Annotated in this window: 45 protein-coding genes and 1 tRNA gene (2 of these 46 running past the window's edge); 23 read left to right on the forward strand and 23 right to left on the reverse strand. The window is 72.2% G+C overall.

Annotated elements, in window-relative coordinates:
• From coaE to rpsA, 3 genes are all read right to left on the reverse strand, one after another.
• Positions 1 to 200 carry the beginning of a dephospho-CoA kinase gene (gene coaE / locus ACZ6IM_RS26235; RefSeq protein WP_052841555.1) on the reverse strand. The gene continues 403 nt to the left of window position 1, outside the view, so only the first 200 of its 603 coding nucleotides appear in the window; it begins with the start codon at positions 198 to 200; the stop codon falls past the left edge of the window.
• Positions 201 to 232: 32 nt separating this feature from the next.
• Entirely contained in the window at positions 233 to 1,171 is a 939-nt protein-coding gene (locus tag ACZ6IM_RS26240; RefSeq protein WP_052841554.1) for a PAC2 family protein, read from the reverse strand.
• A gap of 159 nt (positions 1,172 to 1,330) precedes the next feature.
• A complete protein-coding gene (gene rpsA / locus ACZ6IM_RS26245; protein ID WP_052841553.1) occupies positions 1,331 to 2,839 on the reverse strand; it encodes a 30S ribosomal protein S1 in 1,509 nt (502 codons plus the stop codon).
• Positions 2,840 to 3,213: 374 nt separating this feature from the next.
• On the opposite strand from rpsA, the gene ACZ6IM_RS26250 reads away from it, so the two are divergent.
• On the forward strand, positions 3,214 to 4,047 hold the full coding sequence (locus ACZ6IM_RS26250; RefSeq protein WP_052841552.1) for a class I SAM-dependent methyltransferase: 834 nt from the start codon (positions 3,214 to 3,216) through the stop codon (positions 4,045 to 4,047).
• A gap of 67 nt (positions 4,048 to 4,114) precedes the next feature.
• Positions 4,115 to 6,793 (forward strand): ATP-dependent RNA helicase, encoded by a 2,679-nt coding sequence (locus ACZ6IM_RS26255; RefSeq protein WP_469559589.1) that lies wholly within the window; start codon positions 4,115 to 4,117, stop codon positions 6,791 to 6,793.
• Positions 6,794 to 6,833: 40 nt separating this feature from the next.
• On the opposite strand, the gene ACZ6IM_RS26260 is transcribed toward ACZ6IM_RS26255, so the two are convergent.
• From ACZ6IM_RS26260 to polA, 3 genes are all read right to left on the reverse strand, one after another.
• A complete protein-coding gene (locus tag ACZ6IM_RS26260) occupies positions 6,834 to 8,603 on the reverse strand; it encodes a lytic transglycosylase domain-containing protein (protein WP_052841550.1) in 1,770 nt (589 codons plus the stop codon).
• Between the two features lie 307 nt (positions 8,604 to 8,910).
• On the reverse strand, positions 8,911 to 9,279 hold the full coding sequence (locus ACZ6IM_RS26265) for a hypothetical protein (RefSeq protein WP_469559592.1): 369 nt from the start codon (positions 9,277 to 9,279) through the stop codon (positions 8,911 to 8,913).
• A gap of 170 nt (positions 9,280 to 9,449) precedes the next feature.
• Positions 9,450 to 12,173, reverse strand: a complete 2,724-nt coding sequence (gene polA, locus ACZ6IM_RS26270; RefSeq protein ID WP_469559594.1) for a DNA polymerase I — start codon at positions 12,171 to 12,173, stop codon at positions 9,450 to 9,452.
• A gap of 295 nt (positions 12,174 to 12,468) precedes the next feature.
• Between polA and ACZ6IM_RS26275 the strand changes: the two genes are divergently transcribed.
• From ACZ6IM_RS26275 to ACZ6IM_RS26315, 9 genes are all read left to right on the forward strand, one after another.
• Positions 12,469 to 14,748 carry an FdhF/YdeP family oxidoreductase gene (locus ACZ6IM_RS26275; protein WP_052841547.1) on the forward strand — a complete coding sequence of 760 codons (2,280 nt, stop codon included), beginning with the start codon at positions 12,469 to 12,471 and terminating at the stop codon, positions 14,746 to 14,748.
• A gap of 90 nt (positions 14,749 to 14,838) precedes the next feature.
• Positions 14,839 to 15,327, forward strand: coding sequence for a PaaI family thioesterase (locus ACZ6IM_RS26280; protein ID WP_052841546.1), 489 nt, complete (start codon positions 14,839 to 14,841; stop codon positions 15,325 to 15,327).
• Positions 15,328 to 15,421: 94 nt separating this feature from the next.
• Complete coding sequence (locus tag ACZ6IM_RS26285; protein ID WP_052841545.1) at positions 15,422 to 15,841, forward strand: hypothetical protein; 420 nt, start codon at positions 15,422 to 15,424, stop codon at positions 15,839 to 15,841.
• Positions 15,838 to 16,434, forward strand: a complete 597-nt coding sequence (locus ACZ6IM_RS26290; RefSeq protein WP_469559597.1) for a Tat pathway signal sequence domain protein — start codon at positions 15,838 to 15,840, stop codon at positions 16,432 to 16,434. Before ACZ6IM_RS26285 ends, ACZ6IM_RS26290 begins: the two co-directional genes overlap by 4 nt.
• Before the next feature lie 287 nt (positions 16,435 to 16,721).
• Positions 16,722 to 17,960 carry a branched-chain amino acid ABC transporter substrate-binding protein gene (locus ACZ6IM_RS26295; protein WP_052841543.1) on the forward strand — a complete coding sequence of 413 codons (1,239 nt, stop codon included), beginning with the start codon at positions 16,722 to 16,724 and terminating at the stop codon, positions 17,958 to 17,960.
• Between the two features lie 122 nt (positions 17,961 to 18,082).
• Positions 18,083 to 19,015 (forward strand): branched-chain amino acid ABC transporter permease, encoded by a 933-nt coding sequence (locus tag ACZ6IM_RS26300; protein WP_052841542.1) that lies wholly within the window; start codon positions 18,083 to 18,085, stop codon positions 19,013 to 19,015.
• A 5-nt stretch (positions 19,016 to 19,020) separates the two neighbouring features.
• Positions 19,021 to 20,847, forward strand: coding sequence for a branched-chain amino acid ABC transporter permease (locus ACZ6IM_RS26305; RefSeq protein ID WP_052841541.1), 1,827 nt, complete (start codon positions 19,021 to 19,023; stop codon positions 20,845 to 20,847).
• Between the two features lie 5 nt (positions 20,848 to 20,852).
• Positions 20,853 to 21,776, forward strand: a complete 924-nt coding sequence (locus ACZ6IM_RS26310; RefSeq protein WP_052841540.1) for an ABC transporter ATP-binding protein — start codon at positions 20,853 to 20,855, stop codon at positions 21,774 to 21,776.
• A complete protein-coding gene (locus ACZ6IM_RS26315) occupies positions 21,773 to 22,489 on the forward strand; it encodes an ABC transporter ATP-binding protein (protein ID WP_052841539.1) in 717 nt (238 codons plus the stop codon). The genes ACZ6IM_RS26310 and ACZ6IM_RS26315 overlap by 4 nt, the downstream gene beginning before the upstream one ends.
• A 69-nt stretch (positions 22,490 to 22,558) precedes the next feature.
• On the opposite strand, the gene ACZ6IM_RS26320 is transcribed toward ACZ6IM_RS26315, so the two are convergent.
• Positions 22,559 to 23,215 (reverse strand): ANTAR domain-containing response regulator, encoded by a 657-nt coding sequence (locus ACZ6IM_RS26320; protein WP_052841538.1) that lies wholly within the window; start codon positions 23,213 to 23,215, stop codon positions 22,559 to 22,561.
• A 101-nt stretch (positions 23,216 to 23,316) separates the two neighbouring features.
• Here ACZ6IM_RS26320 and ACZ6IM_RS26325 point away from each other — a divergent pair.
• Positions 23,317 to 23,390, forward strand: a tRNA-Leu gene (locus tag ACZ6IM_RS26325).
• Positions 23,391 to 23,439: 49 nt separating this feature from the next.
• Here the strand turns inward: ACZ6IM_RS26325 and pyk are convergent.
• Positions 23,440 to 24,870 carry a pyruvate kinase gene (gene pyk, locus ACZ6IM_RS26330; RefSeq protein ID WP_052841537.1) on the reverse strand — a complete coding sequence of 477 codons (1,431 nt, stop codon included), beginning with the start codon at positions 24,868 to 24,870 and terminating at the stop codon, positions 23,440 to 23,442.
• Positions 24,871 to 25,085: 215 nt separating this feature from the next.
• Between pyk and ACZ6IM_RS26335 the strand changes: the two genes are divergently transcribed.
• A complete protein-coding gene (locus ACZ6IM_RS26335; protein ID WP_052841536.1) occupies positions 25,086 to 26,894 on the forward strand; it encodes a bifunctional metallophosphatase/5'-nucleotidase in 1,809 nt (602 codons plus the stop codon).
• Positions 26,895 to 26,918: 24 nt separating this feature from the next.
• Here the strand turns inward: ACZ6IM_RS26335 and ACZ6IM_RS26340 are convergent, their stop codons facing one another.
• From ACZ6IM_RS26340 to ACZ6IM_RS26355, 4 genes are all read right to left on the reverse strand, one after another.
• Complete coding sequence (locus ACZ6IM_RS26340; RefSeq protein ID WP_052841535.1) at positions 26,919 to 28,331, reverse strand: lysine N(6)-hydroxylase/L-ornithine N(5)-oxygenase family protein; 1,413 nt, start codon at positions 28,329 to 28,331, stop codon at positions 26,919 to 26,921.
• Positions 28,328 to 29,686 (reverse strand): pyridoxal phosphate-dependent decarboxylase family protein, encoded by a 1,359-nt coding sequence (locus tag ACZ6IM_RS26345; protein WP_469559606.1) that lies wholly within the window; start codon positions 29,684 to 29,686, stop codon positions 28,328 to 28,330. Before ACZ6IM_RS26345 ends, ACZ6IM_RS26340 begins: the two co-directional genes overlap by 4 nt.
• 166 nt (positions 29,687 to 29,852) lie before the next feature.
• Positions 29,853 to 32,351 (reverse strand): aminopeptidase N, encoded by a 2,499-nt coding sequence (pepN, locus tag ACZ6IM_RS26350; protein WP_469559608.1) that lies wholly within the window; start codon positions 32,349 to 32,351, stop codon positions 29,853 to 29,855.
• 148 nt (positions 32,352 to 32,499) lie between these two features.
• On the reverse strand, positions 32,500 to 32,862 hold the full coding sequence (locus tag ACZ6IM_RS26355; RefSeq protein WP_052841533.1) for a chorismate mutase: 363 nt from the start codon (positions 32,860 to 32,862) through the stop codon (positions 32,500 to 32,502).
• Positions 32,863 to 32,987: 125 nt separating this feature from the next.
• Between ACZ6IM_RS26355 and ACZ6IM_RS26360 the strand changes: the two genes are divergently transcribed.
• On the forward strand, positions 32,988 to 33,887 hold the full coding sequence (locus tag ACZ6IM_RS26360; protein WP_052841532.1) for a hypothetical protein: 900 nt from the start codon (positions 32,988 to 32,990) through the stop codon (positions 33,885 to 33,887).
• A 40-nt stretch (positions 33,888 to 33,927) separates the two neighbouring features.
• Complete coding sequence (locus ACZ6IM_RS26365; protein ID WP_469559613.1) at positions 33,928 to 34,557, forward strand: SIMPL domain-containing protein; 630 nt, start codon at positions 33,928 to 33,930, stop codon at positions 34,555 to 34,557.
• A gap of 9 nt (positions 34,558 to 34,566) precedes the next feature.
• On the opposite strand, the gene ACZ6IM_RS26370 is transcribed toward ACZ6IM_RS26365, so the two are convergent.
• A complete protein-coding gene (locus tag ACZ6IM_RS26370) occupies positions 34,567 to 35,292 on the reverse strand; it encodes a vWA domain-containing protein (RefSeq protein WP_469559615.1) in 726 nt (241 codons plus the stop codon).
• Positions 35,293 to 35,445: 153 nt separating this feature from the next.
• Here ACZ6IM_RS26370 and ACZ6IM_RS26375 point away from each other — a divergent pair, with 153 nt between their 5' ends.
• The gene (locus ACZ6IM_RS26375; protein WP_052841529.1) at positions 35,446 to 36,381 is read left to right on the forward strand and encodes a rhomboid family intramembrane serine protease; all 936 of its coding nucleotides are present in this window, start codon (positions 35,446 to 35,448) and stop codon (positions 36,379 to 36,381) included.
• A 46-nt stretch (positions 36,382 to 36,427) separates the two neighbouring features.
• A complete protein-coding gene (locus ACZ6IM_RS26380) occupies positions 36,428 to 37,348 on the forward strand; it encodes a chitosanase (RefSeq protein ID WP_052841528.1) in 921 nt (306 codons plus the stop codon).
• A 121-nt stretch (positions 37,349 to 37,469) separates the two neighbouring features.
• On the opposite strand, the gene ACZ6IM_RS26385 is transcribed toward ACZ6IM_RS26380, so the two are convergent.
• The 3 genes from ACZ6IM_RS26385 to ACZ6IM_RS26395 form a co-directional block, all read right to left on the reverse strand.
• Entirely contained in the window at positions 37,470 to 38,933 is a 1,464-nt protein-coding gene (locus tag ACZ6IM_RS26385; protein ID WP_052841527.1) for a glutamate synthase subunit beta, read from the reverse strand.
• Positions 38,926 to 43,464: a glutamate synthase large subunit gene (gene gltB, locus ACZ6IM_RS26390; protein WP_469559764.1), complete on the reverse strand. Its 4,539-nt coding sequence runs from the start codon at positions 43,462 to 43,464 to the stop codon at positions 38,926 to 38,928. Before gltB ends, ACZ6IM_RS26385 begins: the two co-directional genes overlap by 8 nt.
• A 428-nt stretch (positions 43,465 to 43,892) precedes the next feature.
• Complete coding sequence (locus ACZ6IM_RS26395; RefSeq protein ID WP_469559618.1) at positions 43,893 to 44,624, reverse strand: VIT1/CCC1 transporter family protein; 732 nt, start codon at positions 44,622 to 44,624, stop codon at positions 43,893 to 43,895.
• 234 nt (positions 44,625 to 44,858) lie between these two features.
• On the opposite strand from ACZ6IM_RS26395, the gene ACZ6IM_RS26400 reads away from it, so the two are divergent.
• From ACZ6IM_RS26400 to ACZ6IM_RS26425, 6 genes are read left to right on the forward strand one after another with little or no spacing between them, the layout of a single operon-like run.
• Entirely contained in the window at positions 44,859 to 46,079 is a 1,221-nt protein-coding gene (locus tag ACZ6IM_RS26400; RefSeq protein WP_469559619.1) for an ADP-ribosylglycohydrolase family protein, read from the forward strand.
• Entirely contained in the window at positions 46,076 to 47,353 is a 1,278-nt protein-coding gene (locus tag ACZ6IM_RS26405; RefSeq protein WP_052841524.1) for an ADP-ribosylglycohydrolase family protein, read from the forward strand. The genes ACZ6IM_RS26400 and ACZ6IM_RS26405 overlap by 4 nt, the downstream gene beginning before the upstream one ends.
• Positions 47,350 to 48,528, forward strand: a complete 1,179-nt coding sequence (locus ACZ6IM_RS26410) for an ADP-ribosylglycohydrolase family protein (RefSeq protein WP_469559622.1) — start codon at positions 47,350 to 47,352, stop codon at positions 48,526 to 48,528. The genes ACZ6IM_RS26405 and ACZ6IM_RS26410 overlap by 4 nt, the downstream gene beginning before the upstream one ends.
• Entirely contained in the window at positions 48,516 to 49,892 is a 1,377-nt protein-coding gene (locus tag ACZ6IM_RS26415; protein WP_469559624.1) for an ADP-ribosylglycohydrolase family protein, read from the forward strand. Before ACZ6IM_RS26410 ends, ACZ6IM_RS26415 begins: the two co-directional genes overlap by 13 nt.
• Entirely contained in the window at positions 49,874 to 51,121 is a 1,248-nt protein-coding gene (locus ACZ6IM_RS26420) for a CaiB/BaiF CoA transferase family protein (RefSeq protein ID WP_052841521.1), read from the forward strand. Before ACZ6IM_RS26415 ends, ACZ6IM_RS26420 begins: the two co-directional genes overlap by 19 nt.
• The gene (locus ACZ6IM_RS26425; RefSeq protein ID WP_052841520.1) at positions 51,118 to 51,942 is read left to right on the forward strand and encodes an HpcH/HpaI aldolase/citrate lyase family protein; all 825 of its coding nucleotides are present in this window, start codon (positions 51,118 to 51,120) and stop codon (positions 51,940 to 51,942) included. The genes ACZ6IM_RS26420 and ACZ6IM_RS26425 overlap by 4 nt, the downstream gene beginning before the upstream one ends.
• A gap of 71 nt (positions 51,943 to 52,013) precedes the next feature.
• On the opposite strand, the gene lgt is transcribed toward ACZ6IM_RS26425, so the two are convergent.
• From lgt to ACZ6IM_RS26460, 7 genes are all read right to left on the reverse strand, one after another.
• Positions 52,014 to 53,057, reverse strand: a complete 1,044-nt coding sequence (gene lgt / locus ACZ6IM_RS26430) for a prolipoprotein diacylglyceryl transferase (protein WP_052841519.1) — start codon at positions 53,055 to 53,057, stop codon at positions 52,014 to 52,016.
• Positions 53,058 to 53,133: 76 nt separating this feature from the next.
• Positions 53,134 to 53,907 (reverse strand): DsbA family protein, encoded by a 774-nt coding sequence (locus tag ACZ6IM_RS26435; RefSeq protein WP_052841518.1) that lies wholly within the window; start codon positions 53,905 to 53,907, stop codon positions 53,134 to 53,136.
• Positions 53,908 to 54,019: 112 nt separating this feature from the next.
• On the reverse strand, positions 54,020 to 54,835 hold the full coding sequence (gene trpA, locus ACZ6IM_RS26440; RefSeq protein ID WP_052841517.1) for a tryptophan synthase subunit alpha: 816 nt from the start codon (positions 54,833 to 54,835) through the stop codon (positions 54,020 to 54,022).
• Entirely contained in the window at positions 54,832 to 56,115 is a 1,284-nt protein-coding gene (gene trpB / locus ACZ6IM_RS26445) for a tryptophan synthase subunit beta (RefSeq protein ID WP_052841516.1), read from the reverse strand. Before trpB ends, trpA begins: the two co-directional genes overlap by 4 nt.
• A gap of 65 nt (positions 56,116 to 56,180) precedes the next feature.
• Complete coding sequence (gene trpM, locus ACZ6IM_RS26450; RefSeq protein ID WP_052841515.1) at positions 56,181 to 56,399, reverse strand: tryptophan biosynthesis modulator TrpM; 219 nt, start codon at positions 56,397 to 56,399, stop codon at positions 56,181 to 56,183.
• Positions 56,400 to 56,419: 20 nt separating this feature from the next.
• Positions 56,420 to 57,229 (reverse strand): indole-3-glycerol phosphate synthase TrpC, encoded by an 810-nt coding sequence (gene trpC, locus ACZ6IM_RS26455; protein ID WP_052841514.1) that lies wholly within the window; start codon positions 57,227 to 57,229, stop codon positions 56,420 to 56,422.
• A gap of 164 nt (positions 57,230 to 57,393) precedes the next feature.
• On the reverse strand, positions 57,394 to 57,671 hold the 3' portion of the coding sequence (locus ACZ6IM_RS26460) for a DUF2752 domain-containing protein (protein ID WP_052841513.1). 169 nt of this gene lie beyond the right edge of the window; the window shows 278 of its 447 coding nt (coding positions 170–447); its start codon lies off the right edge, out of view; the stop codon is at positions 57,394 to 57,396.

A 57,671-nucleotide genomic window follows, 5' to 3' on the forward strand; every position in this document is an offset into this window, starting at 1 on the left:
GGCCGGTCCAGGCTGCCGTCCTCGGCGAGGACGTCCTCGCCGAACGCGTCCACGACCGCGGCGAGCCCCGGTGTTCCGGGGGCCACGACCTCGCGCGCGATCCGGTCGGCGTCGATCAGTACGGCGCCGTGCTCGACGAGGAGCCGGGACACCTCGCTCTTGCCGGCGCCGATCCCGCCGGTCAGGCCCACCTTCAGCATGAGCGGAAGCTTAGAGGGTGCCGGTCACGGCGTCAGCCGTCGCCCTCCCGCTCCGCGAGGAACCGTTCGAACTCGCGGCCGATCTCGTCCGCGGACGGGATCTCGACGGGTTCGGCCAGCATGTTGCCCCGCGTCTCGGCGCCGGCGGCCGCGTCGTACTGGTGCTCCAGGCCCTGGACGAGGGCGGTGAGTTCCTCGTCGCCCTCCTGGATCTGCCGGTCGATCTCCGTCTGGGTGCGGTGGGCGTCCGTGCGCAGGGAGTGCGCGATGCCCGGCAGGACCAGACCGGTCGCCGCGGTGATCGCCTCCAGGACGGTCAGCGCCGCGTCCGGGTACGCGGAGCGGGCGATGTAGTGCGGGACGTGCGCGGCGACGCCGAGCACGTCGTGGCCGGCCTGCGCGAGCCGGTACTCGACGAGTGCCTCCGCGCTGCCGGGGACCTGCGCCTCTTCGAAGGGGCTGCGGTGGCCCGGCACGAGGTCGGTGCGGCTGCCGTGCGGGGTAATGCCGACGGGGCGGGTGTGCGGGACGCCCATCGGGATGCCGTGGAAGCTGACCGACAGGCGGACGCCGAGCCGCTCCACGATCTGCCCCACGGCGGCCGCGAAGCGCTCCCACTCGACGTCCGGCTCGGGGCCCGACAGGAGCAGGAAGGGCGCCCCGGTGGCGTCCTGCACGAGTCGCACCTCGATGGTGGGTTCCTCGTAGTCCGACCAGGTGTCCCGCTTGAAGGTCAGCAGCGGCCGACGCGCGCGGTAGTCCACGAGCCGGTCGTGGTCGAAGCGGGCGACGACCTGGTGGGGCAGCGAGTCGAGCACCTGGTCGACGATCTGGTCGCCCGTCTCCCCGGCATCGATGTATCCGTCGAAGTGGTACAGCATGACCAGTCCGGCCGACTCCTGGGCGAGTGCCATGTCGACGACGGCAAGGCCCTTCGGCTCCCAGGCGTACAAATCCTGCGGATCAAGCACAGTGACCGCTCCCCTCCTCGTGTTCGTATGTCACAACGCCCTTGCGGCGTGGGGCATTCCCGGGAGGACACACCGAAGGGGCCGCACCTCGGAAGGTGCGGCCCCTCGGTCTGCCGCTGTGCTTCAACCGCTGTGTGTCAGCGGTCGGTGCTCAGAGCTTCAGCTCTGGCCGCCGGCCAGCTTCTCGCGCAGCGCGGCCAGCGCCTCGTCCGACGCCAGGGCGCCGGAGTTGTCGCCGCCCTCGGAGGAGTACGAGCCGCCGCCGCCACCACCGGACGCGACCGGAGCCGCACCCGCGGTGTCGACACCCTCGGCAGCGGCCTTCTCGTCCGCCTCGCGGGACTTGATGACCTGCGCCTGGTGCTGCTCGAAGCGCTGCTGGGCCTCGGCGTACTGCGTCTCCCACGCCTCGCGCTGGGTCTCGTAGCCCTCGAGCCAGTCGTTGGTCTCGGGGTCGAAGCCCTCGGGGTAGATGTAGTTGCCCTGGTCGTCGTAGGACGCGGCCATGCCGTACAGGGTCGGGTCGAACTCGACCGTGGACGGGTCGGCACCGAAGGCCTCGTTGGCCTGCTTCAGCGAGAGGCTGATGCGGCGGCGCTCGAGGTCGATGTCGATGACCTTGACGAAGATCTCGTCGTTGACCTGGACGACCTGCTCCGGGATCTCCACGTGGCGCTCGGCCAGCTCGGAGATGTGGACCAGACCCTCGATGCCCTCGTCCACGCGGACGAACGCACCGAACGGCACCAGCTTCGTGACCTTGCCGGGCACGACCTGGCCGATCTGGTGGGTGCGGGCGAACTGCTGCCACGGGTCTTCCTGGGTCGCCTTCAGCGACAGGGAGACACGCTCGCGGTCCATGTCGACGTCGAGGACCTCGACGGTGACCTCCTGGCCGACCTCGACAACCTCGGAGGGGTGGTCGATGTGCTTCCAGGACAGCTCGGAGACGTGGACCAGACCGTCGACGCCACCCAGGTCCACGAAGGCACCGAAGTTGACGATCGAGGAGACGACGCCGGAACGGACCTGACCCTTCTGGAGGGTGGTGAGGAACGTCTGGCGGACCTCGGACTGGGTCTGCTCCAGCCAGGCACGGCGGGACAGGACCACGTTGTTGCGGTTCTTGTCCAGCTCGATGATCTTCGCCTCGAGCTCCTTGCCCACGTAGGGCTGGAGGTCGCGGACGCGGCGCATCTCGACCAGGGAGGCCGGGAGGAAGCCGCGGAGGCCGATGTCGAGGATGAGACCACCCTTGACGACCTCGATGACGGTACCGGTGACGATGCCGTCCTCTTCCTTGATCTTCTCGATGGTGCCCCAGGCCCGCTCGTACTGGGCGCGCTTCTTCGAGAGGATCAGGCGGCCTTCCTTGTCCTCCTTCTGGAGGACAAGGGCCTCGATCTCGTCACCGACGGCGACGACCTCGTTGGGGTCGACGTCGTGCTTGATCGAGAGCTCGCGGCTCGGGATGACACCTTCGGTCTTGTAACCGATGTCGAGCAGGACCTCGTCCCGGTCGACCTTCACGATGACGCCGTCGACGATGTCGCCGTCGTTGAAGTACTTGATCGTCTCGTCGATCGCGGCGAGGAAGGCTTCCTCGTTACCGATGTCGTTGACCGCAACCTGCGGGGTGGTGGCGGTGGTCTCGGTGCTGCTCGTCATGTGGGAAAGGGCTCCGGTACGGACATTGAAGTCGTAGGTACTGCTTACGCCGGGAGCCCGTTTCGCTCTGCAGAAGCCGGACAGCCAAGGAAGCGTCACCGAAACCAGGGGTGACACCTCGAGAACCGAGGGGACATACAACAGATGCGAGCGCGACCTGCTACGTCTGAGGTGCGCAGGCCCGCAGCGCAACTTGTAGCATACGGGGGCAGCCGGGCAGGGTCAATGCGCGAAGCCGCACACCCGGGGCGGATCGTCGCAATCCCGGCACAAAAGCCGTCTCCCGAGGCCACATGGACCCCTGGATGCCCCTTGCGTGACACGCGGGGCGGGCGGCACGGAAGAGCCCGCAGACTAGTACGAGGGAGCCGGTCATCCAAGAGCCCGTAACGTCCGAGGCCGAAGGAACCGACGGACCAGAGCCCGAGGCCACCCGGCGTGCCGCCGGTGTCGCGGAGAGTTCCCGCGCCAACCGCGGCTGGTGGGACCGGAACGCGGACGAGTACCAGACCGAGCACGGCACCTTCCTCGGCGACGACCGCTTCGTGTGGTGTCCCGAGGGCCTGGACGAGGTGGAGGCCGAGCTGCTCGGCCCGTCCGAGGAGCTGAAAGGCAAGGACGTCCTGGAGATCGGCGCCGGCGCCGCCCAGTGTTCGCGCTGGCTGACCGCTCAGGGGGCCCGTCCGGTGGCCCTGGACCTCTCCCACCGCCAGCTCCAGCACGCCCTGCGCATCGGCGGCTCGTTCCCCCTGGTGTGTGCCGACGCGTCGGTGCTGCCCTTCGCGGACGGTTCGTTCGACCTGGCGTGTTCGGCGTACGGGGCGCTGCCGTTCGTCGCCGACCCGCGGCTGGTGCTGCGGGAGGTGCGGCGGGTGCTGCGGCCCGGCGGCCGCTTCGTCTTCTCCGTGACGCATCCGCTGCGCTGGGCGTTCCCGGACGAGCCGGGCCCCGAGGGGCTGTCGGTGTCCGCCTCGTACTTCGACCGGACGCCGTACGTCGAGCAGGACGACGAGGGCCTGGCGGTGTACGTCGAGCACCACAGGACGCTCGGTGACCGCGTGCGGGACGTGGTGACATCGGGGTTCCGCCTGGTGGACCTCGTGGAGCCGGAGTGGCCGGACTGGAACACCTCGGAGTGGGGCGGCTGGTCTCCGCTGCGCGGGCACCTGATCCCGGGGACGGCGATCTTCGTCTGCGAGCGCGACTGAGCCGTACCGCCACGCGGGTGCCCGCGCGCGTGGGAGGGCGCTTTCCCGGACGTACGACACTGGGGGCGTGATCCGTTACGACGCCCTGGACGCGCTGCCCGTGCGCGGTGCCCTGCCCGCGCTGCACGACGCCCTGGAGGGGCACGGCACGGCGGTGCTGGTCGCGCCGCCCGGCACCGGCAAGACGACGCTGGTGCCGCTGGCTCTGGCGGGGCTGCTGGGCGGCGGTGAGGCTCCCGCGCGGCGTGTGGTCGTGGCCGAGCCGCGGCGGATCGCGGCGCGGGCGGCGGCCCGGCGGATGGCGTGGCTGCTGGGTGAGAAGCCGGGCGCGAGTGTCGGCTACACCGTGCGCGGGGAGCGGGTCGTCGGGCGCCACACGCGCGTGGAGGTCGTCACGACCGGCGTGCTGCTCCAGCGGCTCCAGCGGGACCAGGAGCTGACGGGCGTCGACGCGGTGGTGCTGGACGAGTGCCACGAGCGGCATCTGGACGCGGACACGTCGGCGGCGTTCCTGTGGGACGTGCGGCAGGCCCTGCGGCCCGAGCTGCGGCTGGTGGCCGCGTCGGCGACGACCGACGCCGAGGGCTGGTCGCGGCTGCTGGGCGACGCGCCGGTCGTCGAGGCGCGGGGCGTGTCGTACCCGGTCGAGGTCGTGTGGGCGCCGCCGGTGCGGCCGGTGCGGCCGCCGCACGGGATGCGGGTGGACCCGGCGCTGCTGGCGCACGTGGCCTCGGTGGTGCGGCGGGCGCTGGCCGAACGGGACGGGGACGTCCTGTGCTTCCTGCCGGGGATCGGGGAGATCTCCCGCGTGGCGGGTCGGCTGTCGGGCCTCGGGGACGTGGACGTGCTCCAGGTGCACGGCCGGGCGCCCGCAGCGGTGCAGGACGCGGTGCTGGCGCCCGGGGCGCGGCGCAGGGTGGTGCTGGCGACCTCGGTGGCCGAGTCGTCGCTGACGGTCCCGGGTGTCCGGGTGGTCGTGGACGCGGGGCTGGCGCGGGAGCCGCGGGTGGACCACGCGCGCGGGCTCAGCTCGCTGACGACGGTGCGGGCCTCGCGGGCGGCGGCCCGGCAGCGGGCGGGCCGGGCCGGCCGCGAGGCGCCGGGGGTGGTGTACCGCTGCTGGGCGGAGGCGGAGGACGCCCGTATGCCGCGGTTCCCGGCACCGGAGATCAAGGTGGCCGACCTGACGGCGTTCGCGTTGCAGGCGGCCTGCTGGGGCGATCCGGACGCGTCCGGTCTGGCGCTCCTCGATCCGCCGCCGGGCGGGGCGATGACGGCCGCCCGGTCGGTGCTGGAGGCGGTCGGCGCGGTGGACTCCGCCGGCCGGGCGACGGAGCGAGGCGCACGACTGGCCCGCCTCGGCCTGCACCCCCGGCTGGGCCGCGCCCTCCTGGACGCGGCGGAACTGAGCACGGAGATGTCACCCCGGGCCGCCTCGGCGACGGCGGCACCCACGGACCACACCGGCGCACGGCCCCCGGGCACGGGTGCCACCCCTGGGGGCGGCTCCGAGGCGGGCGGGCCACGGCCCGGCGGATCCCGCGCGGGCGGCTTCCCGGCGGACGTCGCCGGGTCGGGCGGGGGTGAGGTGGTGGCCGAGGTGGTGGGGCTGTTGAGTGAGGAGCCGCCGCGGGAGTACGGGGACGACCTGGTGTCCGTGCTGCGGGCGGCTCGGCGGGGCGGGGACGCGTACGGGGCACGGTGGCGGGCCGAGGTGCGGCGGCTGCGGGCCGCCGTTCAGGACGGGGACGGCGGGGACGGGCAGCGAGCCGGCGACGAGGTTCTCGCCGGGCTGGTGGCCGCTCTGGCGTTTCCCGAGCGGGTGGCCAGGAAGGACGGCGGTTCGTACCTGATGGTGTCCGGTACGCGGGCGGAGCTGCCGGAGGCGTCCGCGCTGCGGGGAGCGCCGTGGATCGCCGTGGCCGTGGCCGACCGGCCCGTGGGCCGGGGGCACGCGCGCGTGCAACTCGCAGCGGCCGTCGACGAGGAGACCGCCCGGCTCGCGGCGGGAGCACTGCTGACCGAGCGGGACGAGGTGCACTGGGCCGACGGCGACGTGGTGGCCCGGCGGGTCGAACGGCTCGGGGCGGTGGAACTGGCGGTGCGGCCCCTCACCGGCGCCGACCCCGCCCTCGTACGGGGCGCGCTGCTGGAGGGGCTGCGGCGGGAGGGGCTCGGGCTGCTGCGCCGCTCGGCCGACGCCGACCTGCTGCGCAAGCGGCTCGCGTTCCTGCGGCGGCACATCGGTGAGCCCTGGCCGGACGTCACCGACGACACGCTGCTCGCGCGCGCGGACGAGTGGCTGGAACCCGAGCTGAGCCGCGCCCGGCGGCGGGCCGACCTGGGCCGGATCGACGCCGTACAGGCGCTGTCGCGGCTGCTGCCCTGGGCGTCCGGGGAAGCGGCGCGGCTCGACGAGCTGGCCCCCGAGCGGATCCTGGTCCCCAGTGGGTCCAGGATCCGGATCGACTACGACGATCCCGAACGGCCCGTACTCGCCGTGAAGTTGCAGGAGATGTTCGGGCTCCAGCGGTCACCCGGGATCGCCGGGGTGCCGCTCCTCGTGCATCTGCTCTCCCCCGCCGGCCGCCCCGCCGCGGTCACCGCCGACCTGGCCTCCTTCTGGAAGGACGGCTACAAGGGCGTACGCGCGGAGCTGCGCGGCCGGTACCCGAAGCATCCGTGGCCCGAGGACCCGGCCACGGCGGAGCCGACGCGGTACACCAAGGCGCGGCTCGGCAAGTGACCGGGTCCGGCGGGGAGCGCCCCGCCGGGCGGGACGGTGCCTACGCCTCCGGCTGCGTCGACGGCTCGGTCGACGGGTCCGGCGTCGGTTCGGGCGCCTTGGCCACCTTCAGGGTGATGTCGAGTTGTGCGCCGCCCGCCGTGGTGAGACGGATGACGTAGGAGCCCTCGGCGTCGTCGGCGTACAGCTTCGGCAGCTCCAGCAGGCCCTTGGCGTCGGTCTTCCGGCCGGCCAGCGTCCGGACGGCCTTTCCGTCGGCGTCCTTGAAGTAGGGGCCCTTGTCGTTCTCGGTCGGGTCGGCCCCGGACTTGATGAGCGTGGCGGTGACGGCGACCTTGTCCGCGACGGCGCCCTTGAGCGTGGCCTTCACCGTGACCGGGTCGGCGAACTCGCCGCCCGGCGTGCATGCCAGCTCCGTCGCGCCGGTGGTGGTGAGGGCGTCGGCGACGCGCTCGGTGACGGTGGCCTTGTAGTCGAGGCCCGGGACGCTGCGGCCGATCACGGTGGCGCGGACGGTGAACTCGCCGGTCTGCTCGCCCGCCACCAGCGCGGGCGCGACGGCCACCCCGGAGGCGTTGGTGGTGACCGCGGCGACCTTCTCGCCGCCGGTGAAGGTGGCGTCCGTGTCGCCCAGGACGGTGAAGCGGATGCGCACCTTGCCGACGGCCTTTCCGGCCTTGGTCTCGGCGCGGGTGCTGATCTGCTGGGTGAACGCGTCGCCCGCGATCGCGGTGAGCCCCGTGGTGCCGGCGTTCTCCAAATGGTGCACCGTGTCGGTGGGAGTGGGGCTGGGCACGGGGCTCCCGGTCGGCGGCGTCGGCTCCGTGGGGGGCTTGGTGCTCGGGCCCCCGGTGCCGGGCTTGCCCGAGGCCGGCGGCTTGCTCGGGGACGGGTCCGGGCTGGGCGATGCCGTACTCGGGGCCCGGGATCCCGTGTTCGCGCCCGTGCGGCCCGGTGAGGGGCTGACGCCGGTGAAGGGGTCGTCGCTGCGGCCGACCGGGAGGCTGCCGGTGCCGTCCGGGATCTCGTGGGTGCCCCTGCGGTAGTGCTCCAGCCACGACAGGACCGTGTTCAGGTAGTCCTGCGAGTTGTTGTAGCTGAGGATCGCGCGGTTGAGGTCGGCCTGGACGGACAGGTCCCAGCCGTTGCGGCACAGGTAGTGGCCGGCGGCGAGCGCGGCGTCGTAGACGTTGTTGGGGTCGTCCTTGCCGTCGCCGTTGCCGTCGCGGCCCGCCCACGCCCAGGTGGACGGGATGAACTGCATGGGGCCGACGGCGTTGTCGTAGCTGCTGTTGCCGTCGTAGACGCCGTTGTCGGTGTCCTTGATGAGGGCGAAGCCGTTGCCGTCGAGCTGCGGGCCGATGATGCGGCCGATGGTGGTGCCGCCCGCGTCGACGCGGCCGCCGCGGGCCTGACCGGACTCCACCTTGCCGATGGCGGCAAGCAGTTGCCACGGCAGGTTGCAGCCGGGCTTGGACCGGCGCAGCTCCGACTCGGCCTTCTTGTACGCGTCGAGGACGGTGGCGGGGATGCCGGCCTCGGAGGAGCCCCGGGAGGAGGGGGTGCCCGTGGTCGGGGCGGGGTTGGGGCTGTTGAGGGGCGGCAGGTCGGTGTAGTACGGGGAGTTGCCGGTGGCGCTCTGCTCGGAGGACGTGTCGGACGTCGGCGCGTTGTCGGCGGTGGTCTGTCTGCCGTTGCCGTCGGCCGTCACCTCGGGGGCCTGGGACGCGGACAGGGCCGCGACCGCGACCGCCGCCACGGTGGTGGTGAGCGCCGCCTTGCGGAGCCTCCTGTCGAAATGCGCCACCATAGAGTGAACCCCTCCCGTGGACGCCCGCGCGTCCGTCCGTCCGTCTTCCGCTGTCGTACTCGCCCGTCGTACCGCTGTGCCCGCCCTGTTGTGACGATCGACCGGCGCAGACGGTTGCACGGCGATCCTCCGGGCACCGTGGTCGTCCGTTCGACCAGTACGGTGCCGCAGGCGACCCTACGACAACTTGCTTTGCACGGGCACCCGTTCCTGCCCGATATTCACCACTTGGCCATATGAGGAGTTCCGTTGCCGTTCCCCCGGTCGCGCGACCGCCGTGCCGTCCGGGGCGGCGTCCGGGGCGGCATCAGTACCGGGCCGGTCCGTCGGGTCGCGCGCGGAGGGCGTCGGCGGGCGCGACGAACACGGTGAAGGTGCGGGCGGGCCGGGGGCGCGGCAGCAGGGTGAGGGCCAGGGCGAGGTAGCCGCGGGCCAGGTCGGCCCACAGCCGCCAGGCGGGTGTCTCGCGCGGGGCGGTGGTTCCGGCGCCCCGGCGGGCGAGTCCTCGGCGGAGGTCGGTCGCGGTGCGGCGCAGGACCGTGGTGAGGGTGGCGGGGGTGCGACCGGTACTTGCGCCCGGCGCGAAGACCGGGACCGGGAGGAGTGGCACGCGGGCGGGTCCGTCGGTGCGTGCCCGTGCCGGTGTCGTCCGGTGGTGGAGCATGCGTATACCCATGCCCGCATCCTCACGGGAGACCGGGGGCGGGGCGTTTCCTCGGGGGCCACCGGAGTGACGGGGCGGGCGGGCGGGTGGCACGTGGCCCGGCTGAACGGTGCCGCCCACCCCCGTCGGAGGGGTGGGCGGCGGTGGCCGGGGGAAGGGACGCAGCGGCGCGGCGGGCGCGGCTAGTGCGCCGCCGACTCCCAGTCCGGGCCCACGCCCACGGAGACGCCCAGGGGGACCCTGAGCCGCACCGCGTTCGCCATTTCCCGGCGGACCAGTTCCTCCGCCGCCGCGCGCTCGCCCGGGGCGATCTCCAGGACGATCTCGTCGTGGACCTGGAGGAGCATGCGGGACTCGAGGCCGGCCTCGCGCAGCGCCCGGTCCACGTTGAGCATGGCGATCTTGACGATGTCGGCCGCCGTGCCCTGGATCGGTGCGTTCAGGGCCATCCGCTCGGCCGCCTCGCGACGCTGGCGGTTGTCGCTGTTGAGGTCGGGCAGGTAGCGGCGGCGGCCGAAGAGGGTCGCCGTGTACCCGGTGGCCCGTGCCTCGTCGACGACCCGGCGCAGATAGTCCCGTACACCGCCGAAGCGCTCGAAGTAGGCGTCCATCAGGCCGCGTGCCTCGGCCGCCTCGATGTTCAGCTGCTGGGAGAGGCCGAAGGCCGACAGGCCGTACGCCAGGCCGTAGGACATGGCCTTGATCTTGCGGCGCATCTCGGCGTCCACGGCGGACTGCTCGACGGAGAAGACCTGGGCGGCCGCGGTGGTGTGCAGGTCCTCGCCGGACGTGAACGCCTCGGTCAGGCCCGCGTCCTCGGAGAGGTGGGCCATCACGCGCAGCTCGATCTGGCTGTAGTCGGCCGTCATCAGGGACTCGAAGCCCTCGCCGACCACGAAGCCGCGGCGGATCGCGCGGCCCTCGTCGGTGCGGACCGGGATGTTCTGCAGGTTCGGGTCCGTGGAGGAGAGGCGGCCGGTCGCGGCGACCGTCTGGTTGAACGTGGTGTGGATACGGCCGTCGGCGGCGATGGTCTTGATCAGGCCCTCGACCGTGACGCGCAGCTTGGCCTGCTCGCGGTGGCGGAGCATGATCACCGGCAGTTCGTTGTCCGTCTGGGCGGCGAGCCAGGCCAGGGCGTCGGCGTCGGTGGTGTAGCCGGTCTTGGTCTTCTTGGTCTTCGGCAGGTTCAGCTCGCCGAAGAGGACCTCCTGGAGCTGCTTGGGCGAGCCCAGGTTGAACTCCCGTCCGGCCGCCGCGTGCGCCTCCTTCACGGCCTGCTGGACGGCGCCCGCGAACATCTGCTCCATGGCCTGGAGGTGCTCCCGGTCGGCCGCGATGCCGTGCCGCTCCATGCGGGCGAGCAGCGCGGAGGTGGGCAGCTCCATGTCGCGCAGCAGATCGGCGGCGCCGACGTCGGCCAGGCGGCTCTCGAAGGTCTCGCCCAGGTCGAGGATGGCGCGGGCCTGCACCATCAGCACCTCGGCCTCGGCGCCCTCGTCCGCGCCGAAGGCGAGCTGTCCGTCGGCCGCGGCGGCGGGGGCCAGCTCGCGGTGCAGGTACTCCAGGGACAGCGCGTCCAGGTCGAAGGAGCGGCGCCCCGGCTTGACCAGGTAGGCGGCCAGCGCGGTGTCCATGCCCACGCCGGCGACGCTCCAGCCGTGCTCGGCGAAGACGCGCATCGCGCCCTTGGCGTTGTGGAAGACCTTCGGCCGGTCCGGGTCGGAGAGCCAGGAGCGGAACGCCGTCTCGTCGGCCTCGTCGATCTCCGTGGGGTCGAACCAGGCGGCCTTCCCGTCGGACGCGGCGAGCGCGACCTCGGCGACCGAGCCGGTGCCCAGGGCCCAGGTGTCGACGGTGGCCACGCCGAGCGGCTGCGTGCCGTGCTCGGCGAGCCAGCCGGCCAGCTCGCCCGTGCCCAGCACGGTGCCGTCCAGCTCCACCCCGTCCGCGACCACCGGGGTGGCCTCGGCCTCCTCGGCGCCCGGGTCGACCGCGTAGAGCCGCTCGCGCAGGGAGGGGTTGCGGATCTCCAGGGTGTCGAGGATCACCGCGACCCCCTTGCGGTCGTAGGCCGTCCGCTCCAGGTCGATGACGGTCTTCGGCAACTCGACCCGTCGCTCCAGCTCGGTGAGCCGGCGGTTCAGCTTGACGGACTCCAGGTGGTCGCGGAGGTTCTGCCCGGCCTTGCCCTTGACCTCGTCGACGCGCTCGACCAGCTCCGCGAAGGACCCGAACTGGTTGATCCACTTCGCGGCGGTCTTCTCGCCGACGCCCGGGATGCCGGGCAGGTTGTCGGACGGGTCGCCGCGCAGCGCCGCGAAGTCGGGGTACTGGGCGGGGGTCAGTCCGTACTTCTCGAAGACCTTCTCCGGCGTGAAGCGGGTCAGCTCGGAGACGCCCTTGGTCGGGTACAGGACCGTGGTGTGCTCGCTGACCAGCTGGAAGGAGTCCCGGTCTCCGGTGACGATCAGCACGTCGAAGCCCTCGGCCTCGGCCTGGGTGGCGAGGGTGGCGATGACGTCGTCGGCCTCGAAGCCCTCGACGGCGAAGCGGGGGACGTGCATGGAGTCGAGCAGCTCGCCGATCAGCTCCACCTGCCCCTTGAACTCGTCCGGGGTCTTGGAGCGGTTCGCCTTGTACTCGGTGAACTCCTCGGAGCGCCAGGTCTTGCGGGAGACGTCGAACGCCACCGCGAAGTGCGTGGGCGCCTCGTCACGCAGGGTGTTGGCCAGCATCGACGCGAAGCCGTAGATAGCGTTGGTCGGCTGGCCGGTCGCCGTCGTGAAGTTCTCCGCGGGCAGCGCGAAGAACGCGCGGTACGCCAGCGAGTGCCCGTCCATGAGCATCAGCCGCGGTCGGCCACCGGAGGTGCTGTCGGTCTTCTTCGATGCTGTCTTCGCCACGACTCCGATCCTGCCACGTGCCACTGACAGTCGGTGCCGCGAGCGCCTGCGGCACCGGCGCGGCCGTCCGTCTGCGGGTGCGTCGTGGCTGGTCGCGCCCACGCGCCGAAGCCGCACATCGAGCAGCGCCCCGCGCTCTCCAGGGCGTGGCTCTCGCCCGGCGCCAGTAGCCGCCCTCGTTTTGGCGGCGCGACCACTGCCTGCCGGACTTGCCCCGCCCCGAGCGGCCTCGCCGTCACAGCGGCGTGCGAGGATCGGAGACGTACTTCACAACGCGTAAGCGAAGGAGCGCGCGATGGCGACCAAGCCGCCCAAGGGTGATCCGGTTCAGGACGCGCCGCGGGTCTCGGAGCCCCAGCACGCGGCGGCGGGCATCCCGGCCATCGGCCACACCCTGCGGGTCGCGCAGCGGCAGATGGGCGTGCGACGGACGGCGCTGACGCTGCTGAGCGTCAATCAGAAGGACGGCTTCGACTGCCCGGGCTGCGCCTGGCCGGAGGGCGACCACCGGCACAAGGCGGAGTTCTGTGAGAACGGCGCGAAGGCCGTGGCCGAGGAGGCCACCCTGCGCCGCGTCACCCCGGAGTTCTTCGCCGCGCACTCCGTGGCCGACCTCGCCGGCCGCAGCGGCTACTGGCTGGGCCAGCAGGGCCGGCTGACGCACCCGGTGTACCTCCCGGAGGGCGGCGAGCACTACGAGCCGGTCACCTGGGAGCGCGCCTTCGACATCGTCGCGGAGGAGATCGCCGCGCTGGACTCGCCCGACGAGGCGGTCTTCTACACCTCGGGACGCACCAGCAACGAGGCGGCGTTCCTCTACCAGCTCTTCGCTCGCGAGCTGGGCACCAACAACCTGCCGGACTGCTCCAACATGTGCCACGAGTCGTCCGGCTCGGCCCTGTCGGAGACCATCGGCGTCGGCAAGGGCAGCGTCCTGCTGGAGGACCTGTACCGGTCCGACCTGATCATCGTGGCGGGCCAGAACCCGGGCACCAACCACCCGCGGATGCTCTCGGCGCTGGAGAAGGCCAAGGCGAACGGCGCGCGGATCATCAGCGTCAATCCGCTGCCCGAGGCGGGTCTGGAGCGCTTCAAGAACCCGCAGACCCCCAAGGGGCTGACCGCGGGCGCCTCCCTCACCGACCTGTTCCTGCAGATCCGCCTCGGCGGCGACCAGGCGCTGTTCCGGCTCCTCAACAAGCTGATCCTGGAGACCGAGGGCGCGGTCGACGAGGCCTTCGTCGAGGAACACACGCACGGCTACGAGGAGTTCGCCGCGGCCGCCCGCGCCGCCGACTGGGACGAGACGCTCGCGGCGACGGGTCTCACGCGCGCGGAGATCGAGGCGGCGCTGCGCATGGTGCTCGCCTCCGAGCGCACCATCGTGTGCTGGGCGATGGGCCTGACCCAGCACAAGCACTCGGTGCCCACGATCCGCGAGGTCGTCAACTTCCTGCTGCTGCGCGGCAACATCGGCCGCCCGGGCGCCGGCGTCTGTCCGGTGCGCGGCCATTCCAACGTGCAGGGCGACCGCACCATGGGCATCTTCGAGCGGCCCGCGCCCGCCTTCCTGGACGCCCTGGAGAAGGAGTTCGGCTTCGCCCCGCCGCGCGAGCACGGCTACGACGTCGTACGGGCCATCCGCGCGCTGCGCGACGGCGACGCGAAGGTCTTCTTCGCCATGGGCGGCAACTTCGTCTCCGCGTCCCCCGACACGGAGGTCACCGAGGCGGCCATGCGCCGCGCCCGGCTCACCGTGCACGTGTCGACGAAGCTGAACCGCTCGCACGCGGTCACGGGCGCGCGGGCGCTGATCCTGCCGACGCTGGGCCGCACGGAGCGGGATCTCCAGGGCGGCGGCGAGCAGTTCGTGACCGTCGAGGACTCCATGGGCATGGTGCACGCCTCGCGCGGACGCCTGGAGCCCGCGAGCCGGCAGCTGCTGTCCGAGCCCGCGATCGTGTGCCGGCTGGCGCGCCGAGTGCTGGGCGAGGAGAGCCGCACGCCGTGGGAGGAGTTCGAGAAGGACTACGCGGCGATCCGTGACCGCATCGGGCGGGTCGTGCCGGGCTTCGAGGACTTCAACGCGCGCGTGGCGCATCCCGGGGGCTTCGCGCTGCCGCACGCCCCGCGCGACGAGCGCCGCTTCCCGACGGCCACCGGGAAGGCCAACTTCACCGCCGCGCCGGTCGAGTTCCCGGAGCTGCCCGAGGGGCGGCTGCTGCTCCAGACGCTGCGCTCGCACGACCAGTACAACACCACGATCTACGGCCTGGACGACCGCTACCGGGGGATCAGGAACGGCCGCCGCGTCGTCCTGGTCAACCCGGAGGACGCCCGGACGCTGGACGTCGCGGACGGCTCGTACGTCGACCTGGTCAGCGAGTGGCGGGACGGGGTGGAGCGGCGGGCGCCCGGTTTCCGCGTCGTGCACTACCCGACGGCCCGGGGCTGCGCGGCGGCGTACTACCCGGAGACCAACGTCCTGGTGCCGCTGGACGCCACCGCGGACACCAGCAACACCCCGGCCAGCAAGTCCGTGGTCGTCCGTCTGGAACAATCGGCGACCGACTGAGCGTTTGCTCAGCCAAGTGAAGCGGCCGACCGGCCGGCCCCTGGCGACCGGCCGGCGGGCACAGACGGATCGACGAAACGGAGCCGGCCCATGGGCGAGCAGCAGCAGGTGCAGTTCCCGCAGGAGGTCATCGACGAGTACGCCGCGCTCGGCGTCGACCTGCCCGCGCTGTTCTCCGCCGGGCACCTGGGGACGCGCATGGGCGTCCAGATCGTCGAGGCGTCGGCGGACCGGGTCGTCGGCACGATGCCGGTGGAGGGCAACACCCAGCCGTACGGGCTGCTGCACGGCGGCGCCTCCGCGGTGCTCGCCGAGACGCTCGGGTCGGTCGGCTCGATGCTGCACGGCGGCGCCTCCAAGATCGCCGTCGGCGTCGACCTGAACTGCACCCACCACCGCGGGGCCCGCTCCGGCCTGGTCACCGGGGTGGCCACGCCGGTGCACCGGGGCCGGTCGACGGCGACGTACGAGGTCGTGATCAGCGACGAGCAGGACCGCCGGGTGTGCACGGCCCGGCTGACCTGCCTGCTGCGGGACGTGAACCCCGGCGACGGAGCCCCGGCAGGCACGGCGGGCTGAGGGCCCGCGCCGGAAGCTCCCCGCTGCCGTGCCGGTCCGCGGCACCCGTGGCCGCGGCATTGCCTGCGGTCCTCCCGGGTCCTGGCGTCGGGGCATGCGACGGGGAGGGGCACTCCGGCGGGGACGGGCGGCGCTGACGCTGGTGACGGCGGTCGTGGTCGTCGGCTGCGCCGGTTCCGGTGACGGAGCGGGCGGTTCCGCCGGTGCCGCGCACCGTGCGTCCCCGTCGTCCCCGTCCCAGCGGCCCCTGTCCGCCGCGGAGTTGTGCGTGCGCGCCGTCGGGTACTGGGCGCGCGAGATGCTGGACGGCGGCGAGCCCTACGGCGACTATCAGTCGATGGGACTGTCCAACCGGCAGTACGGCATCCTGCGGCAGGTCGTGGACGCGGCACGGACCGCGAAACGCGCCCGAGGCGCCCGAGCCGCCGACGAGTTGATCGACCGCCGGACGCACCGGGCGTGCGCCGAGAGCTACCGCGACGGCGGTCCCAGTCGCGGCCCCTGGCAGTCATGAGCGGCGTCGGGCCCGTCGAGCCGGGTGAGGACACCCGGGTCCAGGAGGCACCGCCGCCCCGGCCGCGCGGACGCCTCGCCCTGCGCTACGAACGCCACCGCCGCACCGTCCTCGCCTCCGGCGCCGCCCTCGTCGTCCTGGCGGGCGGCGGCTACCTGTACGCGAGCCGTCCGCAGCCGCGGCCCGCTCCCCCTCCGCCCTACCCCTCCCAGGCGGTCGACCTCGTCTACCTGGCGCCCGCGGCCGGCTCGCCCGGGGACGCGGCCGGGGGCTACCGCTTCACGGTGCTGCTGACCGTGCGGTCGGGACCGCCCGTCACCGTGACGCGGCTGACCCAGCCCTACGACGGCCTGTCGGTGACGTCCTCCCCCGCGGCACCTTTCCAGACAAATTCGCATTCCACCCGCAAGATCATTGTCACGCTACGGGTGACGGAATGTGAAAAAGCGCCCCGGAATCCCGGACTCCCTTTCCTGGATGTAACACTGCGTAATGCGCGCGCAATAGAAGCCCACAGTTTCATCCTGGGGACACGCTATGCGCGGGACCTCTCCCAGGCCCTTGAGGTCGCCTGTGGCAACGATTCAAGGTAACTACCAAAACGCCCGAGACGCCTGAACTCGGGCCGCCGGTCCTGCGAGTTCTCAGCATGCGGACAGGGCGAATCGGCCTGAATTCAGCCCTTCTTCCCAGCGAGTACCGCTCTGCAATACCCGATGTCATAACAAGAGAGTCACAGCCTCACTCAGACCCTCCTCCACCTTCCCCACACACGCTTAGAGTCACGGCCAGTCACCGCGCCGTCCGATAGTCATCTCGGTCCAGCGCTCGACTCGGCCGTTTCCACGGGGAGGCGGCTGTGCCAGGGAAAGGACTGATCGTGCGTCAACGTTCGCTCATCGCCATCACCGCCGCTCTGGCGGCGGGAGCGCTCACCCTCACCGCCTGCGGCTCGCGCGACGACGACGGCGGGTCGGACTCCGGCAACGGCGGCGGCGGTGGCACCACCGTCGTCATCGGTGTCGACGCCCCGCTGACCGGCGACCTGTCCGCGCTGGGCCTCGGCATCAAGAACTCGGTGGACCTCGCGGCCAAGACGGCCAACAAGGACAAGACCGTCGACGGCATCACCTTCAAGGTCGAGGCCCTCGACGACCAGGGCCAGCCCTCCGTGGGTCAGCAGAACGCCACCAAGCTCGTCGCCGACGACGACGTCCTCGGTGTCGTCGGCCCGCTGAACTCCTCGGTCGGCGAGTCCATGCAGAAGGTCTTCGACACGGCCAAGCTGGTCGAGGTCTCCCCGGCCAACACCAACCCCGCCCTCACCCAGGGCGTGGACTGGCAGAAGGAGAAGGTCCGGCCCTACAAGTCGTACTTCCGCACCGCGACCACGGACGCCGTCCAGGGCCCGTTCGCCGCGCAGTACGTCTACAACGACGCCAAGAAGAAGAAGGTCTTCGTCATCGACGACAAGAAGACCTACGGCGCCGGTCTGGCCGCCACCTTCACCGAGGAGTTCAAGAAGCTCGGCGGCCAGGTCGCGGGCACCGAGCACATCAACCCGGACACCAAGGACTTCAACGCGGTCGCCACCAAGGTCAAGAACTCCGGCGCCGACGTCGTCTACTACGGCGGCGAATACCCGCAGGCCGGCCCGCTCAGCAAGCAGATCAAGGCCGCCGGTGCCAAGATCCCGGTGGTCGGCGGTGACGGCATCTACAGCGCCGACTTCATCAAGCTCGCCGGCGCCAGCGGCACCGGCGACCTCGCGACCTCCGTCGGCGCCCCGGTCGAGGAGCTGCCCTCCGCCAAGGAGTTCGTCGCCAACTACAAGGCCGCCGGCTACAAGGAGGCCTACGAGGCGTACGGCGGCTACTCCTACGACTCCGCCTGGGCGATCATCGAGGCCGTCAAGAAGGTCGTCGAGGACAACGACGGGAAGCTTCCCGACGACGCCCGCGCCAAGGTCACCGAGGCCATGCAGAACGTCTCCTTCGACGGTGTGACCGGAAAGGTCTCCTTCGACGAGTTCGGTGACGCGACGAACAAGCAGCTCACCGTGTACGCCGTCAAGGACGGTGCCTGGGCGTCGGTGAAGTCCGGCACCTACACCGGCTGACCACCTCCGCATCACTGATCACGTGATCACGAGCCGCGCGGGGCGCTGTTCCACAGGCGCCCCGCGCGGACTCGCATCCGGCCACATCCGTCGAAATTTCCGAACGTCTCGGAGGACATGCGGTGAACGAACTGCCGCAGCAGCTGGTCAACGGCCTGCTACTGGGATCCATGTACGGGCTGGTCGCCATCGGCTACACGATGGTCTATGGCATCGTCCAGCTCATCAACTTCGCCCACGGCGAGATCTTCATGACCGGCGCCTTCGGCGCGCTCACGGTCTACCTGTACATCCTGCCCGACGGCACCTCCATGCTGATCGCCCTTCCCCTCATGCTCATCGGCGCGATGGTGGTCGCCGTCACCGTGGCCGTCGGCGCGGAACGGTTCGCCTATCGCCCGTTGCGCGGAGCCCCCCGCCTCGCCCCCCTCATCACCGCGATCGGCCTCTCCCTCGCCCTCCAGCAGGCGGTGTGGGCCTGGTACCCCGGCGCCAAGTCGAAGATCAGCTTCCCGCAGATCGAGGGCGGGCCGTTCCACATCGGCAGCGTCACCATCCAGACCGGCGACATCTTCCTGCTCGTCGCGGCCCCGGTCAGCATGGCCATCCTCGCCTACTTCGTGATGCGCACCCGCACCGGACGCGGCATGCAGGCCACCGCGCAGGACCCGGACACCGCCAAGCTGATGGGCGTCAACACGGACCGCATCATCGTGGTCGCCTTCGCCCTCGGTGCCGTCTTCGCCGCCGTCGGCGGAGTCGCCAACGGCCTGAAGTACGGCGACATCGACTTCCGGATGGGCTTCATCCTCGGTCTCAAGGCCTTCACCGCCGCCGTCCTCGGCGGCATCGGCAACATCTACGGCGCCATGATCGGCGGCGTCGTCCTCGGTGTCGCCGAAACCCTGGCCACCGCCTACATCGCCGACGTGCCCGGCCTGGACAAGCTCGGCAGCCAGTCCTGGGCGGACGTCTGGGCCTTCATCCTCCTCATCCTCGTGCTGCTGTTCAGGCCACAGGGCCTGCTCGGCGAACGCGTTGCGGACAGGGCGTGACACCGATGACCACACAGACCACCGCTCCGAAGACGGCCGGCGCCCCCGCCGCGGCCGACACCCCCGGCCTCATCGGCATACCCGCGCCCCTCGGCCGTGCTCTCGCCACCGGCGGCGGCGTCCTCACCGTCGTCTCCACCTTCCTGGCCTGGACGTGGACCGCCGAGTTCCCCGGCGACCTCACCGTCTACGGCTACCCGGGCGGCCTCCAGGTGCTGGTGCTGGTGGCCGGCGCCCTCACCACCCTGTTCGGCCTCGCCTCGTACGGCGTCAAGGGGCTGCGCTGGCTCGTGCCCGCCGGCGCCGACGCGGCGCTGAAGTTCGCCGCACTCGCCGCCTTCGCGACCACCTGGTACACGATCGTCGCGATCAGCGCCCAGCTCGGCGGCCTGGTCAACCTGGAGCCCGGCGGTTACGTCGCCGCGGCCGCCACCCTGCTCGCCCTCGTCGGCTCGCTCGCACTCCCCTTCGAGCGCCCCGAGCCCGACCCGATCGACCCCGACGACACCGGCTGGGAGCAGTTCAAGCACACCGCCTCCCACACCTGGCAGACCGTCAGGGCTGCCTTCGCCACCGGCACTCCCCGCCCCGTGCGCGCCCTGCCGTCCTACGCCGAAATCCTGATCATCGTCGCCGTCCTCGCGATCGCCCTGCTCGTCTTCACCTACGGCATCGGCACCGAGTACGACGAGCTCTTCGTCGGCTTCCTGATCGTCTCCGGACTCGGCTTCGCCGCCGTGCACCGGGCCGGCCTGATCGCCCAGGCCACCGAGATCACCTCCCGGCACCAGAACATCACCGTGTGCGGCGCGTTCGTCGCGGCGGCCTGCTTCCCCTTCACGCAGTCCGACGACCAGTACGCCACCCTCGGCGTCTACATCCTCATCTTCGCCACGGTCGCCCTGGGCCTGAACATCGTCGTCGGCCTCGCGGGCCTGCTCGACCTCGGTTACGTCGCCTTCCTCGGCGTCGGCGCCTACGCGGCCGCACTGGTCTCCGGTTCGCCCAGCTCGCCGTTCGACGTGCACTTCCCGTTCTGGGCCGCGGTCATCGTCGGTGCCCTCGCCTCGCTGATCTTCGGTGTGCTCATCGGCGCCCCGACCCTGCGGCTGCGCGGCGACTACCTCGCCATCGTGACGCTCGGCTTCGGTGAGATCTTCCGCATCACCGCCAACAACCTGGACGGCACCTCGGGACCGGACCTCACCAACGGCTCCAACGGCGTCTCGTCCATCCCGGACCTCAAGGTCCTCGGTCTGGACCTCGGCGTCCAGCACGACGTCGGCGGCTTCACGATCGGCCGGTTCGCCAACTACTTCTTCCTGATGCTGATCATCACGGCCGTCGTCGTGCTCGTCTTCCGGCGCAGCGGCGACTCGCGCATCGGACGCGCCTGGGTCGCCATCCGCGAGGACGAGACCGCCGCTCTGGCGATGGGCATCAACGGCTTCCGCGTCAAGCTCATCGCGTTCGCCGTCGGCGCCACCCTCGCGGGCCTGGCCGGCACCGTGCAGGCGCACGTGACCTACACGGTCACGCCCGAGCAGTACCTCTTCGCGGGCACCACCCCGCCCAACTCCGCCTTCCTGCTCGCCGCGGTCGTGCTCGGCGGCATGGGCACCATCGCGGGTCCGCTCATCGGCGCCTCGCTGCTCTTCCTGATCCCCAACAAGCTCCAGTTCCTCGGCGACTACCAGCTCTTCGCCTTCGGACTCGCGCTCGTCCTGCTCATGCGCTTCCGTCCCGAAGGCCTCATCGCCAACCGGCGCCGCAAGCTGGAATTCCACGAAGAGGCCGAAGCGCCCACCACCCTGAGCAAGACAGGGGCCTGACCACCATGACCACCGACACCACCACCAAGGACACCGCACCGGGCTCCCCGGCCCCCGGCACCACCATCCTCGACGCGCGCGGTGTCACGATGCGCTTCGGCGGACTGACCGCCGTCAACGGCGTCGACCTCACCGTCGACAGCGGCGAGATCGTGGGCCTGATCGGCCCCAACGGCGCCGGCAAGACGACCTTCTTCAACTGCCTGACCGGCCTCTACACCCCGACCGAGGGCGAGGTCCGCTACAAGGGCCGGGTCCTGCCGGCCAAGTCCTTCAAGGTGACCGCCGCCGGCATCGCCCGTACCTTCCAGAACATCCGGCTGTTCGGCAACATGACGGTGCTGGAGAACGTCCTGGTCGGCCGGCACACGCGGACCAAGGAGGGCTTCTGGTCGGCCGTGCTGCGCGGTCCCGGCTTCCACCGCGCGGAGCAGACGTCCCGGGAACGCGCCATGGAACTCCTGGAGTTCGTGGGCCTCGCGCCCAAGGCCGACCACCTCGCGCGCAACCTGCCCTACGGCGAGCAGCGCAAGCTGGAGATCGCCCGCGCGCTGGCCAGCGAGCCGGGGCTGCTGCTCCTGGACGAGCCGACGGCCGGCATGAACCCGCAGGAGACGCGGGCCACTGAGGAACTGGTCTTCGCCATCCGCGACCAGGGCATCGCCGTCCTCGTCATCGAGCACGACATGCGGTTCATCTTCAACCTCTGCGACCGCGTCGCCGTGCTCGTGCAGGGCGAGAAGCTCGTCGAGGGCGACAGCGCCACGGTGCAGGGCGACGAACGCGTGGTCGCCGCCTACCTCGGCGAGCCCCTGGAGAACGACCCCGGCGCCACGGAGGCGGCCGAGGTGGAGGCCGCCGAGGCGGCGCAGGCATCGGGAGCGGACACCACCACGGACACCGCGGCCGGCAAGGAGAACGACCGATGACCGCACTGCTCGAGGTCGAGGACCTCCGCGTCGCCTACGGCAAGATCGAGGCCGTCAAGGGCATCTCCTTCACGGTGGACGCCGGTGAGGTGGTCACCCTCATCGGCACCAACGGCGCCGGCAAGACCACGACGCTGCGCACCCTGTCGGGGCTGCTGAAGCCGGTCGGCGGCCAGATCAAGTTCGGCGGCAAGTCGCTCAAGAAGGTGCCCGCGCACCAGATCGTCTCGCTCGGGCTCGCCCACTCGCCCGAGGGGCGGCACATCTTCCCGCGCATGACGATCGAGGACAATCTGCGTCTCGGCGCCTTCCTGCGCAGCGACAGGGCGGGCATCGAGAAGGACATCCGGCGCGCCTACGACCTCTTCCCGATCCTCGGTGAGCGCCGCAAGCAGGCCGCGGGCACCCTGTCCGGCGGTGAGCAGCAGATGCTCGCCATGGGCCGTGCCCTGATGTCCCAGCCCAAGCTGCTCATGCTCGACGAGCCCTCCATGGGCCTCTCGCCGATCATGATGCAGAAGATCATGGCGACGATCGCGGAGCTGAAGTCCCAGGGCACCACGATCCTGCTCGTCGAGCAGAACGCCCAGGCCGCCCTGTCCCTGGCGGACCACGGCCACGTCATGGAGGTCGGCAACATCGTCCTGTCCGGCAGCGGCCAGGACCTGCTGCACGACGAGTCGGTCCGCAAGGCCTACCTCGGCGAGGACTGACGCGCACCGTACGAGTGAGGCCCGCGCCCCCGGTATGGGGGCGCGGGCCTCACTCGTACGTGGAAGGACTCAGCCCTTGGACGCCTTCTTCTCCTCGGCGTCCTGGATGACCGCCTCGGCCACCTGCTGCATCGACATCCGCCGGTCCATGGAGGTCTTCTGGATCCAGCGGAAGGCGGCCGGCTCGGTCAGGCCGTACTGCGTCTGGAGGACCGACTTGGCGCGGTCCACCAGCTTGCGGGTCTCCAGGCGCTGGCTGAGGTCGGCGACCTCCTTCTCCAGCGCCTTCAGCTCCGTGAACCGCGAGACGGCCATCTCGATCGCCGGCACGACGTCGCTCTTGCTGAACGGCTTCACGAGGTACGCCATGGCTCCGGCGTCCCGGGCCCGCTCCACCAGGTCGCGCTGCGAGAAGGCGGTCAGCATCAGCACCGGCGCGATGGACTCCTCGGCGATCTTCTCGGCCGCGGAGATGCCGTCGAGCTTGGGCATCTTGACGTCGAGGATCACCAGGTCGGGCCGGTGCTCGCGGGCCAGCTCCACGGCCTGCTCGCCGTCACCGGCCTCACCGACGACGGAGTACCCCTCCTCCTCCAGCATCTCTTTGAGGTCCAGCCGGATGAGCGCCTCGTCCTCGGCGATGACGACGCGGGTCGTCAGCGGAGGCACGTGCGACTGGTCGTCGTCGGGCACGTCTACGGGCTGGGGCGACTCGGGGGCGGTCACGTGGGCTCCTCGTTCGGGGCAGGGGTACTGCTGACAAGAGCCTACCTAGCTCCTGTATGTTTGAGTCACCGAGGGGCTACACTGACCTTCGGTTCGAAGAGGCTCCGGTAGTCCAATCGGCAGAGACGATGCCCTCAAAAGGCATTCAGTGTGGGTTCGAGTCCCACCCGGGGCACTTTACCTTCGTTTCGAAGGCATCCCGAAGCCGCCGCGGAGACACCCGTTCAGCGGTCGTCCTCCCCGATGTGGTGCACCCGCACCAGGTTCGTCGTGCCGGACACCCCCGGCGGAGAGCCGGCCGTGATGACCACGGTGTCCCCCTTCTCGCACCGCCCGTACCGGGTGAGCAGTTCGTCCACCTGGTCGACCATCGCGTCCGTGGAGTCCACGTGCGGGCCGAGGAAGGTCTCCACGCCCCAGGTCAGGCTCAGTTGCGAGCGGGTCGCCGGTTCCGGGGTGAAGGCGAGCAGCGGAATGGGCGAGCGGTAGCGGGACAGGCGGCGGACGGTGTCGCCGGACTGGGTGAAGGCCACCAGGAACTTCGCGCCGAGGAAGTCGCCCATCTCGGCCGCCGCGCGGGCGACCGCACCGCCCTGGGTGCGGGGCTTGTTGCGCTCGGTCAGCGGGGGCAGTCCCTTGGCCAGGATGTCCTCCTCCGCCGCTTCGACGATCCGGGCCATGGTGCGCACCGTGTCGGTCGCGTGCTTGCCCACGCTGGTCTCGCCGGAGAGCATCACCGCGTCGGTGCCGTCGATGACCGCGTTGGCGACGTCGGAGGCCTCCGCGCGGGTCGGGCGGGCGTTGTCGATCATCGAGTCAAGCATCTGGGTGGCGACGATGACCGGCTTGGCGTTGCGCTTGGCCAACTTGATGGCGCGCTTCTGGACGATCGGCACCTGCTCCAGGGGCATCTCGACGCCGAGGTCGCCCCGGGCGACCATGATCCCGTCGAAGGCCGCGACGATGTCCTCGATGTTCTCCACGGCCTGCGGCTTCTCGACCTTGGCGATGACGGGCAGGCGGCGGCCCTCCTCGTCCATGATGCGGTGCACGTCGAGGACGTCCCGCCCGCTGCGCACGAAGGACAGCGCGACGACGTCGAAGCCGCTGCGCAGCGCCCAGCGCAGGTCGTCCTCGTCCTTCTTCGACAGGGCGGGCACGGACACCGCGACGCCGGGCAGGTTGAGGCCCTTGTGGTCGGAGACCATGCCGCCCTCGATCACCCTGGTGCGCACCCGCGGTCCGTCGACGCCGGTCACCTCCAGGCAGACCTTGCCGTCGTCGACGAGGACCCGCTCACCGGGGGTGACGTCCTCGGCGAGGCCCGCGTACGTCGTGCCGCAGGTGTGGCGGTCGCCCTCGACGCCCTCCTCGACGGTGATGGTGAAGCCGTCGCCGCGTTCAAGGAGTACGGGACCTTCAGCGAAGTGGCCGAGGCGGATCTTCGGACCCTGAAGGTCGGCGAGGGCGCCGACACTGCGGCCCGTCTCGTCGGACGCCTTGCGGACCCGGCGGTAGCGCTCTTCGTGTTCGGCGTGGGTGCCGTGGCTGAAATTGAAGCGGGCGATGTCCATACCGGCGTCGACCAGGTCCTTGATCTGGTCGTACGAGTCGGTGGCGGGCCCAAGAGTACAGACGATCTTTGCTCGGCGCATGGGTCGAGCCTATGACTTACTGCCGGGTAGCGAATTGGCCACGCATGACCACTCAACAACCTTTGAGTAAAGGGATATTGACAAATGTTGAATTGCGCGGCAGACCGCTCTGATGAGCATTCGAACGGGGCTGCGCCTCTTGACAGAAGACATGTTCAGGACAGAATCTACGCGCGTTGCCACTGTCTGCACGGGTCCACCGAGGAGAGTCAGTCATGCCGTTGAACCGCCGCACGTTCCTGAGCAGGTCCGCCGTGACGGGGGCGGGGGTGGCCCTGGCCGGTGCGGCGGCTGCTCCGGCGGCCGAGGCCGCGGCCCCCGCGCACCGGGGCGGCCGGAAGCCCAAGCGGTACGCGCTCACCGTGCTCGGCACCACCGACCTGCACGGTCACGTCTTCAACTGGGACTACTTCAAGGACGCCGAGTACACGGACACGGCGGGCAACGCCCAGGGCCTCGGCCGGATCTCCACCCTGGTGAACCAGGTCCGCGAGGAGAAGGGCCGCCACAACACCCTGCTGCTGGACGCGGGCGACACCATTCAGGGCACCCCGCTGACGTACTACTACGCGAAGGTGGACCCGATCACCGCCGAGGGCGGTCCGGTGCACCCGATGGCCCAGGCGATGAACGCCATCGGCTACGACGCGGTGGCGCTCGGCAACCACGAGTTCAACTACGGCATCGAGACGCTGCGCCGGTTCGAGGAGCAGTGCGACTTCCCGCTGCTGGGCGCGAACGCGGTCGACGCCAAGACCCTGAAGCCCGCCTTCCCGCCGTACTTCATGAAGACCTTCCGGGTGAAGGGCGCGCCGCCGGTGAAGGTGGCGGTGCTGGGGCTGACCAACCCGGGCATCGCGATCTGGGACAAGGCGTACGTGCAGGGAAAGCTGGCCTTCCCGGGTCTGGAGGAGCAGGCGGCCAAGTGGGTGCCGAAGCTGCGCTCGATGGGCGCGGACGTGGTGGTCGTCTCGGCCCACTCGGGCTCCTCGGGCACGTCCTCCTACGGCGACCAGGTCCCCCACGTCGAGAACGCGGCGGCCAACGTGGCCCGGCAGGTGCCGGGCATCGACGCGATCCTGGTCGGGCACGCGCACGAGGAGATCGCCGAACTGAAGGTCGTCAACGAGGAGACCGGGAAGACGGTCGTGCTGTCGGAACCGCTGTGCTACGCCGAGCGGCTCACCCTGTTCGACTTCGAGCTGGTCTTCGAGCGGGGCCGCTGGCACGTCGAGTCGGTGAAGGCGTCGCTGCGCAACTCCAACGCGGTCGAGGACGACCCGCGGATCACGAGGCTGCTGGCGGACGAGCACGCGAAGGTCGTGGCGTACGTCAACCAGGTCGTCGGCACCGCCACCGAGACGCTGACGACGGCCGAGGCGCGGTACAAGGACGCGCCGATCATCGACCTGATCACCAAGGTGCAGGAGGACGTGGTCAAGGAGGCGCTGGCGGGCACGGAGTACGCCTCGCTGCCGGTGCTCGCGCAGGCGTCGCCCTTCTCGCGGACCTCCGAGATCCCGGCCGGCGACGTGACGATCCGGGACCTGTCGAGCCTGTACGTGTACGACAACACGCTGGTCGCGAAGCTGCTGACGGGCGCGCAGCTGCGGGCGTACCTGGAGTACTCGGCGGAGTACTACGTGCGGACGGCCGCCGGTGCGCCGGTGGACGTGGACAAGCTGACCAACGCGAACGGCCGTCCGGACTACAACTACGACTACGTGTCGGGGCTGAAGTACGAGATCGACGTGGCGCAGGCGGCCGGTTCGCGGATCAGGAACCTCACGTACGGCGGCACTCCGCTGGACGACGCCCAGCAGTTCGTGCTGGCCGTGAACAACTACCGGGCCAACGGCGGCGGCGCCTTCCCGCACGTGGCGTCGGCCAAGGAGCTGTGGTCGGAGTCGACGGAGATCCGCACCCGGATCGCGGAGTGGGCGACCGCGAAGGGGGTGCTGGACCCGAAGGACTTCGCGTCCGTGGACTGGTCGCTGACGCGGAACGGCACGCCGGTGTTCTGACGGGCGCCGCACGGGGCGGCCTCCTCAGACTCCGTCCACCAGGGGGGTGAGCGCCCGGCGGTCGCGGGCGGACGGGATCTGGGGCCGGCCGCCCTCCAGGCCGAAGGTGGTGAAGGCGGTGCGGGCGGGCAGCGGGTACGGCTCCCGCCCGGTGAGGTCGTTGAGGATGATCGCGCTGCGCCAGGCGGCGAGGCCCAGGTCGGGTGTGCCGACCCCGTGGGTGTGCGTCTCGGCGTTCTGGACGTAGACGGCGCCGGTGACACAGGGGTCGAGGACGAGGCGGTGGCGGTCGTCGACGCGGGGGCGTTCGGAGTTGTCGCGCCGCATGTAGGGGTCGAGACCGGCGAGGAGGCGGCCCAGGGGGCGTTCGCGGTGGCCGGTGGCGAGGACGACGGCGTCGGTGGTGAGGCGGGAGCGGGTCTTCTGCTGCCCGTGTTCCAGGTGGAGTTCGACCTGGGTGGCGGCGATGCGGCCGGCGGTGCGGACGTGGACGCCGGGGGTGAGGGTGGTGTCGGGCCAGCCGCCGTCGAGGGTGCGCCGGTACAGCTCGTCGTGGATGGCGGCGGTGGTGTCGGCGTCGATGCCCTTGTGCAGCTGCCACTGGGCTGCGACGAGGCGGTCGCGGACCGGTTCGGCCAGGCCGTGGAAGTAGCGGGTGTAGTCGGGGGTGAAGTGCTCCAGGCCGAGCTTGGAGTACTCCATGGGCGCGAGGGCCTCGGTGCGGCCCAGCCAGTGCAGCCGCTCGCGGCCGGCGGGGCGGTGGCGGAGCAGGTCGAGGAAGACCTCCGCGCCGGACTGGCCGGTGCCGATGACGGTGACGTGCCCGGCGGCCAGCAGCGTGTCGCGGTGGCGGAGGTAGTCGGCGGCGTGCACGACGGGGACGGCGGGGTCCTCGACGAGGGGCCTGAGCGGGTCGGGGACGTGCGGTTCGGTGCCGATGCCGAGGACGACGTTCCTGGTGTGGGTGCGGCCGAGGGCCTCGGCCTCCCCGTCGGCGTCGAGCTGGGTGTAGTCGACCTCGAAGAGATCGCGGTCCGGGTTCCAGCGGACGGCGTCGACCTGGTGGTGGAAGCGGAGCGCGGGCAGGTTCTCGGCGACCCAGCGGCAGTAGGCGTCGTACTCGGCGCGCTCGATGTGGAAGCGTTCGGCGAAGTAGAACGGGAAGAGGCGTTCTCTGGCCCTGAGGTGGCTGAGGAAGCTCCAGGGGCTCGCCGGGTCGACGAGGGTGACCAGGTCGGCGAGGAAGGGCACCTGGACGCGTGCGCCGTCGATGAGCAGACCGGGGTGCCAGCGGAAGTCGGGGCGCTGGTCGTAGAAGACGGCGTCGAGGCCGGTGAGCGGGTCGGCGAGGGCCGCGAGGGAGAGGTTGAAGGGGCCGATGCCGATGCCGACGAGGTCGCGGGGGGCGTCGGGGGTGTGGTGCGCCGGGGTGTTCATCGCGGGACGTGTCCTTCCACGAGCGTCAGGAGTGCTGCCAGGTCGTCTGGGCGGGTGTGCGGGTTCAGGAGGGTCGCCTTGAGCCAGAGCCGGCCGTCGGCGCGGGCCCGGCCGAGGACCGCGCGGCCGGTGGTGAGCAGCGCGCGGCGTACGGCGGCGACGGCGTCGTCACTCGCTCCCGCGGGCCGGAACAGGACCGTGCTGATGGTGGGCGGTGCGTGCAGGTCGAACCCGGGGTGGGCCTCGACCAGCCCGGCGAACTCCTGGGCGAGGGAGCAGACCGCTTCGACGAGGGCGCCCAGTCCTGCGCGGCCCAGGGTCTTGAGGGTGACGGCGGTCTTCAGGACGTCGGGGCGGCGGCTGGTGCGCGGGGAGCGTCCGAGGAGGTCGGGGAGGCCGGCCTCGGTGTCGTCGTCGGCGTTGAGGTAGTCGGCGCGGTGGTGGAGGGCGGCGAGGTCGTCGGCGTCCGTGACGGTGATCAGTCCCGCGGGGATCGGCTGCCAGCCGAGCTTGTGCAGGTCCAGGGCGACGGTGTCGGCGGCCTCCAGTCCCGCGAGCCGGGCGCGGTGCCGGTCGCTGAACAGGAGGCCGGCGCCGTAGGCGGCGTCGACGTGGAGGCGGGCTCCGTGGGCGGCGCAGCGGGCGGCGATCTCGGGCAGCGGGTCGATGAGACCGGCGTCGGTGGTGCCCGCGGTGGCGGCGACGAGGTGCGGGCCGGGGACGTCGGTGAGGGCCTCGTCCAGGGCAGCGGGGTCGAGGATGCCGGCCGGGGCGGGTACGACGACGGGTTCGGGCAGCCCCAGCAGCCAGGCGGCGCGGGGCAGCGAGTGGTGGGCGCCCGCCCCGTGGACCAGCCGCAGGCCCGCGCCGTGCCGTTCGCGGGCGAGCAGGACGGCGAGCTGGTTGGACTCGGTGCCGCCGGTGGTGACGACGGCGTCGGCGGCGCCGGTCTCCCGGGCGAGAGCGCGGGTGACGAGGGCTTCCAGGGCGGAGGCGGCGGGTGCCTGGTCCCAGGAGTCGAGGGACGGGTTGAGGACGCTCGCGGCGAGGTCGGCGGCGGCCGCGACGGCGAGCGGCGGGGTGTGCAGGTGGGCGGCGCACAGCGGGTGGGCGGGGTCGGCGGCGCCCTCGGCGAGCGCGGTGACCAGGACGCGGAGCGCCTCGGGGTCGCCCCGGCCGGGCAGGATGTCGCCGGCCGCGTCCGCCACCCGGGCGGCGACGGCACCGGGGCCGCCGGCGGGCAGCGGGCCGCCGCGTGCGGCCGTGCCGGCCCGCAGGGCGTCGAGCACGGTGTCGAGCAGGGCCCGCAGGGCGTCGGTGCCGTGCGGGCCCGAGGCGAGGGGCGGCATGCCCATGAGCTGTCCTCCGGGCACGGGGGCTGGGGTTCCAGCTTCCACGCGGGCGGGCGGGTACGCCCGGACAGCTCAGTGATCACAACCCGAAAGGGGTATCCCGGCGGCTCTCGCCCCGGGACGCGGCCGGTCCCCCGCGCTGCGGGACGGACCGGCCGCGGCCGGTGGGTCAGTCCGTGTTCGCCTCCCGCACCCGCAGGGCGCGCGCCAGGTCGTCGAGCTGGTCGGCGAGCTTGCGGCGCAGGGCGGGGATCGGGTCGGCGTCGGCGAGACACTCCTGGCCGAGGCGGAGGGTGTCGGCGTCGACGGCGTGGGCGGGGAAGGCCCAGCGGCCGGCGGCGTCGGCGATGGCGGGGCCGCGCCGGGCGGCGAGCGCGACGGCCTCGGTGTAGTAGCGCGGTACGTACTCCCGTACGAGGTCGGCCTGTTCGGGCTGCCAGAAGCCCTGGGCGGTGGCGGTGAACAGGTAGTTGGAGAGGTCGTCGGAGGCGAACATGGCCGCCCAGGCGCGGGACTTGGCCTCGGCGTCCGGCAGCGCGGCGCGGCAGCGGGCGGCGCCCTCCTGGCCGGTGGCGCTCGGGTCGTTCGCCAGCTCGGCGGCGATGGCGTCCTCGTCGGCGGCGCCGAGGACGGCGAGCCGGGTGAGGATGCGCCAGCGCAGCTCGGGGTCGAGTTCCGGGCCGCCGGGGACGGTGCCGTCGGCGAGCCAGGCGGCGATGGTGTCGGGCTGGGCGGCCGTCGCGATGCGGTGGCGCACGGCGATCAGGCGCAGCCCGGGGTGGTCGCCGTCCTCGGTGCGGCGGATGAGGTCGCGGCACAGCTCGGCGAGGGTGTTCAGGGCGGCGGGCCGCTGCTCGGGGCTGACGTATCGGTCGGCGACCTGGCCGGAGGCGAAGGCGAGGACGCCGTCGACGAGCGCGAGGTCGGTCTCGTGCGGGAGGTGGGCGCGGGCGATGTCGAGGTAGGCGGCGGCGGGGAGTTCGCCGTCGCGCACGGCGTCCCGGAGGGCGTTCCAGACGACGGCCCGGGTGAGCGGGTCCGGCAGGCCGGACAGGCTCTCCCGGATGGTCCGGAAGGAGTCGGCGTCGAAGCGGATCTTGGCGTAGCTCAGGTCGCCGTCGTTGAGCACGACCAGGGCGGGGAGTTTGCCGATGGGCCGGGGTTCGGCCTGAGGGAGGTCGATGTCGAGGCGTCCGCGCGGGGTGAGGCGGCCCTCCTCGCCCGGGTCCTGGTCGTAGAGGCCGACGGCGATGCGGTGGGGGCGCTCGCCGGCGCGCCGGACGGTGAGGACGCGGCTGCCGTTGTCCCCGGTGACGCTCGGGGTGAGGGTGTCGACTCCGGTGGTGCGCAGCCAGGCGTCGGCCCAGGCGTGGACGTCGCGGTCGGTGGCGGCGGCCAGGGAGTCGATGAAGTCGGCGAGGGAGGCGTTGGCGAACTTGTGCCGCTCGAAGTGGGTGTTGATGCCGGCCAGGAAGTCCTTCTCGCCGAGCCAGGCGACGAGCTGGCGCAGGGCGGAGGCGCCCTTGGCGTAGGAGATGCCGTCGAAGTTGAGCAGCGCGGAGGCGGTGTCCTCGACGTTCTCCGGGGCTACGGGGTGGGTGGAGGGGCGCTGGTCGGCGTCGTAGCCCCAGGCCTTGCGGGTGACGCCGAAGTCGGTCCAGGTGTCGGTGAAGCGGGTGGCCTCGGCGGTGGTCTGGTAGCCCATGTACTCGGCGAAGGACTCGTTCAGCCAGATGTCGTCCCACCAGCGCAGGGTGACGAGGTCGCCGAACCACATGTGGGCCATCTCGTGGGCGATGACCATGGCGCGGGTCTGCCGCTGGGTGTCGGTGACGGCGGACCGGAAGACGAACTCGTCGCGGAAGGTGACCAGTCCGGGGTTCTCCATGGCACCGGCGTTGAACTCGGGGACGAACGCCTGGTCGTAGGAGTCGAAGGGGTAGGGCTCGTCGAACTTCTCGTGGTAGCGGTCGAAGCAGGCCCGGGTGACCTCGAAGAGTTCGTCCGCGTCGGCGTCCAGGTGCGGGGCGAGTGAGCGACGGCAGTGGATGCCGAAAGGCAGGCCGCGGTGCTCGGTGCGCACGGAGTGCCAGGGGCCGGCGGCGACGGCGACGAGGTAGGTGGAGATCAGCGGGGTGGTGGCGGCCTTCCAGCGGCCGTCGCCGGTGTGCTCGGTGACGCCGTTGGCGAGGACGGTCCAGCCCTCGGGCGCGGTCACGGTGAGGTCGAAGACGGCCTTGAGGTCGGGCTGGTCGAAGGCGGCGAAGACCCGCTGGATGTCGTCGAGGAAGAGCTGGGTGTAGACGTAGGTCTCGCCGTCGGCGGGGTCGGTGAAGCGGTGCATGCCCTCGCCGGTGCGGGAGTATCGCATGGTGGCCTCGACGCCCAGCTCGTGCTCGCCGGGAGCGAGGTTCTTCAGCGCCAGGCGGTTCTCGGCCAGGGCGGCCGGGTCCATGGGGTGTCCGTCCAGGGTGACGGCGCGCAGCTCCGCGGGCTTGAGCTCGACGAACGTGTCCGTGCTGTCCGTGTCGCCGCGGACGGTGAACCGGATGACGGTCCGGGAGTCGAAGGTCTCGTCGCCACGGGTCAGATCGAGGTCGATCGCGTAGTGGTGGACGTCGAGGAGCCGGGCACGGGTCTGCGCTTCGTCGCGCGTGAGTACGGACATGCACGACATGCTGCCTGATGCGGTGGGCAGGGCACAGAGGCGGTTCGGTACGCGTGCTATGTCCGGTCCGTCGCGGCGGCCTCGGCGCTCCCCCCGGCGTGCGCCCCCGGGGTGGGGCGCACCCGGTCCCGGCCGGGGCCGCATCGCTTCAGTCGGAGGCCGGCGCCGCGTCTCTCTCACGGCCGCCGCCGTTGCTCTCCGCGATGCGCTCGTGGTGGTGGATCACCTCGGCGACGATGAAGTTCAGGAACTTCTCGGCGAACGCCGGGTCCAGCTTGGCGCTCTCGGCGAGGGTGCGCAGCCGGGCGATCTGCTGGGCCTCCCGGGCCGGGTCGGCGGGCGGCAGCTGGTGGCGGGCCTTGAGCAGGCCGACCTGCTGGGTGCACTTGAAGCGCTCGGCGAGCATGTGGACGACGGCCGCGTCGATGTTGTCGATGCTGTCCCGCAGCCGGGCCAGCTCCTCGCGGACGGCGGGTTCGACGGCACCGGTACCGGTGTTGCTGGTGGTCATGGGCGCACACCCTACGGGCGGGGGCCCGCCTGTCGCAGACCGTCTCAGGCGCTGAACGCCGTACGGCCCTCGTACAGTGGGAGCAGGGTTCAGGAGGCAGGGTCCAGGCGTCTTGGGGGTCGGGCGTGGCGAACGGCGGACCGGTCGAGCACGGGTTCCCGCACCTGGAGACGGTGCGGGAGGCGGTCACGGCGCTGTACCGGCGGCTGTCGTACGACACCGTCCGGACGTTCTCGGCCAGTGTGGCCCCGGTCGACGTGGCCTTCTGCGACACGGACGACCTGTATCTGGGCACCCAGCGGGTGGCGCGCGAGCTGGTGCGGCACTACCGGCTGCCCGACGCCCGCATGATCGTCTCGTTCCGCGAGATGATCCACGCGGCGAACGTCGAACTCACGGCGGGCCCGGAGTACTTCATCGAGCTGAACGACCGCTTCCGCACCCATCGCCGGGACATCGGCGCGGCGCTCGCGCACGAGGTGATGCACGTGTACCTGCACCGCCTCGACCTGTCCTTCCCCTCCACCCGGGACAACGAGATCCTCACCGACACGGCGACGACGTACCTGGGCGCCGGCTGGCTGCTGCTCGACGCCTACCGGGAGGACGCGGCGTCCTCGCAGAAGCTGGGGTACCTGACGCCGGAGGAGTTCGGCTACGTGCTGGCCAAGCGGGCGCTGGTGTTCGGCGAGGACCCGTCGGTCTGGTTCACGAGTCCGCAGGCTTACACGGCGTACGGCAAGGGCATGGCACGGGCGCGCCGGGACGAGCAGCAGCCGCCGCTGACCGCGGCCGGCTGGGCGGGCCGCCGCCGCTACGCCCGGGACCGCCGCCACGCGCAGGACCCGCGGACCGCCGGGGCGGCGGCGGACGGCGGCCTCTACGCCTTCACCGCTCAGCCGCCCGGCCGGCTCCGGGTGTCGTTCCCCTGCCCGACCTGCCACCAGCGGATCAGGGTGCCGGTGCGCGGGCGGGTCCGGGCGCGGTGCGGGCTGTGCCGGACGGTGCTGGAGTGCGACACGTGATACGGCGCGCGGGACGCGGCGGCGCTGCTTCAATGCCCCTATGACACAGGCCATCGAAGAACCCTGGGGCATCAGCGTGTTCGGCTCGGGCTCGGTGCGGGCCGAGCCGTCACTCGCTCGGGTGCGGCCGGTGGTGGACGTACTGGAGCCGTCACCGGAGCAGGCCTTCCAGCAGGCCGGGGAAGCCGTGGCCCGGCTGCGGGAGGTACTGCGGCGGCACGGCGTGCCGGACGCCTCGGTCTCGGGCTCCCGGCTGGGCCTCAGCTCGGAGTACGACCGTCACGGCGGTGGCCGCAGGCTGCTCGGATACCGGTGCCAGGCCTCGTACGCGGTGGAGACCGGGGCGCTGGACGACCTGGAGCTGCTGATCGCGGACGTGGTCGACGCGGGCGCACACCGGATCGACGGCGTGGAGTTCGACGTGCGCGACAGGCCGGCGCTGCTCGACGAGGCACGGCGCCGGGCCGTGGGCGCTGCCCGGCGCAAGGCCCAGGTGTACGCGGAGGCGGCGGACGCGCGGCTGGGTCCGGTGCTGCACATCCAGGACGTGGAGTCGGAGCCCGTCGCCGCGTTCCGTGCCTCCGCGGGCGGCGGCCCGCCCGGCGCGCTGGCTCCGGGTGCGGTGGAGGTGTCCGCCCGGGTCGTGCTGGGCTTCTCGCTGCGGCACTGACCGCCGCGCTCAGGCGGGCCGCACGATCCCCTGGGCGCGTGCGGCCGCCAGCCACTGGGGGAACTCGCCCACGAGCCGGTCGTACAGGTCGGCGTCGGTCACCTTGCGCGGGTCGCGGCCCGCGTGGAAGAACCCGGCGTTGTCGATCACCCGCTTGCCGGGCACCGCCAGTTCGTCGAGCTTGCGCAGGTACTCGAACTGGCCGCTGCCGGGATCGCCGAAGCCGACGAACTGCCAGAACAGCGGCAGCGGCGCCGCCTTGCACAGGTAGCGCTCGGCGGCGAGCCGGTTGATCGGGCCGCCGTCGGTCTGGAAGACGACCAGGGCGGGGTGGCGGGCGCCGCTGTCCAGGTAGTGGTCGATGACGGCGTCCATGGCCAGGTGGTAGCTGGTCTTGCCCATGTGTCCGAGGCCGGCCACGATCCGCTCGATGCGGCCCTGGTGGTCGGCGAGCGCGATCTCGGTGACGGCGTCGACGTCGGTGGAGAAGAACACCACGGGCACGGTGCCGTCGTCGTCGAGGTGGGCGGACAGGCTCAGCACCCGGTCGGCGAGCGCCTGCACGCTGCCGTCCTTGTAGTACGGCTTCATGGAGCCGGAGTAGTCGACGACGAGGTAGACCGCCGCCCGGGTCTCCTCCATGCCGTGCTTGGTGAGCGAAACCCCGGCGGTCTTGTACAGATCGACCAGCGCGGGCGCGGTCTCCCGCACCTTGGTGAGACTGATCGCGGCCATGCGGACTCCCCCGTCACCCCTGCCCTGCGGCATCCGGGTGCCGAGGTTACGGCACGGCGCACCCCGCCGCTCCACCGGTCCCCGGGCATTCGCTATTTTGTTCGCCGCCGTCCCCACCGGCTCACCGTCCCCCTGTCCCGAGGAGCCGGACCCGTGGATTCCGAGTCCACCGTCACCAGGTGCTACCGCCACCCCGCGGTGGAGTGCCACGTCCGCTGCACCCGCTGCGAGCGCTTCATTTGCCCGGACTGCATGCGTGCGGCGCCCGTGGGCCACCAGTGCCCCGAGTGCGCGAAGGAGGGGGCACGGCCGGCCCGGCGGGCCCGGACCATCGCCGGCGGCCGGATGTCGACGACGCCGGTGGTGACGTACGTGCTGTTCGCGCTGAACGTGCTCGCGTACCTGGCGGAGGTGGTGCGGCCCGCGCTCGTGGACCGGTTCGCCATGGTGGGTTCGCGGCTGGTCGCTCCGGACGGCACCCCCCTGGCCGGCGACGGCCTGGTCCTCAGCTCCGGACCCCTGCGGGTGGAAGGGGTCGCCGGGGGCGAGTGGGAGCGGCTGCTCACCGGCGCCTTCCTGCACCAGTCGCCCTTCGAGGGCACGTTCGGGATCCTGCACCTCACGCTGAACATGGTCGTGCTGTGGCAGTTGGGGCAGCTGGTGGAGCTGATGCTCGGCCGGGTCCGTTTCGCCGTCCTGTACCTGCTGTCGGCGCTCGGCGGCTCCGTCCTGGAGCTGGTCCTCACCGACCCCGGGCAGGCCTCGGTCGGCGCGTCCGGTGCGGTCTTCGGCGTGGGGGCCGCGTACTACGTGCTGCACCGCCGGCTGGGCGCCGACATGTCACGGGTCAACCGCGTCATGGCCGCCCTGCTGCTGTGGCTGCTGGTCTCCGCCTGGTTCACCTCGTGGCAGGGGCATCTCGGCGGCCTGCTGGCGGGCGGCGCGCTGGCCCTGGCGTTCGCCTACGCGCCCCGGGACGGACGCCGGACGGCGGTGCAGGCCGGCGCGGGTGCCGCGCTGGTGCTGATGCTGGCGGTGACAGCGGCCGTGAAGGTGTCCGAGCTGACGGGCGGGAGTCTGCCCCTGTGAGCGTTCCCCGCCGTGAGAGCTGTCCCCTTATGAGAGGTGTATGCCTGTGAAACGTGCCGGAGTGCTGCTCCTCGGGGCCCTGCCCGTGATCGCCGCGGGCGTGTACCTCGCCGTGCCGGAGGAGGCCGCGGACTCCGCGGACACCGCCGCGGCCTCGTCCGCTTCGTCCCCGGCCGCCGATCGGTCGGCCCGCGACGACGCCAAGGACCGTGCCGAGCGGGAGCGGGAGGCGGACGACGCGCTCATCGCCGGCCTGCCGCCGGGCCTCGCCGCACCGGCGAAGAAGGAACTGGCCCAGCAGCTGGTGTCCAGCGCCGAGAACTCGACCACGCGGTGGCGCACCGCCTACGGCAGCATCCAGGACGTCGGGGACGGCGACGGGTACACCGCGGGCATCATCGGCTTCTGCACCGGCACCCACGACCTGCTCACCCTGGTCGAGCGCTACACCGAGGCCCACCCCGACAACGGCCTGGCCGACTACCTGCCCGCCCTGCGCGAGGTGGACGGCAGCGACTCCCACGAGGGCCTGGACCCTGGGTTCACCGCGGCCTGGAAGGCGGAGGCGGAGGTCCCGGCGTTCCGCGAGGCCCAGGAGGAGGAACGCGACCGGGTCTACTTCGAACCGGCGGTGCGCCTGGCCAAGCTGGACGGCCTGGGCACGCTCGGCCAGTTCGTCTACTACGACGCGATGGTCTTCCACGGCCCCGACACGGACGCCGAGGGCTTCTACGGGCTGCGCGAACGGGCCATGGCGAAGGCGAGGACGCCGGGGCAGGGCGGCTCCGAGAAGGCGTACCTGGCCACCTTCCTGGACGTCCGCGAGCAGGCCATGGAGGCCAGGCGCCCGGGCGTCGACACCTCCCGCGTCGGCACGGCCCAGCGCCGGTTCCTCGCGGCCGGGAACATGGAGCTGGCGACGCCGCTGGTGTGGGAGGTGTACGGGGACACCTACCGGGTGCCCTGAGCATGCGACAGCGCCTGCCCTTGGTCCGGTCGGGGACGGGGCAGGCGCCATCAGTGTTCCGCACGCCTTTGTGCGGGACGTTCTTCGGTTGTTCCGTCCCTCGGGACGGTTGTTCCGTCCGTCAGACCGCGAGGGCGCGGTCGGTCGGGCGGATCGGGGCCGGCAGGTCGCTGGCCCCGGTCAGGAAGCGGTCGGCGCCGCGTGCGGCCGAACGGCCCTCGGCGATCGCCCAGACGATGAGCGACTGCCCGCGGCCGGCGTCACCGGCGACGAACACACCCGGCACATTGGTCTGGAAGTCGGCGTCCCGGGCGATGTTACCGCGTTCGTCGAGCTCCAGGCCGAACTGGTCGACGAGACCGTTGTCCTTGTCGGTGCCGGTGAAGCCCATGGCGAGGGTGACCAGCTGGGCCGGGATCTTGCGCTCGGTGCCCGGCTTCGGGGTCAGCTTGCCCTCGATGAACTCGACCTCGCTCATGTGCAGCCACTGGACGTTGCCGTCCTCGTCGCCCTCGAAGTGGGTCGTGGAGACGGCGTAGACCCGCTCGCCGCCCTCCTCGTGGGCGCTGGTGACCTTGTAGAGCATGGGGAAGGTCGGCCACGGCTGGCGCACCGGGTCCCGCTCCTCGCCCGGCCGGGGCATGATCTCCAGCTGGGTGACGGAGGCCGCGCCCTGGCGGTGGGCGGTGCCCACGCAGTCGGCGCCGGTGTCGCCGCCGCCGATGACGACGACGTGCTTGCCCTCGGCGGTGATCGGGGGCGCCACGTAGTCGCCCTCCTGGACCTTGTTGGCCAGCGGCAGGTACTCCATGGCCTGGTGGATGCCGTTCAGCTCGCGGCCGGGCACCGGCAGGTCGCGGGCGGTGGTGGAGCCGGCGGCGATGACGACGGCGTCGTAGCGCTTCTTCAGGTCGGTCGCCTTGAGGTCGCGGCCGATCTCGACGCCGGTGCGGAAGCGGGTGCCCTCCGCGCGCATCTGCTCTATGCGGCGGTTGATGTGCCGCTTCTCCATCTTGAACTCGGGGATGCCGTAGCGGAGGAGGCCGCCGATGCGGTCCGCGCGCTCGTAGACGGCGACGGTGTGGCCGGCCCGGGTGAGCTGCTGGGCGGCGGCCAGGCCCGCCGGGCCCGAGCCGATGACGGCGACGGTCTTGCCGGACAGGCGCTCGGGGATCTGCGGGGCGACGTCCCCGGTCTCCCACGCCTTGTCGATGATCGAGACCTCGACGTTCTTGATGGTGACCGGCGGCTGGTTGATGCCGAGCACGCACGCCGACTCGCACGGGGCCGGGCACAGGCGGCCGGTGAACTCCGGGAAGTTGTTGGTGGCGTGCAGGCGCTCGGACGCCGCCGACCAGTCCTCGCGGTAGGCGTAGTCGTTCCACTCGGGGATCAGGTTCCCGAGGGGGCAGCCGTTGTGGCAGAACGGGATGCCGCAGTCCATGCAGCGGCTGGCCTGCTTGCTGATGATCGGCAGCAGGGAGCCGGGGACGTAGACCTCGTTCCAGTCCTTGACGCGCTCCGTGACGGGGCGGGTCCTGGCGACCTCGCGTCCGTGGTTCAGAAAGCCCTTGGGATCAGCCATTGGTCGCCGCCTCCATCATCTTCTCGGTGGTCTCGGTCTCGGAGAGACCGGCTCGCTCGGCGGCGTCCTTGGCGGCGAGCACTGCCTGGTACGTGCTGGGGATGATCTTGCTGAAGCGCTCCACGGCGACGGACCAGTCGGCGAGCAGCTTCCCGGCGACGGTGGACCCGGTCTCCTCGGCGTGGCGGCGCACCACGTCGTGCAGCCAGTCCTTGTCGGCGTCGTCCAGCTCCTGGATCGCGTCGACGTTGCCGGAGTTGACGTTGTCGCGGTCGAGGTCGACGACGTAGGCGATGCCGCCGGACATGCCGGCCGCGAAGTTGCGCCCGGTCTCGCCGAGGACGACCGCGTGGCCGCCGGTCATGTACTCGCAACCGTGGTCGCCGACGCCCTCGGAGACAACCAGCGCGCCGGAGTTGCGGACGCAGAAGCGCTCGCCGACCTTGCCGCGCAGGAACATCTCGCCGCCGGTGGCGCCGTAGCCGATGGTGTTGCCGGCGATGGTGGAGTACTCGGCCAGGTGGTCGGCGCCCCGGTCGGGGCGGACGACGATCCGGCCGCCGGACAGGCCCTTGCCGACGTAGTCGTTGGCGTCGCCCTCCAGGCGCAGGGTGATGCCGCGCGGGACGAAGGCGCCGAAGGACTGGCCGGCGGAGCCGGTGAAGGTGATGTCGACGGTGTCGTCGGGCAGACCGCCGCCGCCGAACTTCTTGGTGACCTCGTGGCCGAGCATGGTGCCGACCGTGCGGTTGATGTTGCGGATCGCGACCTGGGCGCGCACCGGGGCGGCCTGGGTGGCGTCCGGGGCGGCCAGCGCGTCGGAGGCGAGCTTGATCAGCTGGTTGTCGAGCGCCTTCTCCAGGCCGTGGTCCTGGCCGACGGCCTGGTGGCGCACCGCGCCCTCGGCCAGCGCCGGCACGTGGAACAGCGGCTCCAGGTTCAGGCCCTGCGCCTTCCAGTGGTCGACCGCGCGGGTCACGTCGAGGGTCTCGGCGTGGCCGACGGCCTCCTCGATGGAGCGGAAGCCCAGCTCGGCGAGGATCTCGCGGACCTCTTCGGCGATGAACCGGAAGAAGTTCACGATGTACTCGGCCTTGCCGGAGAACCTCTCGCGCAGCACCGGGTTCTGGGTGGCGATGCCGACCGGGCAGGTGTCCAGGTGGCAGACGCGCATCATGACGCAGCCGGAGACGACGAGCGGGGCGGTCGCGAAACCGAACTCCTCGGCGCCGAGCAGCGCGGCGATGACGACGTCGCGGCCGGTCTTGAGCTGGCCGTCGGTCTGGACGACGATCCGGTCGCGCAGTCCGTTGAGCAGCAGGGTCTGCTGGGTCTCGGCGAGGCCCAGCTCCCAGGGGCCGCCCGCGTGCTTGAGGCTCGTCAGGGGCGAGGCACCCGTGCCGCCGTCGTGGCCGGAGATCAGCACCACGTCCGCGTGCGCCTTGGACACACCCGCGGCGACCGTGCCGACGCCGACCTCGGAGACCAGCTTGACGTGAATCCGCGCCTGCGGGTTCGCGTTCTTCAGGTCGTGGATCAGCTGGGCCAGGTCCTCGATGGAGTAGATGTCGTGGTGCGGCGGCGGCGAGATCAGGCCGACGCCCGGGGTGGAGTGCCGGGTCTTGGCGACCCAGGGGTACACCTTGTGGCCGGGCAGCTGGCCGCCCTCGCCGGGCTTGGCACCCTGGGCCATCTTGATCTGGATGTCGTCGGCGTTGACCAGGTACTCGGAGGTGACGCCGAAGCGGCCGGAGGCGACCTGCTTGATGCTGGACCGGCGTGCCGGGTCGTACAGGCGCTCCGGGTCCTCGCCGCCCTCACCGGTGTTGGACTTGCCGCCCAGCTGGTTCATGGCGATGGCGAGGGTCTCGTGCGCCTCCTGGGAGATGGAGCCGTACGACATGGCGCCGGTGGAGAAGCGCTTGACGATCTCGGAGACGGGCTCGACCTCGTCGATGGAGATCGGCTGCCGGTCCGACTTGAAGCCGAACAGGCCGCGCAGCGTCATCAGCCGCTCGGACTGCTCGTTCACACGCTCCGTGTACTTCTTGAAGATCTCGTACGTGCCGGAGCGCGTGGAGTGCTGGAGGCGGAAGACCGTCTCCGGGTCGAACAGGTGCGGCTCGCCCTCGCGGCGCCACTGGTACTCGCCGCCGATGTCCAGGGCGCGGTGGGCCGGCGCGATGCCGCTGGCCGGGTACGCCTTGGCGTGGCGGGCGGCGACCTCCTTGGCGACGACGTCGATGCCGACGCCGCCGATCTTGGTGGCGGTGCCGTTGAAGTACTTGGTGACGAAGGCCTCGTCCAGGCCGACGGCCTCGAAGACCTGGGCACCCCGGTAGGAGGCGACGGTGGAGATGCCCATCTTGGACATGACCTTGAGGACGCCCTTGCCGAGGGCGTAGATCAGGTTGCGGATGGCCTGCTCGGCCTCGATGCCGGGCAGGAAGGTGCCCGCGCGGACCAGGTCCTCGACCGACTCCATGGCGAGGTACGGGTTGACCGCGGCGGCGCCGAAGCCGATGAGCAGGGCGACGTGGTGGACCTCGCGGACGTCGCCGGCCTCGACCAGCAGGCCCACCTGGGTGCGCTGCTTGGTGCCGATGAGGTGGTGGTGGACGGCGGCGGTGAGCAGCAGCGAGGGGATCGGCGCGTGCTCGGCGTCCGAGTGGCGGTCGGACAGGACGATCAGCCGGGCGCCGTTCTCGATGGCGGCGTCGGCCTCGGCGCAGATCTCCTCTATGCGCGCGGCCAGCGCGTCGCCGCCGCCGTGCACCCGGTAGAGACCGGAGAGGGTCGCGGCCTTGAAGCCGGGCATGTCGCCGTCGGCGTTGATGTGGATGAGCTTGGCCAGCTCGTCGTTGTCGATCACCGGGAAGGGCAGCAGGACGCTGCGGCACGAGGCGGCCGACGGGTCCAGCAGGTTGCCCTGGGGGCCGAGCGAGGAGCGCAGGGAGGTGACCAGTTCCTCGCGGATGGCGTCCAGCGGCGGGTTGGTGACCTGGGCGAAGAGCTGGGTGAAGTAGTCGAAGAGCAGCCGGGGGCGCTCGGAGAGCGCGGCGATCGGCGAGTCGGTGCCCATGGAGCCGATCGGCTCGGCGCCTGCCTTGGCCATCGGCGCGAGGATGACGCGCAGCTCCTCCTCGGTGTACCCGAAGGTCTGCTGGCGGCGGGTGACCGAGGCGTGGGTGTGCACGATGTGCTCGCGCTCGGGCAGGTCGGACAGCTCGATCTCGCCGGCTTCCATCCACTCGCCGTACGGCTGCTCGGCGGCGAGCTGGGCCTTGATCTCGTCGTCCTCGATGATGCGGTGCTCGGCGGTGTCCACGAGGAACATGCGGCCGGGCTGGAGGCGGCCCTTGCGGACGACCTTGGCAGGGTCGATGTCGAGGACGCCGACCTCGGAGCCGAGGACGACGAGACCGTCGTCGGTGACCCAGTAGCGGCCGGGGCGCAGACCGTTGCGGTCCAGGACGGCGCCGACCTGCGTGCCGTCGGTGAAGGTGACGCAGGCGGGGCCGTCCCAGGGCTCCATCATCGTGGAGTGGAACTGGTAGAAGGCGCGCCGGTCCGGCTGCATGGAGTCGTGGTTCTCCCACGCCTCCGGGATCATCATCAGCACGGAGTGCGGCAGCGAGCGTCCGCCGAGGTGGAGCAGTTCCAGGACCTCGTCGAAGGAGGCGGAGTCCGAGGCGTCCGGCGTACAGATCGGGAAGATCCGCTCCAGGTCCGTGGAGGAGCCGAAAAGGTCCGAGGCCAGCTGGGACTCGCGGGCGCGCATCCAGTTGCGGTTGCCCTTGACCGTGTTGATCTCGCCGTTGTGCGCGACGAAGCGGTACGGGTGGGCGAGCGGCCAGCTCGGGAAGGTGTTGGTGGAGAACCGGGAGTGCACGAGCGCGATCGCGGAGGCGAAGCGGCGGTCGGACAGGTCCGGGAAGAACGGCTCCAGCTGGCCGGTGGTCAGCATGCCCTTGTAGACGATGGTCCGCGCGGACAGCGACGGGAAGTAGACGCCGGCCTCGCGCTCGGCGCGCTTGCGCAGCGCGAAGGCGTTGCGGTCCAGGGCGATGCCCTGCGAGGCGCCGTCGCTCACGAAGATCTGGCGGAAGACCGGCATCGTGGAGCGCGCGGTGGCGCCCAGCATCTGCGGGGCGACCGGGACCTCGCGCCAGCCGAGGACGGTGAGGCCCTCCTCGTCGGCGATCGTCTCGATGCGCGAGACGGCGTCCTCCGTGCCGTCGACCGGCAGGAAGGCGATGCCGACGGCGTACGCCCCGGCCTCGGGCAGCTCGAATCCGGCCACCTCGCGGAAGAACGCGTCGGGGACCTGGGAGAGGATGCCCGCGCCGTCGCCCGAGTCGGGCTCGGAGCCGGTGGCGCCGCGGTGTTCCAGGTTGCGCAGCACGGTGAGGGCCTGGTCGACCAGGGTGTGGGACGCCTCGCCGGTGAGGGTGGCGACGAAACCGACGCCGCACGCGTCGTGTTCGTTGCGGGGGTCGTACATACCCTGGGCAGCAGGGCGAGCATCCATGAAGGACCAGTTCTGGCCACTCTCGGAGTGCTGGGACGGCTGGCGCGGCGTACGCATCGGCTCTCCCGTCGTCGTCATCTGGCATGTGCAGGTGCCGAGGGACGACGTTGGCCCTCTGCGGTGGGTGCAAAATTTGGTGCAGGTTACATGATGGATTGGTTCTCGGTAAACGGGACAATCCGTTCCAGCATGCGGACACCGGAGAGGTGCGGTGGGGGTACCGCACCCGCGGTGGAAGCTATGGAGACCGAGGCGGACAGATCGATGTCCGTCGGCCCGAGGGGGCGGAGGAGGCGGCGTCGCCCACTCCAGGAGTGCACGGCAGGCTTCATTGCCCACAGCGCTTACGGCTCATGCCCGGAGATTACGCGCTCGAAACCAGCGAGTAACGGCTACTTATACGGCCCCCCGCATAAGTTCGAGCCGGGCTATCCTACGGCCGTTCCGAACAGGCTGCCCAGGAGATACGTCACACCGGCCGCCGCGCCACCGAGGACGAGCTGCCGCAGACCGCTGTACCACCAGCTGCGGGCCGTGACCTTGGCGACCACCGCGCCGCACAGGAACAGTCCGGCCAGCGCGAGCAGCACGGCGGGCCACAGCGCACCGGCGCCGAGCAGGAACGGCAGGACCGGGAGCAGGGCGCCCAGCGCGAAGGATCCGAACGAGGACACGGCCGCCACCGTCGGCGAGGGCAGGTCGGAGGGGTCGATGCCCAGCTCCTCGCGGGCGTGTATCTCCAGCGCCTGCTCGGGGTCGCTGGACAGCTGGCGGGCCACCTCGCGCGCCAGCTCCGGCTCGACGCCGCGCGCCTCGTAGAGCGCGGCCAGCTCGGCCTCCTCGTCCGCCGGGTGCTTGCGCAGCTCGCGGCGCTCCACGTCCAGCTCGGCCTCCACCAGCTCGCGCTGGGAGGCGACGGAGGTGTACTCGCCGGCGGCCATGGAGAAGGCGCCGGCCGCCAGACCGGCGAGCCCGCTGATCACCACGGTCTGCTGGCTCGCCGTGCCGCCGGCGACACCGGTCATCAGGGCGAGGTTGGAGACCAGTCCGTCCATCGCGCCGAAGACGGCGGGGCGCAGCCAGCCGCCGTTCACGTCGCGGTGGGTGTGGTTGTCGCGGTGCGCCTCGTGCAGCGGCGCCTCGGTTTCGATGATGGCCACGAGGGACCCCCCGGGAAGCTAGTTTGGACCCATTCCACTTTTTAACAACAGTCAATGTACGCCGATCATTTCCGTCCCGCCAGCAAGGAAAGGCTGGGCTTACCTGCGGCTTTACCTCTCCGTACTCATCCGTGATCATGCCCGCTCATATGTCGACCGGGTGACGCTGCGCCCGGTTCGGCTGCGGTGCGCACGGCACCGGGGACAGATACGCGGAGGGAGAGGAGAGGCCGCATGGCATCCACCGCCTGCATTCCCCCGGTCCCCACGCCGACGGACGCCGTCGGGTTCCGCGACCGGGCCCGGGGCGCACTGCTCGGACTCGCCGTCGGGGACGCCCTCGGGGCGCCGGCCGAGAACATGAAGCCCTCGGAGATCCGCGCCCGCTGGGGCCGCATCACGGGGTACGTGGCCGACCGGCCCGCCGGTACGGACGACACGGAGTACGCGATCTTCTCGGGCCTGCTGCTGGCCCGCCACGGCGCCGCGCTCACCCAGGCCCACGTGGAGACGGCCTGGCACGAGTGGATCGCGGACCGGGAGGAGGGCCCGTTCCGGGGCGCGGGCTTCAGCGAACGCGGCACCCTGGAGAACCTGCGCCGTGGTCTGGCCGCCCCGATCTCCGCCCAGCACCGGCACGCCTGGAGCGACGGACTGGCCATGCGGGCCGCGCCGCACGGCGTGTTCGCCGCCGGGCGCCCCGCCGAGGCGGCCCGGCTGGCGGCGATCGACGGCTCGGTCAGCCACGAGGGCGAGGGCATCTACGGCGGCCAGGCGGTGGCGGCCGGCGTCGCGGCGGCGATGGCCGGGGCGTCGACCGTCGCGGTGGCGGCCTCCGCGCTGGCCGTCGTCCCGGACGACTCCTGGACGGCGCGCTGTCTGCGCCGCGCGCTGACGGCGGCCCACCGCGGCGAACGCGCGGTGCGCTCCGCGGTGGTCATCGGCGGCTACCCGTGGACCGACCTGGCCCCCGAGGCCGTCGCGCTCGCCTTCGGCGCGTACGCGGCGGCCGACGGCGAATTCACCGACTCCGTGCTGACGGCCGTCAACATGGGCCGCGACGCCGACACCACGGCCGCGGTGGCCGGCGCCCTGGCCGGCGCGACCCGCGGCGTCCACGCCATCCCCGCCGACTGGGGCACCGCCATCGGCCCGGCCCGCGGCACCTGCCTCCCGACGATGGCCGGCCACCACGTACTGGAGGTGGCGGACCTCCTGATCCGCGCGGCGCGGGGCGTACCGCCGGACCCCGAACCCGTGCCGCCGGGCCTGAAGTGGGCGTCCCGGGAATCGGGGCGGGTGGCGCCAGGACTCGGGACGGCTCTCGCTTCCGTGCGGGGCGAACCACCCGACGACACGCTCCCGCCCGGCGGCACCGGCACCCGGCGGGCGCCCGCCCCCGCGGCGCCTCCGCCGGTGCCGGACGCCGACCCCGCGGCGGAGGTGGGGGCGTGAGCAGGGCGCGTGGCGGGGGCGGGGCGACGGGCGTCACGGCGTACGTCGAAGGGCACGGTGTGCCGGAAGGGGGTGTGTCCAGCGGAAGCGGCCACCGGACGGGAGCCGAGCCGGGGACGGCCGTGTCGTCCCGTGGGGTGCCGCTCTCGGACCGCGTCGAGGGACTCCTGCTGGGGCTCGCCGCGGGAGACGCCGCCGGCTGGCCCGCCGCCCGGCACCGGGCCGCCCGTATGCCGGAGTGGACCCGCCGGCTCACCCGTGAGCTGGACACCTTCGCCGAGCAGAACGCGACCACCACCCTTCCCGTGCCCATCGCCCTGAACCAGCCCCCCGAACCGCTGCGCCTCGGCCCCTCGGACGACGCCGAGTGGGCGGCGTTCGCGGCGGAGGCCGTACTGCGGGCGGGGGACGACAGCGTGCTGGGGGACCTGAGCCGGGACCGCCGGATGCGGGCCGCGATCGACCTGACCTGGAACGCCGTGGCCAGCGAGGTCGCCGCGGCGGCAGACCGCGCCCCCGAGGTGGAGTCCGCGGTGCTGCCGCTGCGCGCCCGCATCTCGGTACGGGCCGGGCTCGGCAACCTCGCCGCCGGCCTGCGGCCGCCCGCCACCGGCCACGACAACCCGCACTACTTCGACGACGCCGCCTGCGTACGGGCCTGTGTCCTCGCCGTCGCCCACCCCGGCGCCCCGCGCCCCGCCGCCGACCTCGCCGAGTTCGACGCCCGCTACACCCAGGACGGCGACGGCGTGCACGGCGCGCGGGCCATGGCGGCGGCGCTGGCGTGCGCCCTCGACGGCGCCGACGTGGACGCCTGCGTGACGGCGGCGCTCGCCGAACTCCCCGAGGCGACGGAGATCGGCCGCAACGCCCGCCACGCCCTGGCCCTCGCGGCGGACACCGAGAGCACCTTCGCCCTCGTCCCACTCCTCGAACACCGCATCGTCGACCACGTCTACAGCTACGGCATCGCCGCCGCCGAGACCGTCCCGGTCGCCCTCGCCCTGGCCACCGCCGCCAGGGGCCGCATCGCGGAGGCGGTACCGGCTGCGGCCTGTCTGTCCAGGGTCGCGGACTCCGCCCCCGCGCTGGCCGGCGCCCTCACCGGCGCGCTCGGCGGCGGCACGTCGCTCCCCGCGTCGTGGCGGGACGCCTGCCGCACCCTGCCCGGCTGCGTACTGCCCCGGCTCACCGGCACCGACCTGGTCGAGCTCGCCGGTCTCCTGCACGCCACGCGACCGTCCCCAACGGAAGGACGAGGCATCACCCCATGACCCCCCTGACCCCGGACCACAGCACCACCGCCCCCCTCGACGAGCGTGTCACCGGCGCCCTCGTGGGCGCGGCCGTCGGCGACGCGCTCGGCGGCCCGGTCGAGGGCTACTCCCCCGAGCAGATCCTCGAACGCCACGGCGGCCGCGTCCACGGCGTCGTCGGCCCCTGGAACGGCGACGCCTGGCGCACCGCCCGCCCCCTCGCCCCGTACCACAAGGGCGACGGCCACGTCACCGACGACACCCTGATGACCCACGCGCTGGTCCGGGTCTACGGCACGGTCCGCGACCACCTCGACGCGTACGCGATCGCCGAGCACCTTGTCCCGGACCTGATCACGCACCCGCGCTGGATCCCGGAGCTGGAGGCCGAGGCGGTCCCGCTCCAGCGGATCTTCCTCGCCGAGAAATGGCTGGTCGCGCGGATCCACTACGGTCACGTGGACCCGCGCGAGGCCGGCACCGGCAACATCGTCAACTGCGGTGCCGCGATGTACATGGCCCCGGTCGGCCTGGTCAACGCGGCGAACCCGGCGGCCGCCTACGCCGAGGCACTGGACATCGCGGGCGCCCACCAGTCGTCGTACGGCCGGGAGGCGGCCGGTGTCTTCGCCGCGGCGGTGGCCGCGGCCTGCGAGCCGGGCGCGACCCCGGAGTCGGTGGTGGCGGCCGCGCTGTCCCTGGCCAAGGACGGCACCCGGGCCGCGATCGATGCCGTGTGCGAGGTGGCCTCGGGCCACTCGGACTTCGAGTCGGCGCTCGCACCGCTGCGCGCGGCGGTGGCCCCGTACGACACGGTGGGCCCCGACTACCGGGCGCCCTCCCTCGGCGCCCGCCGCCCCTCGCGCCTGCACGCCATCGAGGAACTGCCCGTCGCCCTCGGCATGCTGCTCGTCTCCGGCGGCGACTTCCGGCACGCGGTCCTCGGCGCGGTCAACTACGGCCGGGACTGCGACTCCATCGCCACGATGGCGGGCGCCCTGGCCGGGGCACTGGGGTCACCGGTGCCGGAGGACTGGGCGAAGACCGTCGCCGAGGCGAGCCGCCTTGACCTGTGGGAACCGGCGGCGACGCTCACCGGGGTGGCGCGGGAGGTCTTCGCGCGTGACGTACGGCGCCGCCGCGCCCACGAGGAGGCGTTCGCCGCGATCGGGGGCCCGGGATGCTCCGGCTGACCTGGGTCCAGCCCGAGGACCTGGTCGGCCACGAGCTGCGCCAGGCCCGGCTGGACGGCCGCGACGCGTCGGCGGTCGCGGCCCGCTGGCACGCGGCGGGCGGCGGCGAGGCCCCGCCCCGGGCAGGAGCCTCGCCCGGGCCCGCCTCCCCCCGGCTCCGCGTCCTGGCGGAGGACCTCCTGGACGAACTGGCCCGCCTGCCCAGTCCCTTGGCGGACGCGGAGCCGACGGAACTCGACCGGATCAGGGCGCTGTGCCCCGACTGGCCGGCCCTCCGCCCCGGCGCTCCGGTGTCCCCGGCCCGTCTGGAGGCCGCCTGGCTCGGCCGCGCCGCCGGGTGCCTCCTGGGCAAACCCGTCGAGAAGCTGCCCCTGACCGGCATCCGTCTGCTCGGCCGGGCCGCCGGCAACTGGCCCCCGACCACCTACTTCACCGAACGGGGCGTCCCCGGCGACGTGCTCGCCGCGTATCCCTGGAACCGCCGCTCCGCGCCCACCTCCCTCGCCGAGAACATCGACGGCATGCCGGAGGACGACGATCTCAACTACCCGCTCCTGGGCATGACGCTCCTCCAGCGCCACGGCAGGAGCTTCGAGACGGCCGACGTGGCCCGGGTCTGGCTCGACGAGCTCCCGGCCGGCCGCGCCTTCACCGCCGAGCGCCTCGCCCTGCGCAACCTCCTCAGCGGCCTCGAGCCCCCGGACACCGCCCGCCACCGCAACCCGTTCCGCGAGTGGATCGGCGCCCTGATCCGCGCCGACGTGCACGGCTGGACCAACCCCGGCGACCCGGCCGCCGCCGCCGAGCAGGCGCACCGCGACGCGACCCTCACCCACACCGCGAGCGGGGTCCACGCGGCGATGTTCGCGGCGGCCGTCATCGCCACCGCCGCCACCGGTGCCCATGACGTCCACGCCTGTCTGCGCGCCGGCCTCGCGGTCGTGCCGCCCGGCTCCCGCCTCGCCGGGGCCGTCCGCCACGCCGTACGGCTCGCGGGCGCCCACGCCGACTTCGACACGGTCGTGGACCGGCTCCACGCCGTCCACTCCCCCGCCCACCACTGGGTGCACGCCGTCCCCAACACCGCCCTGATCGCCGCCGCGCTCACCCACGCGGACGGCGACTTCACCGGCTCGGTCGCGCGGGTCGTGTCCGGCGGCTGGGACACCGACTCCAACGGCGCCACCGTCGGCAGCGTCGCCGGACTGCTCGCCGGCTCCCCCGCCGCGCTGCCCGCGCACTGGACGGCGCCGCTGAAGAACCGCCTGGCCACCACCGTCGGCGACTTCGACGGCACCGGCTTCGACACTCTCGCCCACCTCACCCACCGGGAGGCCACCCGCCCATGCCCGAGCCCGCCGTGACCGCCGCGCGCCCCGCGACCTCCGTCTCCGCCACCCCCGCCCCCGCCGCCCCGCTCGCCGGCCTGCGCGTCCTCGACCTCGCCACGCTCTTCGCGGGACCGCTCGCCGCCACCATGCTCGGCGACTTCGGCGCCGAGGTGATCAAGGTCGAGCACCCCACCCGGCCCGACCCCTCCCGGGGGCACGGCCCCTCGAAGGACGGCGTGGGCCTGTGGTGGAAGCTGCTGGGCCGCAACAAGCACACGATCACCCTGGACCTGTCGAAACCCGCCGGGCGCACCACGCTGCTCCGGCTGGCCGCCACCGCCGACGTCGTCGTCGAGAACTTCCGGCCGGGCACCCTGGAGAAGTGGGACCTGGGCTGGGACGAGCTGTCCGCCGTCAACCCGCGCCTGGTCCTGACCCGGGTCACCGGCTTCGGCCAGTTCGGCCCCTACGCGCGCCGCCCCGGCTTCGGCACCCTCGCCGAGGCCATGAGCGGCTTCGCCGCGATGACCGGCGAGCCGGACGCGCCGCCGACGCTGCCGCCGTTCGGCCTCGCCGACTCGATCGCGGCGCTGGCGACGGCCTACGCCGTGATGACGGCGCTGACCGCCCGGGAGCGCACCGGCGAGGGGCAGGTCGTCGACATGGCGATCATCGAGCCGATCCTGACCGTCCTCGGTCCGCAGCCCCTCTGGTACGACCAGCTCGGCCACGTCCAGCCGCGCACCGGCAACCGCTCGCAGAACAACGCCCCGCGCAACACCTACCGCACCGCCGACGGCACCTGGGTCGCCGTCTCCACCTCGGCGCAGTCGGTCGCCGAGCGGGTGATGCGGCTGGTGGGCCGCCCGGAGCTGATCGACGAGCCCTGGTTCGCGACCGGCGCCGACCGGGCCCGGCACTCCGACGTGCTGGACACGGCGGTCGGCGACTGGATCGCCCGGCACACCCGCGCCGACGTGCTCGCCGCGTTCGAGAAGGCCGAGGCGGCGGTCGCACCGGTGCAGGACGTGCGGGACGTGATGGCCGACCCGCAGTACCGGGCCCTGGACACCCTCACCACGGTCGACGATCCCGAGCTGGGCCCGCTGCGCATGCAGAACGTCCTCTTCCGCCTCTCCGCCACTCCGGGCGCGATCCGCTGGGCGGGCCGCCCGCACGGCGCCGACACCGAGGAGGTACTGACCGGGCTGGGGCTCACCCCGGCGGACGTGAAGGAGCTGCGGGAGGCTGGCGTCGTATGACCGTACCCCCGCTGACCTGGCTGTACGTGCCCGGGGACCGGCCCCGCGTGGTGGCCAAGGCGCTGGCCGCCGGTGCCGACGTGGTGGTGGTCGATCTGGAGGACGCGGTCGCCGCCGACCGCAAGGAGTACGCCCGCGACGCCACCGCCGAGCTGCTCGGCGAGCCGCAGCCGGTGCCGGTGCACGTCCGCGTCAACGCCCTGGACGGTCCGCTCGCCGCCGGCGATCTGGCGGCGCTGGCCGCGCTCCCGGGTCTGTCCGGGCTGCGCCTGCCCAAGGTCACGTCGCCGGAGCAGGTCACCGGCGTCGCCGCGGCCACCGGTGGGCCGCCGCTGTACGCCCTGCTGGAGACGGCCCTGGGGGTGGAGCGGGCGTACCGGATCGCCGCCGCCCATCCGGCGCTGCGCGGGATCGCCCTCGGCGAGGCGGACCTGCGAGCTGACCTGGGCGTGCGCGGGGACACCGGCCTGGACTGGTCGCGCTCGCGCGTGGTCGTGGCCGCCCGGGCGGCGGGGCTCGCGCCCCCGTCGCAGACGGTGCATCCGGACACCCGGGACCTGGAGGGACTGGCGGCGTCCTGCGCCCACGGCCGCGCCCTCGGTTTCCTGGGGCGGGCGGCGATCCACCCCCGCCAGCTGCCGATCATCGAGCGGGCGTATCTGCCCACCGAGCGGGAGCTGGAGGAGGCGGAGACGATCGTCAAGGCGGCCACGGTCCAGCCGGGCGCGCAGGCGCTGCCGGACGGCCGGTTCATCGATGCGGCGGTGGTGGCGACGGCCCGGCGCACCCTGTCGCTGGCCCGGCGGCCGTCCCTGTCCTAGCCCGTGCCCGGCATGCGCCGAGGGCGACCGGGGAATCCCGGGCGCCCTCGGCGGCGTGTCTGGCGGGCGGGTCAGCCCTTCTTCGCGGAGTCGGCGCCGTCCTTCACGGCCTCGGCGTCCCTCGCGTCCTCCGTGTCCACCGGTTCGTGCGTGCCTTCGGTGGTCCCGGTGGCCTTGGTGAGGTCAGGAGCATCGGCCTTCTCCACGGCGTCCGCGGCGGCCCCGTCGTCGGTACCGGCCTCCGCGTCCTCCTTCGCGTCCTTCTCCCCTGCGGGCCCGGCGTCGCCGGTGGCGGTCTCCTCACCCGGCTCCACCACGGCCTCCCGGCCCGGCCGCTTCCGCGCCGAGAGCACGATGTACAGCACCGCGAGCAGGAACACGAAGAGCGCGGTCCAGTTGTTCAGGCGCAGGCCGAGGATGTGGTGGGCGTCGTCGACGCGCATGTACTCGATCCAGAACCGGCCCGCGCAGTACGCCGCCACGTACAGGGCGAAGGCCCGCCCGTGGCCCAGCTTGAAGCGCCGGTCGGCCCAGATGACGAGGAAGGCGACGCCGATGCACCACAGCGACTCGTACAGGAACGTCGGGTGGTAGGTGCCCGGCACCCGTCCGTCGGCCGTCGAGGTGATCTCCACGGCCCACGGCAGGTCGGTCGCCTTGCCGTACAGCTCCTGGTTGAACCAGTTGCCCCAGCGGCCGATGGCCTGCGCGAGGGCGATACCGGGGGCGACGGCGTCGGCGTACGCGGGCATCGGGACGCCCCGGCGACGGGCACCGATCCAGGCGCCCACCGCGCCGAACGCGATCGCGCCCCAGATGCCGAGCCCGCCCTCCCAGATCTTGAAGGCGTCGACCCAGTCACGGCCCTCACTGAAGTACAGCTGGTAGTCCGTGATCACGTGGTAGAGGCGTCCGCCGATCAGGCCGAAGGGAACGGCCCAGACCGCGATGTCGGCCACCGTGCCCGGCCGCCCGCCCCGGGCGATCCAGCGCTTGTTGCCGAGCCAGACGGCAACGAAGACGCCGATGATGATGCAGAACGCGTAGCCGCGCAGCGGGATGGGACCGAGGTGCAGCACCCCGCGCGACGGGCTGGGAATGAAGGCAAGTTCCATGGCAGGGTCGACGCTACCGTGTCGGACGGGGCGCGCGGCGGGCAGCCCGGCTACGGGTCCGTAACGAGCGGGCGCGTTACTTGGCCGCCTCCTCCACCATCTGCTTGAGCTTGGCCGGGGTCATGGAGCGGTCCTGGTAGATGTTCTTGCCGTCCAGGAGCACCGTCGGGGTGCCGCTGAAGCCGCCGTTCTGGAAGGCCTTGTTGGACTTCTCCACCCAGCTGTTGTGCTTGCCGTTCTTCACGCACTCCTGGAACAGGGTGGTGTCGAGGCCGTCGACCTTGCCTGCCAGGTCGAGGAGCTTGTTCTCGTCGGCGAAGGCGTCGTCGGTCTCCGGCGGCTGGTTGTCGTACAGCACGTCGTGGTAGGCGGGGAACTTTCCGGCGTCCTGGGCGCAGGCCGCGGCGTTGGCCGCCTTGCGCGAGCCGGTGCCGCCCATGTTGCCGTCGATGATGGTCGCGAGGTGGTACTCGACCTTGAGCTGCCCCGCGTCGGTCAGCTCGTGGACGGTGTCGCGGTACGCCAGCTCGAAGGCCTTGCAGGCCGGGCAGCGGAAGTCCTCCCAGACGGTGAGCGTCGACTTGGCGCTCTCCTCGCCGACGGGGATCGCGAGGCCGTCCTTGCCCTGCGCCCCCGAGGGTGCCACGACCGGACCGGCCGACTCGCTGCCGTCGTCCTTGCCCGCGTTCGCGGCGACCACGCCGATCACGGCGGCGAGACCCAGCACGCAGACCACGCTCGCGCCGACGATCAGCGCACGGCGGCGCTTGTCCCTGGACCTCTGCTTCTCGCGCTCGGCCGCCAGCTTCTCGCGGGCGCCGCGCTTTCCCTGTCGGTTCTTCTCGCTCACACCCCGCAGAACGAACCGGGGAGGCGCAGCGCGCCTCCCCGGTCCCAGGTCCACTCGTACGAGGGACCTCAGTCCTGTGCCCGTCCTGTGTTCGTCCGTCACGGGCCCGGCGTCACGCCTGTCGGCGCACGCCCTTCGCCAGGTCGGCGGCGAGCGCTCGGACGCCCTCCAGGCCGGCCGCGTCGTCGGGCGCGTCCAGCATGCGCTTGACGAACGCCGAGCCGACGATCACGCCGTCGGCGAACCGGGCGACCTCGGCGGCCTGGGCGGCGTTGGAGACACCGAGGCCGACGCAGACGGGGGTGTCGGTGGTGGTGCGGGTGCGCCGCACCAGGTCCTCGGCCTGCGCCCCGACCGACTCGCGGGTGCCGGTGACGCCCATGAGGGAGGCGGCGTAGACGAAGCCGCTGCCGGCCGCGGTGATCTCGGCGAGCCGCGCGTCCTTGCTGCTGGGCGCGACCACGAAGACCGTGGCCAGCTCGTGCTTGTCGGCGTGCTCCTTCCACAGCGCCGACTCCTGGACCGGCAGGTCGGGCAGGATGCACCCGGCGCCGCCCGCCTCGGCCAGCTCGGCGGTGAAGCGCTCCACGCCGTAGCGGTCGATCGGGTTCCAGTACGTCATGACGAGGATCGGCTTGCCGGTGGCCTCGTGCGCCTCGCGGACCGTGCGCATCACGTCGGCGATCTTCACGCCGCCGCGCAGGGCGATGTCGTCGGCGGTCTGGATCACCGGGCCGTCGAGCACCGGGTCGCTGTGCGGCAGGCCCACCTCGACGACGTCGGCGCCGCCGTCGAGCGCGGCCTTGACCGCCTCGATGCCGCCCGTGACGGTCGGGAACCCGGCCGGCAGGTAGGCGATCAGGGCGGCGCGGCCCTCGGACCTGGCAGCCGCGAGGGTGTCGTTCAGCAGCTGTACGTTCCCGCTCACTTGGCGTCCCCCTCGATCTCCGCGGCGCCGGTCTCGTCGGCGGCGACCTCGGCGTCGGTGTCGTACAGCCCGAAGTAGCGGGCGGCGGTGTCCATGTCCTTGTCGCCGCGGCCGGACAGGTTGACCACGATCAGCCCGTCCTTGCCCAGCTCCTTGCCGACCTCCAGGGCACCGGCCAGCGCGTGGGCGCTCTCGATGGCCGGGATGATGCCCTCGGTGCGCGACAGCAGGCGCAGGGCCTGCATGGCGGCGTCGTCGGTGACCGCGCGGTACTCGCCGCGGCCGGAGTCCTTGAGGTAGGAGTGCTCGGGGCCGATGCCGGGGTAGTCCAGGCCGGCCGAGATCGAGTACGGCTCGGTGATCTGGCCCTCCTCGTCCTGGAGGACGTAGGACCGGGAGCCGTGCAGGATGCCGGGCTCGCCCGCGGTCAGGGTGGCCGCGTGCTCACCGGTCTCCACGCCGTGCCCGGCGGGCTCGCAGCCGATGAGGCGGACGTCCGCGTCGGGGATGAAGGCGTGGAAGAGGCCGATGGCGTTGGAGCCGCCGCCGACGCAGGCGACCGCGGCGTCGGGCAGGCGCCCGGCCTGCTCCAGGAGCTGGCGGCGGGCCTCGACGCCGATGACGCGGTGGAAGTCGCGCACCATCGCCGGGAAGGGGTGGGGACCCGCGACGGTGCCGAACAGGTAGTGGGTGCGGTCGACGTTGGCGACCCAGTCGCGGAACGCCTCGTTGATCGCGTCCTTCAGCGTGCGGCTGCCGGACTTCACGGCGATGACCTCGGCGCCGAGCATGCGCATGCGGGCCACGTTGAGTGCCTGGCGGCGGGTGTCGATCTCGCCCATGTAGATGGTGCAGTCGAGGCCGAAGAGGGCGCAGGCGGTCGCCGTGGCCACGCCGTGCTGGCCGGCGCCGGTCTCGGCGATCACGCGGGTCTTGCCCATGCGCTTGGTGAGCAGGGCCTGGCCGAGCACGTTGTTGATCTTGTGCGAGCCGGTGTGGTTCAGGTCCTCGCGCTTGAGGAAGACCCGGGCGCCTCCGGCGTGCTCGGCGAAGCGGGGGACCTCGGTCAGCGCCGAGGGGCGGCCCGTGTAGTGGACGAGCAGGTCGTCCAGCTCGCGGGCGAACTCCGGGTCGGACTTGGCCTTGTCGTACTCGACGGCGACCTCGTCGACCGCCGCGACCAGGGCCTCGGGGATGAACTTGCCCCCGAAGTCGCCGAAGTAGCCCTCGGCGGAGGGGACTTGGCCCTCCGGGTCGGGAATGAAGAAGTTGCTGGGCATGCGGGTACCTCACGGTGAGTGTCTGGTGGGGACTAATCGCCGTGGGGGCGGGGACCAGCTGTCGGCTACCGGCCGTGGACGGCCGGCAGTGCGGTTCCCCGCGCCCCTTGAAAGACGGGGCGTTGCCATCGCCGCCCGTTTACTTGCCCGGGTTCGTCTCCGATGACGTACCGCACCCGGCGGCCGTGGACCCGGCGGGCGGGTGCGCGGCAGCCGCGGGGGCGGCAGCCTCGCGCCAGGCGCGCGTAAGGGTCCCGGGATGCCGGGACGAGCGGGAGCGTCATGGGGGTCAGCCTACCGGGGGTCAGCCCCGGCCGTGGCGGAGTGCCGGATGTTCGCCGGCCGCCACCAGGTCGGAGACCGCCGTCTTCGGGTCGCGGCCGGTGACCAGGGACTCGCCGACCAGGACGGCGTCGGCGCCCTCGTTGGCGTAGGCGATGAGGTCGTGCGGGCCGCGGACGCCGGACTCGGCGACCTTGACGATGTGCGCGGGGATCTCCGGGGCGACCCGCTCGAACGTGCCGCGGTCGACCTCGAGCGTCTTCAGGTTGCGCGCGTTGACGCCGATGACCTTGGCGCCCGCGTCCACCGCGCGCTCGACCTCGTCCTCGTCGTGCACCTCCACCAGCGGGGTGAGCCCGATGGACTCGGCACGCTCGATCAGCGACTCCAGGGCCGGCTGGTCCAGGGCCGCGACGATCAGCAGCACGAGGTCGGCGCCGTGGGCGCGGGCCTCCCACAGCTGGTACGAGGTGACGACGAAGTCCTTGCGCAGCACGGGGATGTCCACGCGCGCGCGGACCGAGTCCAGGTCGGCCAGCGAGCCGCCGAAGCGGCGCTCCTCGGTGAGGACGGAGATGACGGCGGCACCGCCCGCCTCGTAGTCGGCGGCGAGCCCGGCCGGGTCGGCGATGGCCGCGAGCGCCCCCTTGGAGGGGCTGGAGCGCTTGACCTCGCAGATGACCTTGACGCCGTCGCCGCGCAGCGCGGCCACGCCGTCCTTGGCGGGGCGAGCCTTGGCCGCGCGCTCCTTGAGCTCGTCGAGGCTGACGCGCGCCTGCCGCTCCGCGAGGTCGGCACGGACTCCGTCGATGATCTCGTCGAGCACACTCACGCGAGCGGCCCCCTTTCAGACGGCGAAACGTGTGGTCACTGTGATGGTATCCGCAGCCAGGCACCGGTCCCGCATCCGGCCTTCGCCGGTCCCTTCCCCGCCCTCGAACCAGCTTCGCACGGCTCGGGGCGGAGGTGCCTCCCGTCCTGGACGCCCATCGATGATCAAGGAATGAGCCAGTCGCCGAACGGCAGGTTCCGGACAACGGTGAAGACCAGCAGCAACGTCCCCAGCGTCCACAGGTGGACCGGTCCGAGGTCGATCCGCACGGGGCGGCCCCGGGCCGCCCGGATCACCCAGACGGTCCACAGGACGGCGAAGCCCAGATAGGCGAGGACGGCGGGCGCGTTGGCGTGCAGGGCGGCGGTCAGGTCACCGTGGACGAAGGCGTGGGCGCTGCGCAGGCCGCCGCAGCCGGGGCAGTAGACGCCCGTGAAACGCA

Source organism: Streptomyces sp. NPDC042336, from assembly GCF_055581985.1.

Excerpts from the sequence above, each read along its gene's own strand:
- gltB (WP_469559764.1), bottom strand. The coding sequence starts at position 43,464 with ATGGATGCTCGCCCTGCTGCCCAGGGTATGTACGACCCCCGCAACGAA.
- trpM (WP_052841515.1), bottom strand. The coding sequence starts at position 56,399 with ATGACGCTCCCGCTCGTCCCGGCATCCCGGGACCCTTACGCGCGCCTG.
- ACZ6IM_RS26290 (WP_469559597.1), top strand. The coding sequence starts at position 15,838 with ATGAGCGGCGTCGGGCCCGTCGAGCCGGGTGAGGACACCCGGGTCCAG.
- pyk (WP_052841537.1), bottom strand. The coding sequence starts at position 24,870 with ATGCGCCGAGCAAAGATCGTCTGTACTCTTGGGCCCGCCACCGACTCG.
- ACZ6IM_RS26310 (WP_052841540.1), top strand. The coding sequence starts at position 20,853 with ATGACCACCGACACCACCACCAAGGACACCGCACCGGGCTCCCCGGCC.
- ACZ6IM_RS26265 (WP_469559592.1), bottom strand. The coding sequence starts at position 9,279 with ATGGGTATACGCATGCTCCACCACCGGACGACACCGGCACGGGCACGC.
- ACZ6IM_RS26345 (WP_469559606.1), bottom strand. The coding sequence starts at position 29,686 with ATGGGCATGCCGCCCCTCGCCTCGGGCCCGCACGGCACCGACGCCCTG.
- ACZ6IM_RS26365 (WP_469559613.1), top strand. The coding sequence starts at position 33,928 with ATGACACAGGCCATCGAAGAACCCTGGGGCATCAGCGTGTTCGGCTCG.
- ACZ6IM_RS26425 (WP_052841520.1), top strand. The coding sequence starts at position 51,118 with ATGACCGTACCCCCGCTGACCTGGCTGTACGTGCCCGGGGACCGGCCC.
- ACZ6IM_RS26400 (WP_469559619.1), top strand. The coding sequence starts at position 44,859 with ATGGCATCCACCGCCTGCATTCCCCCGGTCCCCACGCCGACGGACGCC.
- ACZ6IM_RS26355 (WP_052841533.1), bottom strand. The coding sequence starts at position 32,862 with ATGACCACCAGCAACACCGGTACCGGTGCCGTCGAACCCGCCGTCCGC.
- ACZ6IM_RS26410 (WP_469559622.1), top strand. The coding sequence starts at position 47,350 with ATGACCCCCCTGACCCCGGACCACAGCACCACCGCCCCCCTCGACGAG.
- ACZ6IM_RS26385 (WP_052841527.1), bottom strand. The coding sequence starts at position 38,933 with ATGGCTGATCCCAAGGGCTTTCTGAACCACGGACGCGAGGTCGCCAGG.
- ACZ6IM_RS26420 (WP_052841521.1), top strand. The coding sequence starts at position 49,874 with ATGCCCGAGCCCGCCGTGACCGCCGCGCGCCCCGCGACCTCCGTCTCC.
- ACZ6IM_RS26415 (WP_469559624.1), top strand. The coding sequence starts at position 48,516 with ATGCTCCGGCTGACCTGGGTCCAGCCCGAGGACCTGGTCGGCCACGAG.
- ACZ6IM_RS26305 (WP_052841541.1), top strand. The coding sequence starts at position 19,021 with ATGACCACACAGACCACCGCTCCGAAGACGGCCGGCGCCCCCGCCGCG.
- ACZ6IM_RS26285 (WP_052841545.1), top strand. The coding sequence starts at position 15,422 with ATGCGACGGGGAGGGGCACTCCGGCGGGGACGGGCGGCGCTGACGCTG.
- ACZ6IM_RS26370 (WP_469559615.1), bottom strand. The coding sequence starts at position 35,292 with ATGGCCGCGATCAGTCTCACCAAGGTGCGGGAGACCGCGCCCGCGCTG.
- lgt (WP_052841519.1), bottom strand. The coding sequence starts at position 53,057 with ATGGAACTTGCCTTCATTCCCAGCCCGTCGCGCGGGGTGCTGCACCTC.
- ACZ6IM_RS26280 (WP_052841546.1), top strand. The coding sequence starts at position 14,839 with ATGGGCGAGCAGCAGCAGGTGCAGTTCCCGCAGGAGGTCATCGACGAG.
- ACZ6IM_RS26275 (WP_052841547.1), top strand. The coding sequence starts at position 12,469 with ATGGCGACCAAGCCGCCCAAGGGTGATCCGGTTCAGGACGCGCCGCGG.
- ACZ6IM_RS26315 (WP_052841539.1), top strand. The coding sequence starts at position 21,773 with ATGACCGCACTGCTCGAGGTCGAGGACCTCCGCGTCGCCTACGGCAAG.
- pepN (WP_469559608.1), bottom strand. The coding sequence starts at position 32,351 with ATGTCCGTACTCACGCGCGACGAAGCGCAGACCCGTGCCCGGCTCCTC.
- ACZ6IM_RS26260 (WP_052841550.1), bottom strand. The coding sequence starts at position 8,603 with ATGGTGGCGCATTTCGACAGGAGGCTCCGCAAGGCGGCGCTCACCACC.
- ACZ6IM_RS26335 (WP_052841536.1), top strand. The coding sequence starts at position 25,086 with ATGCCGTTGAACCGCCGCACGTTCCTGAGCAGGTCCGCCGTGACGGGG.
- trpB (WP_052841516.1), bottom strand. The coding sequence starts at position 56,115 with ATGCCCAGCAACTTCTTCATTCCCGACCCGGAGGGCCAAGTCCCCTCC.
- ACZ6IM_RS26340 (WP_052841535.1), bottom strand. The coding sequence starts at position 28,331 with ATGAACACCCCGGCGCACCACACCCCCGACGCCCCCCGCGACCTCGTC.
- rpsA (WP_052841553.1), bottom strand. The coding sequence starts at position 2,839 with ATGACGAGCAGCACCGAGACCACCGCCACCACCCCGCAGGTTGCGGTC.